Here is a 56,675-nt window from a genome sequence, read left to right as displayed (position 1 = left end):
TACCCGCAATTGCTCATCCAGTACCCGTTCATGCACATCGAGGCTCTGGCTCGCCCATCGTGCATGAGCCGGGCTGATATCGCCGGTGAAGGCTGCCGCCAGTTGACGCAAGTCGGCAACGCTGCGCACCCGGGGGCAAAATGCTTTCTCGTCGCAGTGAGTGCTGGCATTGCGGTAGGTGTTGAGCAAGCGATCCCACAGACCGTCGCGTACTTGTCTGATCGACTTGAGCTGCATTGGCTGCACGCCCAGTCGTTGCGTGAGTCCCGGTTCGTCCAGGGCTTCGCTCGCCAGCAGAGCCTTACCGAAAACCAGCACTTCAGCACGGGCAGCTGTGTCGATGTCGGCCTGCGTGGCAAGCGCGTCGGGCCAACCGGTGCGCTCCAGGTTGGCAAGCAGCAACCCGTTGCCCGTGTCGGAGGCCAACGCCAAACGACAGCCACTCACCCACAGCAAAACGATCAAGGCCATTCGTAGCCACTGCATACCTAATTCCCTTTAAGCGTGTGTCGGACATTTGGAAACGACCTACGGATTCTGGCGCGCACCATACAGAGGTTTACTTTGAAACGCCTGATAATCACGTCGGAAAATTCGCCAATAAGGGTTTGGCTTTGAAAAACCGAAAAAACATGTAGGGCAAATGCCCATATCGTGGAAAAAACCCTTACGAAATCTGTCCATTGCGGCCGTCTTGTCCCACTCGACGGCGCCCTTCTATAGTGGCCGGCGCGACTGAAAACACTGTGTCGGCCCACCGAAGCGACTTCGTAAAGGACACGCCTCAATCATGAACATGTTCACACCGCTGAATACTCGTTTTCGCCCTCTCAAGACCTGCGACGGCGACAACCCGGTAATGGTCATCGACACCGCTGCAACAGCGGGTGACCTGCTCAATGCCGCCGATCAACGTCTGCGCGCGGCCAGCGATCTGCTGGAAACTCTTTACTGCTTGTGTTTCAAACAGGCCGATGTGAAAGACATCCCCAACATCGTCAATGCGCTTTACTTATTGACCCAAGACGGTTGTGACTTGCTGGAAGTTGCCAGACAACGAATAAACAACTAACGCGCCAGCCACATTTACAAAGTTCGCAACAACCCTTCGCTTCCATTACTACAAAGTTTACAACTAGCCTGATTGCTCTTATATCAACCGAGAGCAACAACATGACTACGTTAACTATTTTCTTCTGTGGTACAGGTTCGACAAAGTTTGATAATGCACACGTTAACTATTGGAATGGGGAATTGGTCTCCACACTGGCCGCTCACCACACCGGGCGCGAGTTCGCCGACTGGATCGTGGTCGACGGCCCCGGCACCAGCAACCTGCAAGCCGATGAACTGTTCACCCAGTCGAAGGACTACGGCCTCAGTGGCACCTTGTTCGGCAAGGGCTGGGAGGAAAACGTCCAGCACGCGATGAACATCATCAAAGGCCAATGTGACTGGCAGCGCGAACAACTGACCGAAGCGGAATACAACCGCCTCAAAGCCGCCGGCATTCCGATTGAAGATGTAAAAGTCGAAGGTTCCTGGCTGTGGCGTAAATATAACTATGGTGATCGCAGCGTCACGCAACAGAAGTTACAGGAGCAAATTATCAAAACCTTTCGCAAGGACGGTGTTATTCCAACAAAAGTCAATCTGGTGGGCTGGAGCCGTGGCGGTATCAGTTGTCACATGCTGGCCAATGCCATGTTCAACGACAGTGCACTGAAAAACATTCCAGTGAATATCTTTGCCATCGACCCGGTGCCGGGCATCGGTAACTTTCAGGAACACCGGGTAAAGCTCAACAGCAACGTAAAAGAATATGTGGGTTTCTATGCGCGGGATGAGCGCTCCAAGGGTTTCAGTTGTGTCATTCCGCAAACCGCGACCGGCACCAAGACCAGCATCTTCCCCATGCCCGGCCGTCACGCCACCCTGGTCGGCAACGCTTCCGCCGACGGCAACAGTGGTCCAAAAGTGCTGGCCGAACCCGGCCTCATCGTCCGTCACTTTGCCGAGGTCTGCCTGAAACGCTGGGGCACCGGCCTCGACAAAAACCTCAACCTCAGCGACACCGATCTTCGCAACCACACCGCTGCCATCGTCAACGCGGCAGCGAAATACAAGGCCATGGAAAAGTGTTCCTACACCTGGTTCACCGAACTGGATCAAGGCGAACGCTACGTATCGCTGGGCAGCAAAGGCGTTCCGTTCTCGACGGTGAAAGGCGCGATCTACACCCCGGCGACCGGGCTGACGACGAGTGTGCTGGATGTTGAGGGGTATCGGGCTATTCGTTGAAAACCGTGATTGATCTGTAGGAACGGACTGCCCGAATCTGCATCCCGTTCCTACACGCAGCGGCGCCTTGTCTTCTATCGGCGCCAGTGGGCCGAAACCTATAGTTGTGACTGTCGCTGCCAATTCAGCGACTCGGGCTTGGTCACCCGAATGGAACATGCATTCGCGTCCGCTGTATGCTGCCGGCACTCAATTGCCAGTAGCGTTATGGTGGCTGTGTTTGGGACGCTTCCGAGCGTGCCGGGTATGTGCATGATCCTCACCGGTTGACCAACCCGAACACAGTCGCCTCCAGTCGCTTGGTCACGATGTGGTGGCTTCATTCGAAGCAATTGAGGATCTAAAAAATGAAATCATGGAACGAGCTCCACTCCAATCGCTACCGTCCACTCGACTCCAACCTCACCGACACCAAGCCCCTGGTCATCGACACCGAAGCCAACCCGCAAGACATCCTCGAATACGCCGTCCAGCGCCTGCGCGCCTCCAGCGACCTGCTGCAAACCCTCTACTGCCTCTGCTTCAAACACGCCGACGTCGAAGACATCCCGCACATCACCCACGCGCTCTACCTTCTCACCAAAGACGGCTATGACCTGCTCCAGGTCGCCCAGCAGCGAATGCTCAACTGGAAAGCCCCGGCCTGACGGACTCCTCGGGCAGGCGTGTTCATGGCTAGAACTGCCTGCCTCTATCTCGAACACTGACGCTGACATCTCCGGCGCAAAACTTAAGGATCAGAGTTTTGCAAACTATTATTGATTGCGTACGATGGGAGCCATTGTTCAACCAAGGGCTTGCCTTCATGACCACTGAAACCATTGATCACAGCACTCTCACGCGGCTGTTTGAGAACGGTTCGATCAGTAGCGCACATATCGTCGCCAAACCGGGTGGCTGGTCGATTCAGATTCAGCAAGGAAGCAAAGAATACTCACTGACCGCACAACGCAGTGGCCAGGTACGTCTGTTCAAGCGGCTTGAAACACTGGTGACCTACCTGCAAGGAGTGGGCATCAATCACTTCGATGTGGACGCCTCCAGTTATGACCCTCTTCAGATAAAAACCTATGCCCGCCCTGATCGCGCCGAAGCGATGAAACAAGCTCATGAAGCAGCTGCGTATGAAGAATGGGTCAAGCAACAGGTACAAATCAGCATTGATGACCCAAGACCCAGCGTCAGCGATGAAGACGCTCGCAGGATATTTGCCGCCAAACGGGATGCCCTTCGTCAGCGAGCACGTTGATGAGGTTGGTCTGGCGCCAAGAAGCGCTGGATGACCGAGACAACATCATGGAGCGTATCGGCCAGGAAAATCCCGCTGCAGCGATTAAACTTGATGAGGCTTTCGAACTGAAAGGAGAAGGCGCTCGGCAGCACCCAGCCCTGTACCGAAAAGGTATCGCGGGAGGTACCCGCGAAATCGTCGTCACTCCAAACTACGTCATCATCTACACAGTCAAAGTTGATGTTGTGGAAGTGCTACGAGTGCTGCATACCAGACGGCAATGGCCATGATGGCTGGAGGGAAAATGCTTAGGAGTTCGCGGCTCCTTAAGTAGCATTATTCTGGCTGTTTAACGCGGATTCTGCGGGAATAATGGCAGTTGATCTGACAATGAAGTCCAACCCATCACCCACAAAAAAGCCGCCCTCAAGAGGCGGCTTTTTCATTCACCAGAACTAAGTCTTACAACTTAGGCCCGGCAGCCTTGATCGCATCGCTCACTTCGAACTTCTTGAAGTTCTCGATGAACAGACCGGCCAGTGCTTTGGCAGCTTCGTCGTACGCAGCCTTGTCAGCCCAGGTGTTGCGTGGGTTGAGCAGGTTGGTTTCGACGCCCGGTACGGCCAGTGGCACGTCCAGGTTGATGGTGTCCAGGTGCTCGGTGGCTGCACCGATCAGCGCGCCGCTCTGGATCGCTGCGATCACCGCGCGGGTGGTCGGGATGTTGAAGCGTTTGCCGACGCCGTAGCCACCGCCGGTCCAGCCGGTGTTGACCAGGTAGACCTTGGAGCCGAAGCCGCGGATGCGCTTGATCAGCAGTTCAGCGTATTCGCCGGCCGGACGCGGGAAGAACGGTGCGCCAAAGCAGGTGGAGAAGGTCGACTTGATTCCGCTGCCCGAACCCATTTCAGTCGAGCCCACCAGAGCGGTGTAGCCGGACAGGAAGTGGTAGGCCGCTTGTTCTTCGTTGAGGATCGACACTGGCGGCAGGACGCCGGTCAGGTCGCAGGTCAGGAAGATCACAGCGTTCGGCTCGCCGCCCAGGTTCTTCTCGGAACGCTTGGCAACGTGCTCCAGCGGGTAGGCCGCGCGGCTGTTCTGGGTCAGGCTGACATCGGCGTAGTCGGCGTGTTTGGCGTCGTCGATCACGACGTTTTCCAGTACCGCGCCGTGCTTGATGGCTTTCCAGATGACCGGCTCGTTCTTCTCGGACAAGTCGATGCACTTGGCGTAGCAGCCGCCTTCGATGTTGAAGACAACGCCTTCGCCCCAGCCGTGTTCGTCGTCACCGATCAGGTAACGACTTTCGTCGGCGGACAGGGTGGTCTTGCCGGTGCCCGACAGACCGAAGAACAGGGTCACGTCGCCTTCTTCGCCGATGTTGGCAGCGCAGTGCATTGGCAGCACGTCAGCGGCCGGCAGCAGGAAGTTCTGCACGGAGAACATGGCTTTCTTCATTTCACCGGCGTAACGCATGCCGGCGATCAGCACTTTCTTCTGGGCGAAGTTGATGATCACGCAACCGTCGGAGTTGGTGCCGTCACGCTCTGGCACGCACTCGAAGTTGGCGACGTTCAGCACTTGCCACTCTTCGCGACCGACCGGGTTGTACTGAGCCGGGTTGATGAACAGGCAACGACCAAACAGGTTCTGCCAGGCAGTCTGGGTGGTCATTTTCACGGCCAGGTAGTGATCTTCGGCCGCGCCTACATGCACGTGGGAAACGAAATGCTCTTGCGCGTTGTTGAATGCTTCAACACGAGCCCACAGCGCGTCGAATTTGTCGGCCGGGAACTTGCGGTTGATCGGGCCCCAGGCAATGGCAGCCTGGGTGGAAGGCTCTTCAACGATGAAACGGTCGACTGGCGAACGGCCGGTGCGGTGACCGGTGCGAACAACCAGAGCGCCGGTATCGGCAAGCTCGCCTTCACCGCGGTTCAGGGCTTCTTTTACCAGATCATCAACACTCAGATCGGTGTACACGGCGTTATTGGCTTGCGTCATGAGGTTCCCCGTCGGCCAGTGGCCGAGTGTGCTCCAAACGTTTTGTAGTAGAAAGTCGTGCACTACTACCGCGAAAAAAGTGGGCCGGATTATGCCAGAAAAGCCCAAAAAGAGTAGGGCCCTCCCGTCGTAACGGCGTAATTCCGTCGTTGAGCAGTGAATTTACCTGCGCTGAACCGTTTTAGTGCCGGGTATCTGACGGCGTCTCGACGCCTGCGCCAGCGAACAATTGAGCGATATCTGCCGCGTCGAACAGGTAGCGCTGGTTGCAGAACTGGCAATCGATCTCGACTTGGCCACCTTGCTCGGCCACCAGTGCCTGCGCATCTTCCAGACCCAGGCTGACCAGTGCGTTACCCGAACGCTCGCGGGAGCAGCTGCAGTGGAAGCGCAGTTTCTGCACATCGAACAGACGAACCTGCTCTTCATGGTAGAGGCGGTGCAGAACCGTTTCGTTGTCCAGGCTCAACAGTTCATCAGCGGTCAGGGTGTTGCCCAGCGCGGTGATGTGCTGCCAGCTGGCGGCGCGTTCTTCTTCGTCTTTCAGGCGATCGGCCGGCAGTTGCTGCAGCAGCAAACCACGGGCACGACGGCCGTCGGCACACAGCTTGAAGCGAGTGCCGACCTGCTGGGACATGACGAAATAGTTGGTGAAGCAGTCGGACAGGGTTTCGCCGTCGAGATCAACGATGCCCTGATAACGCTGGCCAGCGATCGGGTCGACGGTCAAGGCCAGGACACCGTTCGGCATCAGGTCGCCGAGGGTCGCGTCGGCAGGAATCTGCTCGGCGTGATAGCGCGCCAGGCCGCGGATTTCGCGCTCGCTGGAGCACTCGATCATCAACAGCGGGATCGGGCCTTCGGAACGGGCCTGAAGAATCAGCAAGCCATCGAATTTCAGGGTGCCCACCAGCAACGAGGCGGCGGCCATCAGTTCGCCCAGCAATTGCGCAACCGGTTCCGGGTACGGGTGCTTAGCGAGCACTTCGGCGTAGCTGCGCTCCAGCGACACCAGTTCGCCGCGCGTGTCGCTGTCATCGAAGATGAAGCGTTGGGTGTAATCGGTATCGAGGAAATCGGTCATAGGTCTGGGTATCTGAATGTGATGACAAAATGGTTACAAAGAATGAAAATCCCGCGCTTCTGGCATCCTTTTTGATGCCGATGTTCAGCCACGGGAGGCATTTTATGAACAATCCGGGTTTGTTCCAATCAAGGTGGAACCTCGGCCGGCTGGTTCTGTGCAACGTTGTGCCATTGGCACTACTGGCTTTCTGGTTATGGCCTACAGGTCAGATGCTGTGTGTGATTTTCGACGAGTGGCTGTTCCGCTCACTCAACGCACCGCTGGCCAGCAACCCCATATGGCTCCACATCTGGGCAATTGCAAGTCTGCGACCGTTCGACATCGTCGTCGGCCTGATTCTGCTGACACTGCTGATCAAGGGCGACTGGGTGTTCAGGGCGATTGACGTGCGCCGCGCCTTTTTCGGTTTTTTCTCGATCCTGCTGCTGATGGTGGTGATCCGCGCGCTGTTTTCCAAGTTCTCCGATCACATGGGCTGGCAGCACAGCAGCCCGTCGATGGTGCTCGAAGGTGCCGTGCATATCAGCGATTACTTCCCGCATCTGGAGAAGACCTGGGAGCTGAAAGATCGCTCGAGCCAGAGCTTCCCCGGTGATCACGCCTCGGTGCTGCTGATCTGGGCGCTGTTCATGGGCGTGTTCAGCCGTACAGCTGGTCAGTTTCTGGTGATCTGGGGCCTGGCACTGCTGTTCATGCTGCCGCGTCTGGTCGCCGGTGCTCATTGGGGCCAGGACGATTACATCGGCGGCATGCTGTTGGCGGTGTGGGCACTGGGCTGGGGTTACTACACGCCGTTTGCTTATCACGCGGCGAACTTCTGGTTGAAGGTCACGGCACCGGTCTTCCGGTTGCTGGGCAAGCTGCCGGTGGTTTCGCGGATGAGTGTGGTGTCCGCGCAGTAATCAACGGTTACTGAAAAAAACGCAGCCGCCGGCGGAGTCTTACCCAGGCCGGCAGGCTGCGTTTTTTATTCGCCGCTACTGTTCCCACGAAATTTAAACAGATCCCGACGCTGCTTCTTGCTCGGTTTACCGTCGGTGGTGACACCCAGAGCGCCCGCCTTGCGCATCGCCGCAGCCGCTTCACGCTTGGCAATGCTGGCCTCGGTCTCGGCATACAGCGTCTGCGCCTCAGGTGCGCCGCGACGCACGATCGACAGGGCCTGAACCACAAAGGTCTTTTCGTCGAAGCCGGCGCGAATCTCGAATTCATCGCCAATGCGTGGTTCTTTGCCAGGCTTGCAGCGCTCTCCGCGACAATGCACCTTGCCACTCTCGATGGCGGCTTTGGCCAAGGCGCGAGTCTTGAAAAAACGCGCGGCCCACAGCCACTTATCGAGACGAACCTTGTCGTCCTCTTCGCTTTTTTGTGCCATATGAATTCCTCGTTCAGCCAGTAGTCGGAACTGTACTACCGATTCTGTCGGGCGCAAGAACTCGGCCCTCCAGATAAACTGTGATCTTCGCCGGTTCAACGGCATGGAGTGATCGAGTGACCAAATTTCCGTCTTCATTGACCTCGCCCAAATCCGGGTGCCTGGGCTGCCAGCAAAGTGAGCCGCTGGGCTTCGACTTTTCCTTCGCGTATCAGCCCATCGTGGATCTGCGTGACAAGTCGGTGTACGCCTACGAGGCACTGGTCCGTGGTGTGGCCGGTGAAGGCGCATTAACCGTGCTGGATCAGGTTACAGAAGATAACCGCTACCGTTTCGACCAGCTCTGCCGGACTCGCGCCATCGAAGGCGCGGCCGAACTTAATATGCAGACACACTTGTCGATCAACTTCATGCCCAACGCCGTCTATCGTCCAGAGTTGTGTATTCGCAGCACCCTGGAGGCTGCGAGGAAACACAATTTTCCGATCGACCGGCTGATTTTCGAAACACTGGAAAGCGAGCATGTAGATAACTATCGCCATTTGACCAATATTCTGCGTGAATACCGCGAATTCGGCTTCAAGACGGCCATCGACGATTTCGGTGCCGGCTATTCGGGGCTCAATCTGCTGGCCGATTTCCAACCGGACCTGATCAAACTCGATATGGCGCTGATTCGCGATATCGACCATGACCGTGTTCGTCAGGCTATCGTTCGGGGGATTGTCACAATCTGTGCGGAGTTGGACGTTACAGTCATCGCCGAAGGCATCGAGAGCGCTGGTGAGCGGGATTTCCTGGCGGACTGCGGAATATTTCTGATGCAGGGTTACTGGTTCGCCAGGCCCGCATTCAAAGCGTTGGCCCAGGTATCCCCTGAAGCGTGGACGCGTTAATTGTTGGTTTTTTCCATTGAAGACATTTGACCATTTGACCGTTATCGGTTTGCGCGAGTGGGTGGCGCTTCCGGATCTGGGAGTCGCCGGCCTTCGGGCAAAAATCGACACCGGAGCCAGCACCTCCAGCCTGCATGCCACCGACATCGAGCCGTTCGAACGCGACGGCGAGAAGTGGGTGCGCTTCACCGCGCACCTGGGCACCGTCGTGCAGCTGCGCCATCGACGCTGCGAAGCGCCGCTGGTCGCCCGCAAGACCATCAAGAGTTCGAATGGCCAGGCCCAGGTGCGCTACGTGATCAGCACCACCCTGGCCCTGGGTGATCGGGTCTGGCCGATCGAGTTCACCCTCGCCTGCCGCAAGTCCATGCGCTATCGCCTGCTGCTAGGTTCCAAAGCCCTGATCGACGGCCAGCTGGTGGTCAATCCGGGCATCAAATATGTACAAGACAAGCCGGTGTTCCCGGTATCTACCTCCTCCACAGGTGTTGCATGAAGATCGCTGTGCTGTCGCGGAACCCGCGTCTGTATTCCACCCGCCGTCTGGTCGAAGCCGGAACCGAGCGCGGGCATGAAATGGTGGTGATCGACACCTTGCGCGCCTACATGAACATTGCCAGCCACAAGCCGCAGATCCACTACCGCGGCAAGCCGCTGGAGGGTTTTGACGCAGTGATCCCGCGGATCGGCGCGTCGGTGACGTTTTATGGCTGTGCGGTGTTGCGTCAGTTCGAAATGATGGGGGTGTTTCCGCTCAACGAATCGGTAGCCATCGCCCGCTCGCGAGACAAGCTGCGTTCGCTGCAGTTGCTGTCGCGCCGGGGCATCGGTTTGCCAGTGACCGGCTTCGCCCACTCGCCGGACGACATTCCCGATCTGATCGACATGGTCAACGGCGCGCCGCTGGTGATCAAAGTGCTCGAAGGCACCCAGGGCATCGGCGTGGTGCTGTGCGAAACCGCAACGGCTGCGGAGTCGGTGATCGAGGCGTTCATGGGCCTGAAGCAGAACATCATGGTGCAGGAATACATCAAGGAGGCCGGCGGCGCCGACATCCGCTGCTTCGTGGTCGGCGACAAGGTGATCGCGGCCATGAAGCGTCAGGCCAAGCCCGGCGAGTTCCGCTCCAACCTGCACCGTGGCGGCAGTGCCAGCCTGATCAAGATCACTCCGGAAGAACGCATGACTGCGTTGCGCGCGGCCAAGGTCATGGGCCTGGCGGTAGCGGGTGTGGATATCCTGCGCTCCAACCACGGGCCGCTGGTGATGGAGGTGAACTCGTCACCTGGCCTGGAAGGGATCGAAACCACCACGGGCAAGAACGTGGCGGGGATCATCATCGAACACCTTGAGAAGAATGGCGGGCCGAACATGACCCGCACAAAAGGCAAGGGATAGGGGCACTGGGGAGCGGCGAGTAAAAGCAGCTTTGGCTTGTAGCTTGCCGCTTGTAGCTGCCGTTAAACGGCATCTCTTGGCAGCATCAACCCCAGCGGCAATCGAACCCGCGCCTCCAGCCCGCCACCGGAGCGGTTGCGCAGTTCAACATTGCCGCCGTGCATCGAAGCAATCCGCTTGACGATCGCCAGCCCCAGGCCGGTACCTTTTCCGCCCCGGGCCCGATCACCTCGGGTGAACGGGTTGAAAATCGCCTCAAGTTCCGATGGGGCGATTCCCGCCCCACGGTCCATTACGCTCAGCACCACGTACGGCGCACTCGTGTCTCCGGATACATAGGCCGCGACGTCCACGCTCCCTCCGGCATGATTCAACGCGTTGCCAATCAGGTTGTTCAGCAAACGCTTCATCGACACCCGACGCAACGGGAACGGCTGGATCGGCTCCAGGCGCAGGCGCACTTTCTCTTCACTCTGGTTGTACGGTGCCGCGACTTCACGCACCAGATCACTGAGATCCACTTCCTCCACCGACTCGTCCCGACCATCACGAATGAACGCGAGGAACTGGTCGAGGATGGCGTCCATGTCTTCGATGTCGCGCACCATATCGTTGGTCAGATCCGTGCGGTCCCCCATCAACTCCAGCGACAGCCGCAAACGGGTCAGCGGCGTACGCAAGTCATGCGAGACCCCCGCCAGCATCAGCTCACGCTCGCGACCGGCCTGCTCGACGTCTTCGGCCATCTGGTTGAAGGCGCGATAAACCTCGGCCATTTCGCTGGGGGTGTCACTGATCGGCAGGCGTACGCTGCGGCCCTGGCCGAGTTGCCGGGCGGCATAGACCAGACGTTTCAATGGCTGATTGAGCTGGCTGACGAAAATCCAGGCAGACGCCGTGGACAGCAACCCGATGGCCAGGAACCAGCCGAGTACGTTCCAGATTTTCTGGCCGCGCAAAGGGTGCGGGTACAACGGCACTTTCAGCCAGCCATCACCGAGGCTAGGTGCGCGCACCCACAACGCTGGCGGCGAATGCATGCGCAAGCGCACTTCGGTGTCGGCGCCCAGCTCCGCCTGCATCTGCCGCTGGTAGATTTCACTGTACGGCCAGTGCTGTTCGCCTTCCGGCACACCGGCGCCGACCACCCGGATCAAGGTCGCGGCATCGGCGATTTTCGCGCGGTTTTCTTCGTCGGCGGCCCAGTAGGCACGCAGCGTCAGGGCGACGCCGTGGCTGTATTGGCGATCCACCAGCACGTCCTCGTTCATCAACAGATAAACCAGGGTCAATGCCTTGGAAAACAATACGACGATGAGCACCAGCCACAGGGTGCGGGAGAAGAAACTTTGGGGGAACCAGACGGGGGTTTTCATGGATAACCGCTACACACTTGCAGGAGCGAGCAATGCTCGCATATTGCGGATTGCGAGTCTGCGTGGACGGCGTTTCCGACCGTTCCCCGCAGACTCGCTCCTACAAATCACCCATCACTTGGTGGAGTTGCCATCCGGCACGAACACGTAGCCGACACCCCAGACGGTCTGGATGTAGCGCGGCTTGGACGGATCGGGTTCGATCATCCGGCGCAGGCGGGAAATCTGCACGTCGATGGAACGCTCAAGGGCATCCCACTCCCGGCCACGGGCCAGGTTCATCAACTTGTCGCGGGTCAGCGGCTGACGGGCATTCATCACCAGGGCCTTGAGCACCGCAAACTCACCGGTGGTGAGCATGTGCACTTCGTCGCCGCGTTTGAGTTCGCGGGTGGCCAGGGACAGCACGTAATCGCCGAACGTGACGTTTTCTTCTTCACTGCCCGGCGCGCCCGGCACCGGTGCGGCCTGACGGCGCAGTACGGCCTTGACGCGGGCCATCAGCTCGTCCGGGTTGAACGGCTTGGCCAGGTAGTCGTCGGCACCCAGTTCCAGGCCCTTGATACGGCTCAGCTCGTCGCCCTTGGCGGTCAGCATGATGATCGGAATCTGATTGTTCGCGCCACGCAGGCGACGGCAAGCAGTCAGGCCGTCTTCGCCGGGCAGCATCAGGTCGAGGACGACCAGGTTGAACACTTCACGCGACAGCAGACGATCCATCTGCTCGGTGTTCGGCACGGCGCGGGCACGGTAGCCCTTGCTGACGAAAAAGCGTTCCAGCAGGCTGCTCAGCCCCGGATCGTCGTCAACGATGAGAATTTTTTCGCCTTCAGCAGTTTGTGCAGTGCTGCTCATTGGATGCTCCTTTTAGCTCGGCGCGCATTATGGCGTAGCTGCCGTTATACGCACCGTGTGCATTGTTAGCAGATTTTTCCTTCACTGCCAGAAAACCGGGGCTTGTGCCTACAGACTGTGTCGCCCCCGAATGACAGAACGCTGGTTATAATGCGCGGCCTTTTGTGTCAGGCAACGTCTGAATCGTTACCGCAGGTGGCCGTCCCTTATTTTCATGGGCGCCGCAGTAATTGTTCGATTTCACGGGTCAATGGGATGCCTTTTGACCCAGGCAGCGGCCAGCATCAAGCCGCCCCACCAGACTCCGGGCCTTCATTTACGCGCCTGCGAGCCTGCTTTCACAATTTGTCAGGTGGTTTTATGGACAGCATCAACAGCCGCATCGCCGAGGAACTCGGCGTACGCCCACAACAGGTCGAAGCGGCCGTCGCGCTACTCGATGAAGGCTCTACCGTTCCCTTCATCGCCCGTTACCGGAAAGAAGTGACCGGCAGCCTCGATGACACCCAACTGCGTCATCTGGAAGAGCGTCTGCGCTACCTGCGAGAACTCGACGAACGGCGCATCAGCATTCTTTCCAGCATCCAGGAGCAGGGCAAACTCACCCCTGAGCTGGAGCGCGAAATCAAACTCGCCGACACCAAGACCCGCCTCGAAGACTTGTACCTGCCGTACAAGCAGAAGCGCCGCACCAAGGGCCAGATCGCCCTGGAAGCCGGCCTCGGCGAACTGGCCGACGGTCTGTTCAACGACCCGTCGCTGGCCCCGGAAGCCGAAGCCGCACGCTTCGTCGACGCCGAAAAAGGCGTGGCCGACGCCAAGGCAGCACTGGAAGGCGCCAAGTACATCCTCATGGAGCGCTTCGCCGAAGACGCCAACCTGCTGGAAAAACTGCGCACCTACCTGAAGCAGGAAGCCACCCTCAGTGCCCGCGTAATCGCCGGCAAGGAAGAGGAAGGCGCGAAGTTCCGTGATTACTTCGAACACGACGAACCGCTGAAAAGCATGCCGTCGCACCGCGCGCTGGCGATTTTCCGTGGCCGCAACGAAGGCATTCTCAGCTCTGCACTGAAAGTCGGCGAAGAGCTGCCGGGCACCCTGCACCCGTGCGAAGGCATGATCGGCCAGCACGTCGGCATCCAGAACCAGAACCGTCCGGCCGACAAATGGCTGAGCGAAGTGGTGCGCTGGACCTGGAAGGTCAAGCTCTACACCCACCTGGAAACCGACCTGCTGGGCGAGCTGCGCGACGGCGCCGAAACCGAAGCGATCAACGTGTTCGCTCACAACCTGCACGACCTGCTGCTGGCCGCCCCGGCCGGCCCGCGCGCCACCCTGGGCCTCGACCCGGGCCTGCGTACCGGCTGCAAGGTCGCGGTGGTCGACTCCACCGGCAAACTGCTGGATCACGCCACGGTTTACCCGCACGTGCCGCACAACAAATGGGATCAGACCATCGCCATCCTGGCCGCCCTGTGCGCCAAGCACTCGGTCGACCTGATCGCCATCGGCAACGGCACCGCCAGCCGTGAGACCGACAAGCTGGCCATCGAACTGATCAAAAAATATCCAGCAATGAAAATGACCAAGGTCATGGTGTCCGAAGCCGGCGCATCGGTGTACTCGGCCTCGGAACTGGCGGCCAAGGAATTCCCGGATCTGGACGTGTCGATCCGTGGCGCGGTCTCGATCGCCCGTCGTCTGCAGGATCCACTGGCCGAACTGGTGAAGATCGACCCGAAATCCATCGGTGTCGGTCAGTACCAGCACGACGTGTCGCAGCTGAAACTGGCGCGCGGTCTGGACGCCGTGGTCGAGGACTGCGTGAACGCCGTGGGCGTGGACGTGAATACCGCCTCCGTGGCACTGCTGGCGCGGATCTCCGGCCTCAACGCGACTCTGGCGCAGAACATCGTGGCCCACCGTGACGAGCACGGCGCATTCAAAACCCGCGCGGCGCTGAAGAAAGTCGCGCGTCTGGGCGAGAAAACCTTCGAACAGGCCGCCGGCTTCCTGCGCGTGATGAACGGCGACAATCCGCTGGATTCCTCGGCCGTTCACCCGGAAGCCTATCCGCTGGTGCAACGCATCGCCGCTGAAACCGACCGTGACATCCGCTCGCTGATCGGCGATGCGGCGTTCCTCAAGCGTCTGGATCCGAAGAAATTCACCGACGAGACTTTCGGTCTGCCAACCGTCACGGACATCCTGCAAGAGCTGGAAAAACCGGGCCGCGACCCGCGTCCGGAGTTCAAGACCGCCGAGTTCCAGGAAGGCGTCGAGGACCTGAAGGACCTGCAACTGGGGATGATCCTCGAAGGCGTGGTGACCAACGTGACCGCGTTCGGTGCGTTCGTCGACATCGGCGTGCATCAGGACGGTCTGGTGCACATTTCGGCGCTGTCGGAGAAATTCATCAAGGATCCGCGCGAAGCGGTGAAGGCCGGTGACGTGGTGAAGGTGAAGGTCATGGAAGTCGACATCCCGCGCAAACGCGTCGGCCTGTCGATGCGCATGAGCGACACCCCGGGCGAGAAGATCGACGGTGCCCGTGGCTCGCGTCCGGGCTCGGCGCCACGCCAGTCGCAAGGTTCGGCGCCGCGCAAGGAAACCACCCCGGCGGCTCCGGCGAACAACGCCATGGCGTCGCTGTTCGCCAACGCCAAGCAGTTGAAGAAACGCTGATGGAGATTCCGGCCGGGCTCGTCGAGAGCGCGTTTTTCAAGCTGTTGGGCTGCCGCCTGCACAGCCTGGAAACCGGGGTGGCGCAAGTCGCCCTGGCGCTGGAACCCGAACTGCGCAATCGCGGCGGCAAGCTGCACGGCGGCGCGCTGTTCAGTCTGGTCGATATCGCCATGGGGCTGGCCTGCTCCAGCACCCACGGCTTCGACCAGCAGAGCGCGACCATCGAGTGCAAGATCAACTACATCCGCGCCGTCTCTGATGGCGAGGTGCTGTGCACGGCGCGGGTGATCCACCCGGGCCGGCGCACGCTGGTGGTCGAAGCCGACGTGATGCAGGGCGACAAACTGGTCGCAAAAGCGCAAGGCACGTTCGCTGTCCTGTAGATGTTGTTCATCATTTTGAGTTAATTTCGGCGCTGTGATCGCAGCGTCGAGCGTTTCTGGGGGAGCGGGCTTGCCCGCGAAGAGGGAGTGTCAGGCAGCATCAGTTCGCCTGACACGACGCCTTCGCGGGCAAGCCCGCTCCCACAGGAACCGCGTAATCTTCGCGTGCATCGGCCAGATTCAGGGAGTGAAGTTGGCGTTTCAACGGGGGCTTCAGAGCCCGACAAACCAGGCGAAAACGCCAGTTTCAACTTCACCCTTGTAGACCGTCCTGCCCACCCCCATATTGGGGCGACTGACGCGTGAAGGAATCCAAATTGAGCGAACTTCTCAACCGCCGCCTGGCTCTGCTCGGCGAGCGCGCTAACCTCTCTCTGCTTGAGCAGTGCCTTCACGGTATCGAACGTGAATGCCTGCGGGTGACCGGCGAAGGCCGCCTGGCCCAGACGCCGCACCCTGAAGCCCTGGGTTCCGCGCTGACCAACGAACAGATCACCACCGACTATTCCGAGTCGCTGCTGGAGTTCATCACGCCCGCCCTGCCGGACCCGGCCGATACCCTGGCCAGCCTGGACAAGATTCATCGCTTCGCCTACAGCAAGCTCGGCAACGAGTACCTGTGGAGTCCATCGATGCCGTGCCCGTTGCCGGCCGAGGAAGACATCCCGATCGCCTATTACGGCACCTCCAACATCGGTCAGCTCAAGTACGTCTACCGCAAGGGCCTGGCCCTGCGTTACGGCAAGACCATGCAGTGCATCGCCGGGATTCACTACAACTTCTCCCTGCCGGAAAAGCTCTGGCCGTTGCTGAAAGAAGCCGAAGGCTTCGTTGGCACTGACCGGGATTTCCAGTCGTCGTCCTATATCGCGCTGATCCGTAACTTCCGCCGCTACAGCTGGCTGCTGATGTACCTGTTCGGCGCTTCGCCGGCGCTGGACGCCGGTTTCCTGCGCGGTCGTTCGCACCAGTTGGAACAGCTGGATCCGGACACCCTGTACCTGCCCTACGCCACCAGCCTGCGCATGAGCGACCTCGGTTACCAGAGCAACGCCCAGGCGGGCCTGACCCCGTGCTACAACGATCTGGCGAGCTACACCGACAGCCTGCGCCAAGCGGTGGCCACGCCGTACGCGCCGTACGTTGAAATCGGTACGCACCAGAATGGCGAGTGGGTGCAACTGAACACCAACATCCTGCAGATCGAAAACGAGTACTACTCCAACATCCGCCCGAAACGCGTGACCTACACCGGCGAGCGGCCGATCCAGGCCTTGATGGCCCGTGGCATCCAGTATGTCGAAGTGCGCTGCCTGGACATCAACCCGTTCCTGCCGATGGGCATCGACCTCACCGAGTCGCGCTTCCTCGACGCATTCCTGCTGTACTGCGCGCTGAACGAAAGCCCGCTGCTGACCAACAACTCCTGCGGCAACGCCACCTCCAACTTCCTCAGCGTGGTCAAGGAAGGTCGCCGTCCGGGCCTGCAATTGCAGCGCGATGGCCAACCGGTCGAGCTGAAGGAATGGGCTGCCGAACTGCTGGAAAAAATCGCTCCGCTGGCGGCATTGCTGGATCAAAGCCATGGCGGCGATGCCCATAGCAAGGCGCTCGATGCGCAGCTCGCGAAGGTCAAGGATTCATCCCTGACGCCTTCGGCCCAGGTGCTGGCGGCGATGGCCACGCACAAGGAAAGCTTCGCGCAATTCTCCCTGCGCCAGAGCCAGGCTCACGCCGAGTTCTTCCGCAGCGAGCCGTTGGCGGCTGACGAGCAAGCGAAGTTCGAAGAACTGGCGCGGTCTTCGCTGGCGCAACAGGCGGAGCTGGAGCAGAACGAGGTGGGCGATTTCGACGTGTTTGTCGGGTCGTATCAGGCGAGTATTCTGGCGATCAGTAACTGATTGATCGGCGTTGGATCGCAGCCCCCTCACCCTAACCCTCCCGAAACGTCGGACCGCCCAGAGGGAGAGGGGACTGACCGCAGTGTTTATCAGAGCTACGTCGACGTGAAATACCGAGTCGAACTCAGGATCTGAAAAGCCCGCGATCAGCTCCCTTTCCCCCTCGCCCCCCTGGGGGAGAGGGTTGGGGTGAGGGGGAAAAAATCTCAAGCCATACCCAAAACTCAAACGCCCCCAACACCAGCGAGCCTTAGATTTTTCCGCTCATAAGCTCATTCTAAAAAGTTATTTATTTTTAGATTCTTAGATCATTTAGTCTCCTTTCACGCCGACGCTCGGTCGCCTGATATGGAGCTCTTGAATGAAACTGAATTTCCCGCTTCGCCTGCTGGCCGTGGCCTCTCTGGCTGCTGCGAGTTTTCTGGCTCAGGCCGCCGACCTCACCGTCGCCTACCAGACCACCGTTGACCCGGCGAAAGTCGCCCAGGCCGACGGCGCCTATGAAAAAGCCACCAAGGCCGACATCAACTGGCGCAAATTCGATAACGGTGCCGACATCATTGCCGCCATCGCCTCCGGTGACGTGCAGATCGGCTACCTCGGTTCCAGCCCGCTGACCGCTGCGATCACCCGCAAAGTCCCGGTGGAAACCTTCCTCATCGCCACCCAGATCGGCGCCGCCGAAGCACTGGTCGCCCGTGACGGCTCCGGCATCAAGACCCCGCAGGATCTGGTCGGCAAGAAAATCGCCGTGCCATTCGTGTCCACCGGTCACTACAGCCTGCTGGCCGCGCTGAAGCACTGGAACATCGATCCTTCGAAAGTCACCGTGCTCAACCTCGCCCCGCCGGCAATCATTGCCGCGTGGAAACGCGGTGACATCGACGCCACCTACGTTTGGGATCCGGCGCTGGGTGTGGCCAAGGAAAACGGCAAAGTGCTGATCACTTCCGGTGAACTGGCCAAGTTCGGCGCGCCGACCTTCGACGCCTGGATCGTGCGCAAGGACTTCGCCGAGAAGCACCCGGAAATCGTCACCGCCTTCGCCAAAGTTACCCTCGACGCCTACGCCGATTACCGCAAGGATCCGAAAGCCTGGCTGGCCAATCAGAGCAACGTCGACAAGCTGGTGAAACTGTCCGGCGCCAAAGCCAGCGACATCCCATTGCTGCTGCAAGGCAACGTCTACCCACTGGCGGCGGATCAGGTCAGCGACCTCGGCGCACCGACCACCAAAGCCATCACCGACACCGCTGCGTTCCTCAAGGAGCAAGGCAAGGTCGAAGCGGTACTGCCGGACTACGCGCCGTACGTCAGCGCCAAGTACATCACCAACTGATCGGGAGTTAATCGCGATGGCCTTGCTACAGCTGGAGCGCATCAGCGCACAGTATCCCGGCAGCCCGGAACCGGTACTGTCCGACATTTCCCTGACCCTCGGCCCTCAGCAATTGCTGGTAGCCCTCGGCCCGTCCGGCAGTGGCAAGACTTCGCTGTTGAACCTGATTGCCGGTTTCGTCGAACCGAGCGCCGGCCGTATCACCCTCGACAATGTGCCGGTCAAAGGCCCGAGCGCTGAGCGCGGCGTGGTGTTCCAGGACGACGCCCTGTTGCCCTGGCAGGACGTGCTGGCCAACGTGGCTTTCGGTCTGGAACTGGCCGGTGTGGCCAAGGACAAACGCGAACAGCGCGCCCGGGAAATGCTCGCGCTGGTCGATCTATCCGGGTTTGAACATCGTCGCATCTGGCAACTTTCGGGTGGCCAGAAGCAGCGTGTTGGCCTCGCTCGCGCCCTCGCAGCCGATCCGCGTGTGCTGCTGATGGACGAGCCCTTCGGCGCCCTTGACGCCTTCACCCGCGAACAGATGCAGGAGCTGTTGCTGCAAGTCTGGCAACGCACCGCCAAACCGGTGTTCCTGATTACCCACGACATTGAAGAAGCGGTGTTCCTCGCCACTGACCTGATTCTGCTGGCGCCGAATCCGGGGCAGATCGTCGAGCGTCTGCACCTGGATTTCGGCCAGCGCTACGCCGCCGGCGAATCGGCGCGGGCGATCAAGTCCGATCCGCGCTTCATCGAAACCCGCGAACACGTGCTGGCTAAAGTGTTCTCGCAACGCAGCGCCGTTCAGCGGCAGGAGCGCGCATGAGCAGTTACGACGTTTCCGCCACCGCCGTGAAACCTGCCGCCACATCGGTGGTGATTCCCGTGCGCCGCCGCCTCAGCACCCGCTGGATCAGCCTGCTGACCTTGTTCGCCTTGCTGGTGATCTGGTGGGCCGTGACGGCCACCGGCCTGATCGAACCGCTGTTCCTGCCGCCACCTTCGGCCGTGCTGCAAAAAGGCTGGTTGCTGGCAACCACGGGGTACATGGATTCGACGTTGTGGCAGCACTTGGGCGCGAGCCTGAGCCGCATTGGTCTGGGCCTTGGGTTTGCGATTCTGACCGCGGTGCCGGTGGGCATTGCCATCGGCGCCAACCGCATCGCCCGTGGCGTGCTCGATCCGCTGATCGAGTTCTACCGGCCGATTCCGCCACTCGCCTATCTGCCGCTGATCGTGATCTGGTGCGGCATCGGCGAGTTGTCGAAAGTGCTGCTGATCTACCTGGCGATTTTCGCTCCGATCGCGATTGCCACCGCGACCGGCGTGCGCACCGTCGACCCGGCCAAATTGCGCGCCGCGCAGTCGCTGGGTGCCACCCGCGCGCAACTGATCCGCCATGTGATTTTGCCAAGCGCCCTGCCGGACATTCTGACCGGTGTGCGCATTGGCTTGGGTGTGGGCTGGTCGACGCTGGTCGCCGCCGAACTGATCGCGGCCACCAGCGGCTTGGGCTTCATGGTGCAGTCGGCCGCGCAGTTCCTGGTCACCGATGTGGTGGTGCTGGGGATTCTGGTCATCGCCCTGATCGCCTTCGCCATGGAGATGGGCCTGCGTGCCCTGCAAAGGAAACTGGTGCCGTGGCACGGCCAGGCCCACTGATTTTTCAGCACTGACTACCCCGACAGTTTCGGGGCCCCGGAATTGAAGAGAACAACCATGAGCAGCCTGAACATCACCCCGTTAAGCTCGGCCCTCGGCGCACAGATCAGCGGCGTCGACATCAGCCAACCGCTGAACCTGGAACAGCGCGACGCCATCGAGCAGGCGCTGCTCAAATACCAGGTGCTGTTCTTCCGCAATCAGCCGATCGAGCCTTCGCAGCAGGCGCGCTTCGCCGCCTATTTCGGCGACCTGCATATTCACCCGATCTACCCGAACGTACCGGAACAACCGGAAGTGCTGATCCTCGACACCGCCGTCACCGACGTGCGCGACAACGCGATCTGGCACACCGACGTGACCTTCCTGCCGACCCCGGCCATGGGCGCGGTGCTCAGCGCCAAGCTGTTGCCGGAGTTCGGTGGCGACACGTTGTGGGCCAGCGGGATTGCAGCATATGAGGCGCTGTCGGCGCCGATGAAAGCGCTGCTCGAAGGGCTGACCGCGACTCACGATTTCACCCGCTCGTTCCCGCTGGAACGCTACGGCAACACGCCCGAAGCGCTGGCGCAGTGGGAAGGCGCGAGGCGCAAAAATCCGCCGCTGTCGCACCCGGTGATTCGCACGCACCCGGTGAGCGGACGGCGTTCACTGTTCGTCAGCGAAGGGTTCACGTCGAAGATCAATGAACTGTCGGAAACCGAAAGCGAAGCGGTGTTGAAGTTCTTGTTCGCCCACGCGACGCGGCCGGAATTCACCATTCGCTGGCGCTGGCAGAAAGATGACATTGCGTTCTGGGACAACCGCGTGACGCAGCATTACGCGGTGGATGATTACCGGCCGGCACGGCGGGTGATGCAGCGGGCTACGGTGTTGGGGGATGTGCCGTTTTTTCGTTGAGCCTTTAACGCCAGAGCAAAATCAAGAGCCCCCCTCACCCTAACCCTCCCGAAACGTCGGACCGCCCGTAGGGAGAGGGGACTGATTGGGGGATGCTTTAAAGATGCACCGACCTGATCGTACTTTGCTGAATCCATAATCGACCGGATTTTTCAGGTCGATGTATGACGCAAGACACCTCGGTAGGCTCCCTCTCCCTACGGGCGGTCCGACGTTTCGGGAGGGCTGGGGTGAGGGGGTGGATCTATCTGACCCACCCCAATTTCGATCACTCCGCCGTCGAAGGCTTCTCCCAAAGATTAATCCCGCCCTCCTGAGCAAACCGGTCAATCTCCGCCAGTTCCTCAGCACTGAAACTCAAATTCTTCAACGCCCCGACGTTCTCGATAATCTGCTCTGGCCGGCTCGCACCAATCAGCGCCGAAGTCACTCGCGGATCGCGCAGCGTCCATGCCAATGCCAGTTGCGCCAGGCTCTGCCCACGACGTTTGGCGATCTCGTTCAACGCCCGCACGTGAGCGATGTTCGCCTCGGACAAATGCGAAGCCTGCAACGAACCACCACCCGGACGATTGACCCGCGCATCCGCCGGCACGCCGTTGAGGTACTTGTCGGTCAGCAGGCCTTGCGCCAGCGGGGTGAAGGCAATTACGCCGGTGCCAAGTTCGTCAGTGGTGTCGAGCAGGTCCTTTTCCACCCAGCGGTTGAGCAGGTTGTACGCCGGCTGATGGATCAACAGCGGTACTTTCCACTCTTTGAGCAGTGCCGCGATCTCGCGGGTTTTCACCCCGGAGTAAGACGAGATACCGATGTACAGCGCCTTGCCCTGCTGCACCGCCGTGGCAAGGGCGCTGGCGGTTTCTTCCAGCGGGGTGTCCGGGTCGAAGCGGTGCGAATAGAAGATATCCACATAGTCCAGGCCCAGGCGTTGCAGGCTCTGGTCGAGGCTGGCCAGCACGTATTTGCGCGAGCCGCCGCCCTGACCGTAAGGGCCGGGCCACATGTCCCAGCCGGCCTTGCTGGAGATGATCAGTTCATCGCGGTACTGCTTGAAGTCTTCGCGCAGCAGACGGCCGAAGTTGATCTCGGCGCTGCCGTAGGGCGGGCCATAGTTGTTGGCCAGGTCGAAGTGGTTGATGCCCAGGTCGAACGCCGTGCGCAGCAACGAGCGCTGTGTGTCGATCGGCGTGCTGTCGCCGAAGTTGTGCCACAGGCCCAGGGACAGCGCCGGCAGCACCAGACCGCTGCGTCCGACGCGGCGGTAAGGGATGGAGTCATAGCGGTTTTCGGCAGCGGTGTAAGTCATCGAATCCTCTCTTGTCGGTCTTGAATCGGGTGTCGATTGCTACGCAAATCTGTTGCCGGGCCGGTCGAGGCCAAGGTTCTGGCGCAAGGTCCGGCCCTCGTATTCGGTTCTGAACAGCCCACGCCGTTGCAGTTCCGGGACCACGCCATTGGCGAAGTCTTCGAGCCCGCCGGGCAGATGTGGCACCAGCACGTTGAAACCGTCCGCCGCGCCCTGCTCGAACCATTCCTGCAAACGGTCGGCAATCTGCGCCGGAGTGCCGACGACGCTGTAATGTCCGCGACCGCCGGCGATTCTGCGGCCCAGTTCGGCCAGAGTCAGATGCTCGCGGCCGGCCAGTTCGGTCAGCAGTTTCTGTCGGCTCTGCTGACCGCTGTCGGTCAGCGGTAATTCCGGCAGCGGCCCGTCCAGCGGGTACTTCGACAGATCGAAGTTGCCCAGCATACGCCCAAGCAAGGCGACACCAACCTCGGGTTCGACCAATTGCTGAAACGTTTCACATTTTTCCTGCGCTTGGGCTTCCGTCTGCCCGACCACGACAAACACGCCGGGCATGATTTTCAGCGAATCGGCACTGCGTCCGTACTTCGGCAAGCGCCCCTTGAGGTCGGCGTAAAACGCCTGGGCGCTGGCCAGTGAAGTCTGCGCGGTGAACACCACTTCGGCGGTCTGTGCAGCCAGTTCACGTCCGGTTTCCGACGAGCCGGCCTGCACGATCACGGGCTGACCCTGTGGCGAACGCGCGACATTCAGCGGGCCTTGGACCCGGAAGTGCTCGCCAACGTGATTCAGCACGTGCAGTTTTTCCGGGTCGTAATACGCGCCGCTGGCCTTGTCGCGAATGAAGGCATCGTCCTGCCAACTGTCCCAAAGCCCGGTGACGACCTGATGAAACTCCCGTGCGCGGCTGTAGCGTTCGGCATGGCCGATGTGTTCGTCGCGGCCGAAATTCTGCGCTTCGGCGGCATTGTCCGAGGTCACCAGGTTCCACCCCGCTCGCCCGCCGGACAGGTGATCGAGCGAAGCGAACTTGCGCGCCACGTGGTACGGCTCGTTGTAACTGGTGGTCGCGGTGGCGATCAGGCCGATGTGTTCGGTCACTGCGCTCAATGCCGAGAGCAAGGTCAGCGGCTCGAAATGATCGGAGCGGGCCATGCGGCTGGCGATGTCCTGGGTCGGCGCGGCTACGCTGTCGGCGACGAACAGGGTGTCGAACTTCGCTGCCTCGGCAATCTGCGCCAGGCGTTTGTAATGGGCGAAATCCAGTCCCGCGTTGGCCGGTACGTCTGGATGACGCCACGCGGCGACGTGGTGCCCGGTGGCCATGAGGAACGCGCCGAGTTTCAGCTGTCTGCTCATCTCAGAAGTCCTTGCGCAGTTGCACGCCGAAGTAGCGCTCGTCGTCGCGAGGTACGGCGCGGTAGATGTAGTTGCCTCCGCTGGCGAGCAGCGGCGAATAGGACTTGTCGGTGAGGTTCTTGCCGAGCAACGCCACGCGCCAGCCGTTGGTGTAATCGGCCAGAGCCACGCTGGCGTTCCAGAGACCGTAGGCGCCCTGTTTGGTGTCGGCGTTCTGGCTGATGTCGTACTGCACTTCGCTCTGCCAGCTGTAGTCGGTGCCGAGTTCGATATCCAGGCCGTTATCCAGCGGGATGGTGTAGTCGGCCCGCACATAGCTTTTCCAGTCCGGGCTGAACGGCAGCGGTTTGCCGTTAACGTTGCACGACGCCGCCGCGCCCGCCGGGCAGGCGAACTCATCAATGCGGGCGCGGGTGTAGGCCAGCGCACCCGAGAACTTCAGTTGCTGGGTCGCCTGCAGGGCGAAATCAAGTTCCACACCTTCGGTGCTGACGCTGCCGGCGTTGATCAGGCGCGTTACGACTTGCCCGGCGACGGTGTCGAAAAAATTCGCCTGATAGTTGTCGTAGTCGCTGTGGAAAACCGCGAGGTTGGTGGTCAGGCGATTGTTCCAGGACGAAGCCTTGATCCCCGCCTCCCAGGTGTTGGAGGTTTCCGGTTTCAGCGCTTCGGTGTCGCGCGGCTGCATGTTGAAGAACACGTTGTAGGCCGGGCCTTTGTAGCCACGCGAATAGGTCAGATAAGTGGTGACGGTATCGCTCAGGTCGTACTGCAAACCGAGCCGGCCGGACCAGCCGTCCTCATCCACCGACCCGGAACTGCGGGTGGCCGGTTGAATGCCGCTGACGGTGGTGGCGGAAGTGGAAACGCGACGGTGATCGTATTCCAGATCGTCGTGGGTGTAGCGCAGGCCGGCGATGCCACGAAAGTCCGAGGTGAAATTCAGCGTGCTTTCGCCGAACACCGCGTAGCTGTCGCTGGTGGTGCTGTAATCGGCGACGCCACGGTTGATGCTGGTTGTTGTAGTTAGCGTGCGCTGATAAGTCTCGTCATCCTTGCCATGCATGTAGAACAGGCCGCCAACGTATTCGAGGAACTCGCCTTTCGGCGAGGCCAGACGCAGCTCCTGCGAGTACTGGTCGAAGGCCAGATCGCCCTTGTCCGCCGTGCCGGGGAACGCAGTCGTCACCGTGCCGAGGCGATCGCCGTCCTGATACTGGGTGTTGTCCCAGCCACGCCACGCGGTGATCGACGTCAGGGTGTAATCGCCCAGTTGCCAGTCGAGCTGGCCGGACAGGCCCTTGTTGGTGTCCTCGACGTGGGAGCGGGTGTCGGTGTTGATGTCGCGATTGTGGCTGGTGGCACTGACCGGGCTCAACGCATTGGCGAAGGCCGGGGTCAGAGCCTTGGTCACGACGCCGTTGGGGCCGTCATCGTGGGACTGCATGTAGTCGGCGATCAGGGTGAAGGTGACGTCGTCGTTCGGGGTGAATTCCAGTTTGCCGCGCACGCCGCGATGGTTGTAGCCGTTGACCTCCTGACCGTTGTGCTGGTTGTCGACGTTGCCGTCGTAAGTGCCGAACAAGGTGCTGATCGAGCCCTTGAGCGTGTCCGGAATCAGGCTGCCGCCGATGCCGAACCGGGTGCGGCTTTCGTTGCCGCTGTAATACGACTGATCGATGTAGCCGTGGGTCGCGGCGGTCGGCGCCTTGCTGGTGATGTTCAGCACGCCGGCCGAGGCGTTCTTGCCGAACAGCGTGCCTTGCGGGCCGCGCAAGACTTCGACGCGTTCCAGGTCCAGCAGATCCAGAGTGGATTGGCCGGGGCGCGCATAAACCACACCATCAATCACCGTAGCCACCGTCGGTTCGACGCCCGGCGAGGTGGAAATCGTCCCCACGCCACGCACGAACAACGAGGTGTCCTTGTTCGATGCGCCGGTGCGGAAATTCAGCGACGGCACTTGCTGGACGATGCTCGCCACGCTGTTGCGGTTGTCGCGTTCCAACTGCTCGCCGTCGATCACCGACACCGCCACCGGCACTTTTTGCAGCGACTCTTCGCGGCGGGTGGCGGTGACCGTGACGGATTTGAGGGTCGGCTCCTGATCGGTGCTGTCGGCGGCGAACGCGACGGGCAGCGGCAGCGCGGCCAGCCCGGTGAGTAGCCAGCCCGCAGCGCGGATCGATTGCGCCAGTTTGTGTGTCGCCCCAGGAATGTTGTGCATGTTTGCCCGCTCGAAAAGTTGCCCTGAACCGCTGCCGTTCTGCGACGACAGCGCCTGTCTCGGTGTCTTGGGCATTCGCTCGAGCGAGTAGCAGACAACGCGCTTTGTTAGCGCTAACATCGCCAGTATTGGCAAGCCGGACATAGATCGTCCAATACTGAAAAATTACTTTTATATGCGTTTTGGTTTTCAAGAAGGATCGAGCCTTGAGCGAAGAAAAGCCCCGCAAACGCCGTGGCGCTGGTCGCGTGACCCTCAACGCGGTGGCGCGCCAGGCCGGTGTTTCGGCGATCACCGTGTCGCGCTATTTCAACCAGCCGGAACAGGTCTCGCCCGAGCGTCGCGAACGGATCGCGGCGGTGGTCGCCGAACTGGGTTATGTGCCGAATCTGGTGGCCGGCGGACTCGCCTCGGCACGGGGGAAAATCGTCGGTATGGTGATCCCGAACATTTCCGGGCCGATCTTCGCCAACACCATTCAGGGCTTCAGTGACACCCTCAGCCGTCACGGCTACCAGCTACTTCTGGCCTCGAGTTACTTCAGCACTGAACAGGAAGAAAACGCGGTGCGGGCCTTCCTCGGCTGGTCGCCGGCGGCGCTGGTGGTGACCAGTCACTTCCACAGCGCGGGCACGGAAAAGATGCTCGCCGAAGCGGATATCCCGGTGATCGAAACCTGGGATTACCAACCGGATCGCGAGCCGATGCAGATCGGTTTCTCGCACTTTGAAGTGGGTGTCAGCGCCGCTCGTTATCTGCACGGCAAAGGCTATCGACGCATCGCCTTCGTGCAGAACAGCGCACCCGGCGACTTCAGCGCACTGGAACGCCGCGACGGTTACGCCGCGACCGTGCGCAAGCTAGGACTTGAGCCCTGGGTATTCGCACCCGACGCCGATCGCGCCCCGTTCGAGGCCGGCAAGCAAGCGATGGAAGCACTGATGAACGCCTCCCCACGCCCGGACGCGATCATCTTCGCCAACGACAACCTCGCCGCCGGCGGCCTGCTCGCCGGACAACGCGCCGGCCTCAACATCCCCGAAGACTGCGCCGTCCTCGGCTTCGGCGACTACCCGTTCGCCGAGATGCTGCTGCCGAGCCTGAGCACCATCAAACCGCCGGCGCTGGAGATTGGCGTACTGGCAGCGACGCGGGTGCTGGAAAGCCTTGGCGTGCTGCCGAGCGATGAGGTGCAGCGGTTGAATCTGCTGCAGTGCACGGTCATTGAGCGGGAAAGTACCTGACGAATATGGCGTGGGCTGGTTTGGCTATGCTCTAAATGAAACCGCGAAGGCGCCCGACCAAACACCGACTATGCCGCAGGCCTCCCCATGCACACCGCAATCATCATCTTCTTCGGCCTGATCCTGCTGGCGCTGATGTTTTACATCGGCGAGCGCATCGGCTTCAGTCGGCAGACGCTGGCCTATGGTTTCGCGGCGTTGTGGCTGGCGTTGACGGTGATCAACGGTGCGGTCGGCGTGGTCCACGCCGGGCAGCCGTTGGGGTCGGAGATTGCGATCGGCAGCGCCGTGTATGGTGTGCCGCTGGCGGCGATGGTGTTGTTCATGGTGCTGAGCGCCGAGACTTGAAAGCGTCCCGGCGCCCTGCCCCGATCAACGCACCAGATGCAGGAACTGCATGTGCCGTTCGTACTGGTCGAGGATGTCGTTGATGATCTGCTCTTTCGTGTAACCGACCAGATCGTAATCCTGACTGCCCTCGCTCAAGTGCACCTCGGCACGGTAGTAGCGGCGATTGTTGAGCTGTTTGGAACCCATCCCGCCTCGAGCGAACGACGGCGTGAAGTAGCCGCGCATCTGCACCTGATAGATGAACGGGTGCTGCTCGCCGTGACCGATTTCCAGGCTGACGCTGTCGTGCGCCGGGTCCGGTTGGGTGACCACGTTCAGGCCTTTCTCGGCGAACACGGCCGTAACTTCTTCGATGGCCGGTTTCACCGTGGTGTCCATGAAACGGTACACCTCGTCGCGCGACGGGAAGTGCACCGCCTGGCTCAGACGCTGACGCCAGCCGCCCTTGCCACGCCGTGAACCGGACACCGGCGCCAGGGAATGCAGTTGCGCGATCTGCTTCTGCGACTCCAGATAGAACGCCTTGTGCAGGCCCCACATCATCAGCAGCAAGATCATCGAGAACGGCAACGAGGTCAGCACCACCGCCGACTTCAACGCATCGATGCTGCCGGAGAACAGCAGCGCACTGGTCACCAGCGCGGTCATCGCACCCCAGAACACCCGCAGCCATTTCGGCCCGTCTTCATCCGGGTTGCCGCCCTTGGCCGACAGGGTCGAGAGCACCACGGTGCCGGAGTCGGCGGAGGTGACGAAGAACACGAAGCTGATGAACACCGTCACCGCGATGACGGTCTTGCTCCACGGATAGGTTTCCAGCAGCAGGTAAAGGGTCATCGACGGGTTGTCGAGGGCCGACATGCCCAGTGCCGTCATACCGTGATTGAGCACCTGGTCGATGGCGCTGTTGCCGAAGATCGACATCCACGCCAGGGTGAAACCCAGCGGAATCAGCAGCACGCCGAAGACGAATTCGCGGATGGTCCGGCCACGGGAAATCCGTGCGATGAACAGGCCCACGAACGGCGACCATGCAATCCACCAAGCCCAGTAGAACACCGTCCAGCCGCCGAGCCAGTCACTCGGTTTGTCGTAGGCATAGAGATCGAAACTCTTCATCGGCAAAGCGCCGAGGTAGTCACCGAGGTTCTGGATCAGGGTGTTGAGCAAATGCTGGGTGGGGCCGGCGAACAACACGAACAGCAGCAACGCACAGGCCAGCAGCATGTTGATGTCTGACATCACCCGCACACCTTTATCCACGCCGGAGACGGCGACGATGATCGCCGCGCCCATCATCAGCGTGATCAGGCCTACCTGAATCCACTGGGTGTGGGCGATGCCGAACAGATAGTCCAGACCGGAGTTGAGATGGAGCACGCCGAAGCCCATGTCCGCACCGAGGCCGAACACCGTGGCGATGATGCCGAAGCCGTCCACCGCGTAGCCGATGGGACCGTTGATGCGTTTGCCGATCAGCGGATACAGCGCCGAACGCAGGGCCAGCGGCAGGTTATGCCGATACGCGAAATACGCCAGCGCCATGCCGACAAAGGCGAACACGCCCCAGCCGTGGAGGCCCCAGTGCAGAAACAGAATCTGCATCGCCTGACGCGCCGCGTCCGCCGTGCCAGCCTCGCCTTGCGGCGGCTGAAGCATGTGGGTCAGCGGTTCGGACACGCAGAAGAAAAACAGCGTGATGCTGATCCCGGCGGCGAACAGCATGCCGGCCCAGGACAGGTAACTGAATTCGGGTTCGTCGTGGTCAGCACCGAGTTTGATCTTGCCGTAGCCCGACAACGCGGTAACCACCACGAAGATCAGATACAGGGTCATGGCGAGCATGTAGTACCAGCCGACCGTGTTGGCCGCCCAGTTTTGCGCTTCGAGAAGCCAGGCGCCGGCCTGTTCCGGCATGGCGATGACGGTCAGGCCGAACAGCAGAATCACCGTCGCGGCGAACCAGAACACCGGCGGATTCATGCGCACCAGACCGCTGGCGGGGGTGGACGATGCACTCATGAACGGTGCACCTCAAGGCGTTGGGAAATGGCTGAAATGATCGGACTCAGCAAAGGCAAGCCTCCTGTTGTGAGCGGGCAGCGAACCGCCGGTTTAACTTGAATGAACGTTCAAGTTAAACATGGATAGCGCGCCAAGGACTAATCGCAGGGCTCAGCGGTACTTTTCGTACGCTAGCTCAAGGAGAGGTATGACGGGGGTTTGGAAGGATTCGTTCAGTTATCGGTGTTGTGTGAAGGCCCATCGCGAGCAGGCTCGCTCCCACATTTGCAACGCGGCTCACTGTGGGAGCGAGCCTGCTCGCGATGGGGCCGGATCAGTCGGAGGAGATGCAAAGGCTACTTCTGCGTCCCGTCATCATGCTGCAGGTTGGCCTGGGTCAGGTTGCACCCGGCGGGCACGCTGCGGGTCAGCCACACGTTGCCGCCGATGGTCGAACCCTTGCCGATGGTGATCCGCCCGAGAATCGTCGCTCCGGCGTAGATCACCACGTCGTCCTCGACGATCGGGTGGCGTGGATGGCCTTTCTGCAACTGGCCGTCCTCGTCCGCCGGGAAGCGCTTGGCGCCGAGGGTCACCGCCTGATAAATCCTGACGCGCTCGCCGATGATCGCGGTCTCGCCGATCACCACACCTGTCCCGTGGTCGATGAAGAAACTGCGGCCGATCTGCGCGCCCGGATGAATATCGATGCCGGTCGCCGAGTGGGCGATTTCCGAGCTGATCCGCGCCAGCAGCGGCAGGCCTGCGCGGTACAAATGGTGGGCCAGACGATGGTGAATCACCGCCAGAATCCCCGGATAGCACAGCAGCACTTCATCGACGCTGCGCGCCGCCGGGTCGCCGTGGTAGGCGGCCAGCACATCGGTGTCGAGCAGGCTGCGCAGGCCCGGCAGTGCGAGGGCGAAATCCTGGATGATCCTGATCGCCTGTGCCTCGACTTCAGTGTCAGCCTGGGCGCTGTGACGGGCGACGTAACGCAACTCGAGTCGTGCCTGGGCCAGCAACGCATTCAGCGCGACATCGAGGGTATGACCGACGTAAAAATCCTCGCTCTCTTCACGCAGATCCACCGGCCCCAGCCGCATCGGAAACAGTGCGCCGCACAGGGCTTCAAGGATCTGCGCCATCGCATCGCGGGACGGCAATTCGCGCCCGCCCTGCTCGCCGGACGCGCGGCCATTCTGTGCACGCCACTGATCCCGCGCGGTACGCAGCTGGCTGACGATGGTCTGCAATTGCCAATGGCTGGAACGCTCGCTCACGGTAAAGACTCCTCACGGGCGGCCGGACTGTCTGGCCGCGTCAACGGCGCCTACTTTACGGCAAGCCCACGGGCGCGAATTAAGAACCGATAGTGCTGGCCTAAGCACGTTTGGCTATAAGCGATTGACGGTTGCCCCGGTAAATCGGCGTGCCTATAGTCCGGTGATCTTCCTCCGCCAGTACGGAACCATGTCCACACAACCGATCAAACAACAGCTGCAACGCTTCAACCGCCTCGACCTGCTCGGCCAACCGACCCCACTGGAAAAGCTCGAGCGTCTGTCCACCTGGCTCGGCCGCGATGTCTACATCAAACGCGACGACCTGACGCCGCTGGCCATGGGCGGCAACAAGCTGCGCAAGCTCGAATACCTCGCCGCCGATGCCCTCGCCCAAGGCGCCGATACCCTGATCACCGCCGGTGCACTGCAATCGAACCACGTTCGCCAGACCGCCGCGCTGGCCGCGAAACTGGGCCTGGGTTGCGTGGCCCTGCTGGAAAATCCGCTGGGCACCGACGACAGCAACTACACCGGCAACGGCAATCGCCTGCTGCTGGACCTGTTCGACACCAAGGTCGAGCTGGTCGACAACCTCGACAATGCCGACGAACAACTGGCCGCCCTCGCCGTGCGCCTGCGCAGCAACGGCAAGAAGCCGTATCTGGTGCCGATCGGAGGCTCCAACGCCCTCGGCGCGCTGGGTTACGTGCGCGCCGGTCTGGAGCTGGCAGAACAGATCAAGGACACCGGCCTGCAATTTTCCGCTGTGGTCCTGGCCTCGGGCAGCGCCGGTACCCATAGCGGTCTGGCACTGGCCTTGAGCGAAGCCCTGCCACAACTGCCGGTGATCGGCGTGACGGTGTCGCGCAGCGAAGAAGATCAGCGCCCGAAAGTCCAGGGCCTGGCCGAACGCACCGCCGACCTGCTGGGCGTGGCGCTGCCGGACAGCTTCAAGGTCGAGTTGTGGGACGAATACTTCGGCCCGCGCTACGGCGAGCCGAATGCCGGGACACTGGCGGCGGTGAAACTGCTGGCGAGTCAGGACGCCGTGCTGCTCGATCCGGTCTACACCGGCAAGGCCATGGCCGGGCTGCTCGACGGCATCGGTCGCGGGCGTTTCGACGACGGCCCGATCATCTTCCTGCACACCGGCGGCGCCCCGGCGTTGTTTGCGTACAAGGATTTTCTCTGACGCGCTCGTTCCCACGCTCTGCGTGGGAATGCATCCCGGAATACGAAAAACACATATTCCACAGATGAATAACAAACGGAAAATTCATTATTTTCCATTCTAAAAGAACCGTCATATAGTCTCGCCGCAGGCGAATTTCGCGAGAGACGCATAAGCTGCTTTAAGGCAGGATAGCGCTGTCGTCCAATTCCCGGATTCGCCAACTTTCCTTAAGCGTCTTCCATAAGAAAACACAGGGGCTTGTCATGATTCTTTCCGCACTACGTCGAAATCTGCTGGTAGGTTCGCTGGGCCTGGCACTGAGCGCCGGTCTGATCAGCAGCGCCGTTGCCGGTGAACAACTGCAACAGATCAAGGACAAAGGCGTTATCAACGTCGGCCTGGAAGGCACTTACCCACCGTTCAGCTTCGTCGATGCCGACGGCAAGCTGTCGGGTTTCGAAGTCGAACTGTCCGAAGCCCTGGCCAAGAAGCTGGGCGTGAAGGCCAAGATTCAGCCGACCAAATGGGACGGCATCCTCGCGGCACTGGAATCCAAGCGTCTGGACGTCGTGGTCAATCAGGTGACCATCTCCGACGAGCGCAAGAAGAAGTATGACTTCTCCGAGCCATACACCGTTTCCGGGATTCAGGCGCTGGTACTGAAAGACAAGGCCGCCGCGCTGAACATCAAATCCGCCGCTGACCTGTCCGGCAAGAAAGTCGGCGTGGGCCTGGGCACCAACTACGAACAGTGGGTCCGCGCCAACGTGCCGGGTGCCGACGTGCGCACCTACGACGATGATCCGACCAAGTTCGCCGACCTGAACAACGGCCGTACCGACGCGATCCTGATCGACCGTCTGGCCGCACTGGAATACGCCAAGAAAGCGCCGAAAACCGTCGCCGCCGGTGAAGCCTTCTCGCGTCAGGAAGCCGGTATTGCCCTGCGCAAAGGCGAGCCTGAACTGCTGGCCGCCGTGAACAAGGCCCTCGACGAACTGCGTGCCGACGGCACCCTTGAGAAGCTGTCCACGAAATACTTCAACGCTGACGTCACCCAATAATGGAAGAAGCTTTCCAACTCGCACTGGACTCCGCGCCCTTCCTGTTGAAGGGCGCGTACTACACGGTAATCCTTAGCCTGGGCGGCATGTTCTTCGGCCTGCTGCTGGGCTTTGGCCTGGCGTTGATGCGCCTGTCGCGCTTCAAGTCGGTCAGCTGGCTGGCCCGCATCTACGTGTCGTTCTTTCGCGGCACGCCGTTGCTGGTGCAACTGTTCGTGATCTATTACGGCTTGCCGCAATTGGGCATGGAACTCGACCCGCTGCCGGCGGCGCTGATCGGCTTCTCGCTGAACATGGCCGCCTACGCCTGTGAAATCCTGCGGTCCGCGATCGGCTCGATTGAACGCGGCCAGTGGGAAGCCGCTGCGAGCATCGGCATGACCCGCGCGCAGACCCTGCGCCGGGCCATCCTGCCGCAGGCGATGCGCACGGCGTTGCCGCCGCTGGGCAACAGCTTCATTTCGCTGGTCAAGGACACCGCACTGGCCGCCACCATTCAGGTGCCGGAGCTGTTCCGTCAGGCGCAGCTGATTACCGCCCGGACTTTCGAAGTCTTCACCATGTATCTTGCCGCCGCGCTGATCTACTGGATTCTGGCCACGGTGCTGTCGCACTTCCAGAACAAGTTGGAAGAGCGGGTCAATCGGCACGACCAGGAGTCCTGACCCCATGATTGTCGTGGAAAAACTGACAAAGCAGTTCAAGGGTCAAGTCGTGCTCAACGGCATTGATCTGGAGGTGAAGGAAGGCGAGGTCGTGGCAATCATCGGCCCCAGCGGCTCGGGCAAGACCACGTTCCTGCGTTGCCTGAACTTCCTCGAGGAACCCACCAGCGGCCGGATCAAGGTCGGCGAGATCGAGATCGATACCAGCCGCCCGCTGAACCAGCAGCAGAGCCTGGTGCGCAACCTGCGCCAGCATGTGGGCTTCGTGTTCCAGAACTTCAATCTGTTCCCGCACCGCACCGCCCTGGAAAACGTCATCGAAGGCCCGATCGTGGTCAAGAAGACGCCCCGCGATGCAGCCATTGCCCTGGGCAAGAAGCTGCTGGCCAAGGTTGGCCTGGCGGGCAAGGAAGACGCCTACCCACGGCGCCTGTCCGGTGGCCAGCAACAGCGCGTGGCGATTGCCCGGGCGCTGGCGATGGAGCCAGAAGTGATCCTGTTCGACGAGCCGACCTCGGCCCTCGATCCGGAACTGGTGGGTGAAGTGCTGGCGACCATCCGCGGCCTCGCCGAGGAGAAACGCACCATGGTGATCGTCACCCACGAAATGGCATTCGCCCGTGATGTGGCCAACCGCGTGGTGTTTTTCGATAAAGGCGTGATCGTCGAACAAGGTGAAGCGAAAGCGTTGTTTGCCAATCCGAAAGAAGAACGCACTCGACAGTTCCTCAGCAAGTTCAGAAATAACAGCTGACCTGTAAACTTTCCGGAATACAAACTTCCATGGATGGAAGTTTCGCTTACACCCTCCCCACTAAACAATTAATCAAGTGACTGCATTACATATATATGTCCTGCAACAGTCTCGCCGCGATTAAAGTTCGCCCCCCTCCAAATTTCCAGCTGTACAAACCGACCGACGACAGAACGATAAAATCCGGCAAAAGCTGTGGCTCGATTCGCCATGCAGAATAGGTAGAGTGCCTTATCTGCGTAGGAAGCTTCTGATAAATCCGTAATTCTCCAATTAACTAACCCTGTCCGTTGACACGCCATTCAGCGAACTTTTATCTAGTCACTCATCGCGCCCCACAACATTACCAAGACCCGATAACGAATGGCCGAACGACCCTGTTTTTATTACCGGGCAATTCACGCCATTTGAACTTTCAGAAACGGATTTCGCTGCAAGGCTTCAAGGAGAGGATTTCATGACCCGCACTTCGCACATTCCCGAACTGGCCGCGCCGAGCCTGGCGCCATCCCGAAACAACGGCATCAACCTCGCGGCAGCGGCTCATCTGCTGGTCGATGTGCCGCCTTATCCGGACATGGACACCGGCGATCTGATCGAACTGTTTTGGGACAACTGCTACGTCGCCTCTCACGTGCTGACAGCACAGGACGTCGCAACCCCAGTCAGCCTGCGAGTGCCGGAAAGCTTCATCGCCAGCGGCTCGTCTCGCATCCACTATCGAGTCATGCGGGTGGGGCACGGGCCATCGCTGTCGGCGGCGGCGCGGGTCACGGTCAAGCTCGACTGCCCCGGAGGACAGCCTCCAGCGCTGTGTGGCGACGAAAACCAGCAACTGGCACCGGTGACGCTGCCCGAGACCATTCGCCGTCAGGGCGTCAACGCGAACCAGATCAGACGCGGCGTGCCACTGACTATCGAGCCGTATCTGAACATGGCCGAAGGCGATGCCATCACCTTGCGCTGGGGCGATGTACGGATGGATCTGGCACGCATCACCCCTGCCGATATCGGCAAGCCGATTCAGGTCTGGGTGCCGCCGGCAGTCATCACCGAGGCCGGCGAGGATCTGCGTCTGGACGTGACCTATTGCATCCTCGACCGGGTCGGCAACAACTCGCGCTGGGCACCGCCGCGAACGCTGAAGATCGGATGCGTGAATCCCTACCTCAAGGTGCCGCTCAAGGAAACGCTGAAGGCGGCAGAGCCACAAAAGAAATGAGCCAAAACGGTCGATGAGGGACGCCGTCCCTCGTCGCCGCACGCTTAACCATCCAGACCACGCCCCCTTCTATACATATTCCTAAAAGTTAGTTTATTTAAATTTTATACGCGCTTAGGGTATATACACCGGACCACCGGACATTCTTTCGTTCGCCGCACCTTTGCGGCGTTTTTCATGAGATGTGAGGTAGGTAGCATGGTCCGGAACACAATCACCCCAGTGCAGATCGCCAGGGCATTGCGTGCAGCCAAGGAGCGGCACTGATGTCCAGTCTGGCAGACGCAAACGTCCAGAGTGACCTGGACATCGCCCCGCTGTTGTTGCCCGCACAAGTGCTGCGCAACGACGCTCAAGCCATCAAGGCCGCCCATGAGCTGGCGCAGGTCGCCCGCGTGCAGGCCGCCAAACGTGATCGCCAGCGCAAGCTGCCATGGTCGGAAATCGAACAGTTCACCCGCAGTGGCCTCGGCAGCATCGCGATTCCGCGCGAGTACGGCGGCCCGCAGGTTTCCTTCGTCACCCTGGCCGAGGTGTTCGCGATCGTTTCCGCCGCCGACCCGGCGCTGGGACAGATCCCGCAGAACCAGTTCGGCATCATCAACCTGATCCTCGGCAGCGCCACCGAGCAGCAGAAAAAGCATCTGCTGCAGAGCGTGCTCGAAGGCTGGCGCATCGGTAACGCCGGGCCTGAACGCGGCACCAAGGACACCCTGGAACTGAAGGCGCGCATCACCGCTGACGGCGATGACTACGTGATCAATGGCCAGAAGTTCTACTCCACCGGCGCCCTGTTTGCCCACTGGGTCGCAGTCAAGGCGCTCAACGATGACGGCAAGCAAGTGCTGGCTTTCGTCCGGCGCGGCACGCCGGGATTGCGCATCGTCGATGACTGGTCGGGTTTCGGCCAGCGCACCACCGCCAGCGGCACGATCCTGTTGAACAACGTGCGGGTCGACGCCGGCCTCGTGGTGGACAACTGGAAGATCAACGAAAAGCCCAACACCCAGGGCGCGGTGTCGCAGCTGATTCAGGCAGCGATCGACGCCGGCATCGCCCGTGGCGCCATCGATGACGCCATCGAATTCGTCAAGACTCGCGCCCGGCCGTGGATCGACGCCAACGTCGAACGGGCCAGCGATGACCTCTACGTGATCGCCGACATCGGCAAACTGAAAATCGAACTGCACGCCGCCGAAGCGCTGCTGCGCAAGGCCGGGCAGGTGCTGGATCAGGTGCACGCCGCGCCACTGACCGCCGAATCCGCCGCCCGCGCGTCGATTGCCGTGGCCGAAGCCAAGGTGCTGACCACCGAGATCTCATTGCTGGCCAGCGAAAAACTCTTCGAACTGGCCGGCAGCCGCGCCACCCTCGCCGAATTCAACCTCGACCGTCACTGGCGCAACGCCCGGGTGCACACCCTGCACGACCCGGTGCGCTGGAAATACCACGCGGTCGGCGCCTATCGCCTCAACGGCAAGTTGCCGGCTCGCCATTCCTGGATCTGACGACCCGAACACTTTTGACCAGATCTCTGGAGAAACACATGACTCTTTCCCATCCCGTCGCGCTCATCACCAGCGACGAGCAAGCCCTGATCGTCGCCAGCGACCTGGCCGAAGATTTCCAGCGCGACAGCAACCTGCGCGACCGCGAACGCCGCCTGCCGCTGCCGGAACTCGACGTGTTTTCCCGCTCCGGCCTGTGGGGCATCAGCGTGCCCAAGGAGTACGGTGGCGCCGGTGTGTCCAACGTGACCCTGGCCAAAGTCATCGCTTTGATCGCCCGGGCTGATGGCTCGCTCGGGCAGATTCCACAGAACCATTTCTATGCCCTCGAAGTGCTTCGGGTGAACGGCAGCCACGAGCAGAAACAACGGCTGTACGCCGAAGTCCTCGCCGGCCAGCGCTTCGGCAATGCTCTGGCAGAACTCGGCACCAGGACCGCCCACGACCGGGTCACCCGCCTCGAACGTGACGGCAGCGGTTATCGCATCAATGGCCGCAAGTTCTATGCGACCGGTGCGATTTACGCCCAACGCATTCCAACGTCCGTGGTCGATGAAAACGGCGTGCAGCAACTGGCCTTCGTCCCCCGCGACAGCAAAGGCCTGACCGTGATCGACGACTGGAGCGGCTTCGGCCAGCGCACCACCGGCAGCGGTTCGGTGGTGTTCGAAGACGTGTATGTCGCCGCCGAAGATGTCATCCCGTTCCAGAGCGCTTTCGAGCGCCCGACCCCGGTCGGCCCGCTGGCGCAGATCCTTCACGCCGCCATCGACACCGGCATCGCCCGCGCCGCCTACGAAGATGCGCTGCACTTCGTGCGCAGCAAGACCCGTCCATGGATCGATTCGGGCAACGACAAGGCCACCGAAGACCCGCTGACCCTCAAGAGCTTCGGCCACCTGAGTATTCGCCTGCACGCCACCGAAGCGCTGCTCGAACGCGCCGGCGAATTCCTCGACGCGGCCCAGGCCGAGACCAACGCCGAGACGGTTGCAGCGGCCTCGATTGCCGTCGCCGAAGCACGGGCGATCAGCACCGAAATCTCCTTGGCCGCCGGCAGCACCCTGTTCGAACTGGCCGGCAGCCAGGCCACCCTGAGCGAGCATGGCCTCGACCGTCACTGGCGCAACGCCCGGGTACATACGCTGCACGACCCGGTGCGCTGGAAATATCACGCGGTGGGCAATTACTACCTCAACGATGAAAACCCTCCGCTGCGAGGGACCATCTGATGAGCAAGAAAAAGATCCTGCTCAATGCGTTCAACATGAATTGCATCGGCCACATCAACCACGGGTTGTGGACGCATCCCCGCGACACCTCAACCCGGTACAAGACCATCGAGTACTGGACCGAACTGGCGCAACTGCTGGAGCGCGGGCTGTTCGACGGGCTGTTCATCGCTGACATCGTCGGCGTGTACGACGTTTATCAAAACTCGGTGGACGTCACCCTGAAAGAGTCGATCCAGCTGCCGGTCAACGACCCGCTGCTGCTGGTATCGGCCATGTCTGCGGTGACCAAAAACCTCGGTTTCGGCCTGACCGCCAACCTCACCTACGAGCCGCCGTATCTGTTCGCCCGTCGCATGTCGACCCTCGATCACCTGAGCCGTGGACGGGTGGGCTGGAACATCGTCACCGGTTATCTGGACAGCGCCGCCAAGGCCATGGGCCTCAGTGAACAGGTCGAACATGACCGGCGTTACGACCAGGCCGACGAGTACCTCGAAGTGCTCTACAAACTCTGGGAAGGCAGCTGGGAAAACGGCGCGGTGCTCAACGATCCGCAGCAGCGGATCTACGCGCAGCCAGACAAGGTGCACAAGGTCGAACACAAGGGCGAGTTCTATCAGGTCGAGGGTTATCACCTGTGCGAGCCGTCGCCGCAGCGCACGCCGGTACTGTTCCAGGCCGGCAGTTCGGATCGCGGTTTGCTGTTCGCTGGGCGTCATGCCGAGTGCGTGTTCATCAGCGGCCAGAACAAACCGTCGACCAAGGTGCAGGTGGACAAGGTCCGCGCCAGCGCCGTCGAAGCGGGTCGCAATCCTGAGGACATCAAGGTGTTCATGGGCCTGAACGTGATCGTCGGCGAGACCGAGGAAGCGGCCTGGGCCAAGCATGCCGAATACCTGAGCTACGCCAGCGCCGAAGCGGGCGTGGCGCATTTTTCGGCGTCCACTGGCATCGACTTTTCCCAGTACGAAATCGACGAACCGATCCAGTACGTGAAGAGCAACGCGATCCAGTCCGCCACCAAAAACCTGCAGAACAACGACTGGACCCGGCGCAAGTTGCTCGACCAGCACGCTCTGGGCGGGCGCTACATCACGGTGGTCGGCTCGCCGCAACAAGTGGCGGATGAACTGGAATCGTGGATCGCCGAAACCGGCCTCGACGGCTTCAACCTGACCCGCATCGTCACCCCGGAAAGCTATGTGGATTTCATCGATCTGGTGATTCCGGAACTGCAACGGCGCGGCTCGTACAAGACCGCGTACGACACCGGCAGCCTGCGGGAAAAACTGTTTCACGGCGAAGCGCACCTGCCGCCGCAACACACCGGCGCCCACTACCGACACTAACCCCGGCACTCATCGTTCCCACGCTCGGCGTGGGAATCAGGCTAATTTCACTGACTGGAAAACCACCATGACCAAGAAGCTCCTGTCCCACCCAGTCAAAGCACTGGCCCTGGCCTTCGGCCTGTTCAGCTCGGCGGTGTTCGCCGCAGATGCCCCGTTGAAAATCGGCACCACCGCCGCCTTCGCGATTCCGCTGGAAGCCGCCGTCGAAGAGGCCTCCAAACAGGGCCTGAAAGTCGAGCTGGTGGAATTCACCGACTGGATCGCACCGAACGTCAGCCTCGCCGCCGGTGACATTGACGTGAACTACTTCCAGCACATCCCGTTCCTGGAAAACGCCAAGGCTGCCTCCGGTTTCGACCTCGTGCCGTTTGCGCCAGGGATCATCAACAACGTCGGCCTGTACTCGAAGAAATACAAAAGCTTCGACGAGCTGCCGGAAGGCGCCAGCGTCGCCATCGCCAACGATCCGATCAACAGCGGACGCGGCCTGCAACTGTTGGCCAAGGCCGGTCTGATCACCCTCAAGCCAGGGGTCGGCTACAAGGCCACCGAAGACGATATCGTCGCCAACCCGAAGAAGATCAAGATCCTCCAGGTCGAAGCCGTGCAACTGGTGCGCGCCTACGATGACGCCGATCTGGTCCAGGGCTACCCGGCCTACATCCGTCTGGCGAAGACTTTCGACGCCGGCTCCGCGTTGTTGTTCGACGGCCTCGATCACAAGGAATACGTGATCCAGTTCGTGATCCAGCCGAAGAGCAAGACTGACCCGCGCCTGATCAAGTTCGTCGACATCTACCAGCATTCGCCGGCCGTGCGCGCCGCACTGGATAAGGCCCACGGCAAGCTGTACCAGGCCGGTTGGGAAAGCTGAGGATGACCGCGGCCATCCAACGGCGACTGGATCTTCCAGAGCCACCCGCGCTGGCACAGCGCACCGAACTGCATCCCGAACTGAACCGCGCTCACGTGCGCTTCGTCGGGCTCGGCAAGACCTACGACGGCAAACAAGGCCCGGTCGCCGCCCTGCAAGGCATCGACCTGGCGATCCAGCGCGGTGAAGTGTTCGGCATCATCGGCCGCAGCGGCGCCGGCAAGTCGTCGCTGATCCGCACCATCAACCGCCTCGAACAACCGACCTCGGGCCGGGTGCTGATCGATCAGGTGGACATCGGCGAATACGACGAGGATCGCCTCGTCGCCCTGCGCCGGCGGATCGGCATGATCTTCCAGCACTTCAACCTGATGTCGGCGAAAACGGTGTGGCAGAACGTCGAACTGCCGCTGAAAGTCGCCGGCGTCCCGAAGGAACAGCGGGAGAACAAGGTGCGCGAACTGCTGGAACTGGTGGGCCTGCAAGCCAAGCACAAGGCGTATCCGGCGCAGCTGTCCGGCGGGCAGAAGCAGCGTGTCGGCATCGCCCGCGCGCTGGTGCATGACCCGGACATTCTGCTGTGTGACGAAGCCACTTCGGCACTGGATCCGGAAACCACCCAGTCGATCCTCGGCCTGCTGCGCGAGATCAACAAACGCCTGGGCCTGACCATCGTGCTGATCACCCACGAGATGGCGGTGATCCGGGAAATCTGCGATCGCGTCGTCGTGCTCGAACATGGCCGCATCGTCGAGCAAGGCCCGGTCTGGGAAGTGTTCGGCAACCCACAGCACGAGGTCAGCCAGACCTTGCTCGCGCCGCTGCAACACGCCTTGCCCGAAGAATTGCAAAGCCGTTTGCAGGCGCAACCGTCGTCGCCCGATGCGGCCGTGGTGCTGCGCTTGCAGTTCACTGGCAGCCAACAGGACGAACCGGATCTGGCCGCGCTGTTCGCCGCGCTCGGTGGCCGGGTGAAATTGCTCCAGGGCGGCGTGGAACGGATTCAGGGCCATGCGCTCGGGCAACTGTTGCTGGCGGTCGCGGGTTCGCAGCTGAATGCCGAGCAATTGCGTGAGCGCGCCGGGCAATGGGCACAACGCACGGAGGTGCTGGGTTATGTGGTTTGATCGCTTGCTGCAGGGTTTTATCGACACGTTTCTGATGGTCGGCGTTTCGTCGCTGATCGCACTGCTGGCGGGGATTCCGATGGCGGTGATTCTGGTCACCAGCGACAAGGGCGGGATCTACGAAGCACCGGTGCTCAATCGCGCGTTGGGTGCGTTCGTGAACCTGTTTCGCTCGATCCCGTTCCTGATCCTGATGGTCGCGCTGATTCCGTTCACCCGACTGATCGTCGGCACCACCTACGGCGTGTGGGCGGCCGTCGTGCCGTTGACCATTGCGGCCACGCCGTTCTTCGCGCGTATCGCCGAGGTGAGCCTGCGTGAAGTCGACTACGGCCTGATCGAAGCCGCGCAGGCCATGGGCTGCCGGCGCTGGCACATCGTCTGGCATGTGCTGTTGCCCGAGGCGCTGCCGGGGATTGTCGGCGGTTTCACCATCACCCTGGTGACGATGATCAACTCCTCGGCCATGGCCGGAGCGATTGGCGCCGGCGGTCTGGGTGACATCGCCTATCGCTACGGCTATCAGCGCTTCGACAGCCAGATCATGCTGACCGTGATCGTGCTGCTGGTGGCACTGGTGGCGCTGATTCAGTTGGGCGGCGATCGTCTGGCGCGGGGGCTGAACAAGCGCTAGAACAATCGATGAGCGCTGCCCTCCCCGGCATCAATCATCGATCAGGCTGTCGAGCCACGCGTATTCAGTTTTGCTTCGATGCAGCGCCTGCATGCTTTTTGCCGCGTAAACAATGCTGTCGGCGTTGTTCGCGGCCAAATGCGCGCGCAGCGCCGGATTTGCATTGAACAGGCCGACCGCCGTCTGAAGATCCAGATCGTCGCCGATCCCCAGATAATCACTGATCCCGAACAGCAGGTTGTCGTGATCGTCCGTAAAAGCGTTCACGTACTCGACTGTCAATCCACCGCGCATGATCACTTCAGAAACACTGCGCTCCGGAATGTCGTAGACGGTCAGCGGCTCCAGACTCAGCAAACCACGCTGGCTGTCACCCAGATAGAAGAAATCCGCGGCGTTGGGACCGATGGTCCTGAAGCGGTCGATGCGGTTGGTGTGCAGCATTTCATGGCCCAGGGACATGCCTAGAATCTCCTGCTGCATGTACTTGCGGTTGAGGAAGAACCGGCCATGAAAATCCTTCTTGTACATCCAGGCGGCGCTGTTGTTTTCAGTCTCCACTGCGAAGAATTTTTCCTCGCCCCAGGTCCCCTGGTACTCCCTGGAAAGCGCAAGACCTCGCGCCATAGAGTCAGAGAACTGCTGCGCCACGGCCTGGTGATCTGCGCCAAAAAAGCTTTCGTAAACCGCGCTGGCACCGTCGTGTTTCATGTCTATGGCGTGAACGGCATCAGCGAAAACGCTTTCGACTGCTCGCAACTCAGTGCGAATCAATGCGGCCTGCTCCGGTGGAAACTGCTTCAGCCCCCGTGCAGTCAGCGTGGCTTCCTTTGCTGTCTCGTGCTCGATCGCGTCATCAATACCGGTGTGGACCCGACTGTGCTTTTCCGAATCTTTCCTGATATTGCGGATGAGCTCATCGATGTCGATATCGATGACATTGCCTGCGTCGCCGGATGACCGAGCCCGTTCCGGCGACCATATCTTGCTGTGCGGATCGAAGAACAGGACCGGTCCCGAAGCCGTCCACTCGGACATCAAGGTCGCGCGATATTCACCGCCCGCTGCGGTTTGCCGAACCTGGACAATCTCGCCGGGGGCGACATCGACGAACGTGCGTCCCTTGATAACCCTCAACCCCAGGGCATCAGGCGCAGGCAGGGTGGCCGGCGCTTTCAGGCGATAGTCCGCAAGCGTCCTGCCCCCGAAACGACCCGACAGGATCTCGGCGGTCGGCTGGGATGAAACAATGACTGCGGCGTCTGGCATATCCGGTTGGCGAACGGCCTCCACATCCGTTTGATCCATGTCCCGAAAACTCTTGTGCGCAGGTTCGTACTCGGGAAAGTCAGCACCGGTTCTTTTACGCAGTGCAATGGCGTCTGCCAGGCTATGGCTGGAGGACGTGGTGGAGGTTTTTCGAGTATTGCCCATGAAAAAATCCTTGTTGAGTAAATCCCCCTGAAAAAATCGGGCAGACATCGCGCTAGTCGTCTATCGCCTGGGCGCTATTGCAACCGATCGGGAACGGTCAGGTGCGGTAAATATGTATTGCACTTGAGCCGGCGTTTTGTGCTTTGTCCGGATCTGGATCCTCTGAACCGCGAAAGCGCTTATAGTCTGCCGATCTTCCTTTCAGCCCATGACGACCATGAAGCAGACCCCCACCGATCTTGAACAGATCACCTCTACCACCCTCGGCCACTACAACTCGGTGGCCGAGGGTTTTCGTGAAGGCACCCGCGATCACGATGTCAGTCAGAACATCGACGCCCTGTTGCGGCACATCCAGGGTGAGGCGCCGTTTTCCATTCTCGATTTCGGCTGCGGGCCGGGGCGGGATTTGCAGACATTCACCCGGATGGGACACGTCGCCGTCGGCCTCGACGGCGCGGAAAAATTCGCGCAGATGGCGCGGGAAGACAGTGGCTGTGAAGTGTGGTGCCAGGACTTTCTGAAGCTGGATCTACCGGCAGAACGCTTCGACGGCATCTTCGCCAATGCGGTGCTGTTTCATGTGCCGTTGCAGGAATTGCCTCGGGTATTGAAGCAACTGCACGGGACATTGAAACCGGGCGGCGTGCTGTTCAGCTCCAATCCGCGTGGGGATAACCGTGAAGGCTGGAACGGGCCGCGTTATGGCTCGTATCACGATCTTGAAGCCTGGCGCGGGTTGTTGACCGCTGCCGGGTTCGTGGAACTTGAGCATTACTACCGGCCGGCGGGGCTGCCGCGTGAGCAGCAGCCTTGGTTGGCGAGTGTCTGGCGCAAAACCGTGTAGTTGGCGATGAGCGCAAGGCGCTCGCCTTACTGCGCCTCTTTCTTCGGCTCGCGAATCTTGTACCAGGCCACGTACAGCGCCGGCAGGAACAGCAGCGTCAGCAGGGTTGCAATCACGATCCCGCCGATCATCGCGTAGGCCATCGGCCCCCAGAACACTTCCCGGGCGATCGGGATCATGCCCATGCTCGCCGCGGCGGCGGTCAGCAGGATCGGGCGCCGTCGATGCTCGGTGGCTTCCACCACCGCATCCCACGGCGCATAGCCTTTGCGCTCGAACTCGTCGATCTGGGTCACAAGGATCACCGAGTTGCGGATGATGATGCCGATCAAGGCCAGAATCCCGAGGATCGCCACGAAGCCCATCGGCGTACCGGTCGGCACCAGCGCCAGCACCACGCCGATCAACCCCAGCGGCGCGACACTGGCCACAAGGAACAGCTTCTGCACGCTGTGCAGCTGGATCATCAGGAACGTCGCCATCAAGAACAGCATCAACGGCAACACTTTCGCAATCGGTCCTTGGGCCTTGCCACTCTCCTCGACCGTACCGCCGGTGGCGACCTTGTAGCCAACGGGCAGTTTTTCGGCGAACGCGTCGATGGACGGCTTCAACAGTTTCACCAGGTCGGTCGGCTGAATTTCGTCACGCACCGACGCCTTGATGGTGATGGTCGGCAAGCGGTCACGACGCCACACCAGCGGCTGCTCCAGCTCATAACGAACCGTGGCGAAGGCCAGCAAGGGGATCGACGTGCCGTTGGGCGTGACGATCTGCAGGTTCTGCAGGGTTTCCGGCGTACCGCGTTCCGAACTCACCGCGCGACCGACCACGTTGATCAGGTAGATGTCGTCGTTGACCTGGGTCAGCGGCGCGCCACTGACGATGCTGTTCATCAGGTTCGCCACGTCTTCGGACGACAGCCCGAGCTGGCGCGCCTTGTCCTGGGCGATGTCGATTCGCAGGACTTTGCCTGGCTCGTTCCAGTCGTAAATGATCTCGCCGATGTGCTCGTTCTTGTCCAGTTCAGTCGCCAGGTCGATGGCGTGCTTGCGCACCTGGTCGATGTCCTTGCCGCTGATCCGGTACTGGATCGGACGCCCTACCGGCGGGCCCATTTCCAGCGCCTGCACGTAGCTGCCGATGCCGACGAAATCCTTGTGCAGCCGTTCGCGCAGGCGTTGGCTCAAGGCCTCGCGGGCTTCAAAGTCTTTGCTGACGATCACCAGTTGCGCGTAGTACGGGTTCTGCAATTGCTGGTCGAGTGGCAGGTAGAAACGGATCGCGCCCTGACCGATGTAGGTGCTCCAGCGCACGATGTCCGCGTCGCCCTTGAGCGTGGCCTCGAGCTTGTCGACGGCCTTGCGGGTCTCGTCGATCGAGGCGTTTTGCGGCAGGTTGAGGTCGACCAGGATTTCCGGTCGATCCGAGGACGGGAAGAACTGATTCTGCACAAAACGCATGCAGAACACCGCCAGCACAAACAACAGCACGGTGATGCCGATGGCCCACCAGCGATTGCGCATGCACCACAGCAAACCGCCGTTGAATGCACGGCCAACGCGCCCCGGTTCAGCCTCATGGGCTTTCACGTTGGTGCTGAGAATGTGCACACCGATCACCGGGGCGAAAAACACCGCCACGATCCAGGACACGATCATCGCCACGGCAATCACCGCGAACAGCGTGTAGGTGTACTCGCCGGCAGAACTGGCGTTGAGGCCGATGGGGACGAAACCGGCGACCGTCACCAGCGTACCGGTGAGCATCGGGAACGCGGTCGAGGTGTAGGCGAACGTCGCAGCCTCCTCCTTGCTCTCGCCCATTTCCAGGCGCGTGACCATCATTTCCACGGTGATCATCGCATCGTCCACCAACAGGCCGAGGGCAATGATCAGAGCGCCGAGGGAAATCCGCTGCATGGTGATGCCGCTGTATTCCATGAACACAAACACCATCGCCAGCACCAGCGGGATCGAGCACGCCACCACCAGCCCGGCGCGCACACCGAGACTGATGAAGCTGACCACCAGCACGATCACCACTGCCTCGAACAAGGCACTGGTGAAGCCGCCAACGGCCTCCTCCACCACCACGGCCTGATCGGACACCGTGTGCACACCCACGCCAACCGGCAGATCCGCGGTCAGTTCATCGATGCGCTTGTGCAGTGCTTTGCCGAATTCCTGAACGTTGCCGCCCTTCTGCATGGCAATCGCCAGACCGATCGCCGGCTTGCCGTCGAAGCGGAATTCCGGCGTGGCCGGATCGGTGTAACCGCGAGTGATGTCGGCAACATCTGCCAGGCGATAGAAGCGGTCGTTGAGCTTGAGATTGACCTCGGCCAGGTCTTTCTCCGAAGCGAACTGGCCCGAAGTCCGCACAGAAATCCGCTCCGGGCCCGCCTCGATCACACCGGCCGGAGTCACGGCGTTCTGCGATTGCAGGCTCTGCACCACCTGACGCTGATCGATGCCCAGCGCCGCCAGTTTGCGGGTGGAGAAGTTCAGGTAAATCACTTCGTCCTGCTGGCCGATCATTTCGATCTTGCCCAGCCCCGGGACATTGCGGATCTCGGCCCGCGCCTGTTCCACGTAATCGCGCAACTGGCGCATGGTCAGGCCGTCGGCAGTGAAGGCGTACACCGAGCCGAACACGTCACCGAACTCGTCGTTGAATCCCGGCCCCTGAATACCTTGAGGAAACTGCCCGCGAATGTCGTCGATCTTCTTGCGCACCTGGTACCAGATTTCCGGAATGTCCTTGGCGCTGGTGGTATCGCGCAGGTACACGTAGACCGTCGATTCGCCGGGGCGCGTGTAGCTTTTCACATAGTCGAGGGAATCGAGTTCTTCGAGTTTTTTCTCGATGCGGTCGGTGACCTGCTTGAGGGTTTCTTCCTGGGTCGCGCCCGGCCATTTGGTCTGGATCACCATGGTCTTGATGGTGAACGACGGGTCTTCCTCGCGCCCCAGATTGAAGTAGGAGAACACCCCCATGAGCAATGCGACGAACATCAGATACCAGACGAAAGACTGATGCTTGAGGGCCCATTCGGAGAGATTGAAAGAGCCTTTCATTGACTGTCCTCGTCAAGTTTTACGGATTGTCCGGGTTTGAGACTGTTGACGCCGGCGCTGACCACGCGCTCGCCGTTCTTCACGCCCCCCGCGAGCACCACGCTGCTGTCGTTACGGCTGATCACGCTGACGTCGCGCGGGTTGACGGTTTTGCTTTGGGTGTCGATGACCCAGATCCGCAGCTTGCCATCGACCTCTTGCAACGCTGTGACGGGCAATTCGATACGCGGTTTGATCGCCGAGCTGAGGGTGACGCTGATCGCCGTGCCGAGGCGGAAGCCGTCGGGCGTATTGGCCAGGGTTAATCGTGCGCGGCGGGTGCGCGTGGCACTTTGAGCCTGGGGTTCGATCTCGCGCAGGGTGGCTGTGGTGTTGATGCTCGGGTCGAGCTGCCCGGCCACCAGAAACACCACGTCGGATGGGATCTCATCGACCAGGGTGTCCGGCAGATCGATCACGGCTTCCTTGATGTCCGGTTGCGCCAGGGTCACCACCTGCTGGCCCGCCGTCACCACTTGCCCGGCCTCGGCATTCCACGCGGTGACCACCGCCTTGTGGTCCGAGCGTAGCTGGGTGTAATCGAGTTGATCCTTGCTCTGGTTGACCGCCGCCCGCGCCTGATCCAGCGAGGCTTGGGTGGTCTTCAGGTCCGTCATCGCAATGTCCAGTTGCGCCTGCGCCCCCACGCCCCGGTCGAACAGCGCTTGCTGACGGCGGGCGTTGGCCTGGGCGTTGATCAGCTGTGCCTGAACCCTGGCCAGATCGCCCTGGGCCGAACGCAACTGGTTCTGCTGGTCGGACGGATCGAGGGTGGCGAGCAGCGTGCCCTTCTGAACCTCGGTGCCGACATCGACGTTGCGGCTGGCAATGCGCCCGCCGACGCGAAAACCGGTGTTGCTTTCATAGCGCGCCTGAATGCTGCCGGCGAAACGCCCGAGGTTTTCCTCGCTCATCGCTTCGACCTTGACCGACAACACCGGCCGTACCGGCTCCGGCGGTGGCTCGCTTTTCGAACAGGCGGCCAGCAACACACCAATGGATAACAGCCCCAGACGCTTCATGGCTGTGCTCCCGGTTGCAGATCCTTGTAGGTGTTTTCGGCTATTTCGACCTTCATGCCCGGATGCAGCAACTGCCCACCCGCGACAATGACTTTTTCCCCGCCCTTGAGGCCTTCGCTGATGATGACCTTGCCGATCAGGTAGCGGCTGACGGTGACGTTGTGCAACTGCGCTTCACCTTTATCGTCGACCATCCACACCGCCGGATCGCTGACGTTCTTGGTCAGCGCCGACCACGGTAATTCAACGGCCGACTTGCCGGTGCCCTTGGCCGTGGCGCTCACCACCGAGCCCAGCTGCATCCCCTGCGGCAGGTTGTCGAGGCTGACCTTGACCTGCACCGTGCCGGACTGCGCGGACACCGCCGGGGTGATTTCACGCACGGTGCCGGTGGTCTTGATGGCGGGGTTGTCGAGCAGGCTGACGACGATCGAACGCTCCGCCGGCCGCTCGGCCAGCAGGGATTCGTAAACATTGAACACGGCGTCGCGGTCACCGTCCCGGGCCAGGCTGAATATCGGCGCCGTGGCCTGAACCACCTGGCCGACTTCGGCCTGACGCTCGGTAATGACGCCGGGCGCATCGGCGATCAGTGCGGTGTAGCTCAGTTGATCCTTGGCGTTGGCCAACTGCGCCTGCGCTGCGCTCAAGGCACTCTGGCTGCTGCGCAATGCAGCCTGCGCCGAATCGTATTCGCTCTGACTGGTGTAGCCCTTGGGCAACAGTTTCTGCTGGCGGACGAACGCGGCGGCGCTCTGTTTGACCCGCGCCTGCTCGGCCACTACCTGAGCCTGGGCGGAATCGACGTTGGTCTGCAAATCCTTCGGATCAAGCTTGGCCAGCACTTGTTTGGCCGAGACGCGGTCACCGACATCGACCATGCGCTGGATGATCTTGCCGCCGACCCGGAACGACAGTTCGGTCTGCACCCGCGCCTGGACGTCGCCGGTGAGGGTCACGGCGGCGGCGTAATTGGCGGGGTTCACCTCCTGCACGAAGACCCGGGGCAGGTATTCGGCGGGGGCCTTTTTCTCGCCGCATGCGCTCAATAAAGCGAGCAGACTGAGCATGACCGCTGTTTTCAATCCGGGACTCGCCATGCAGACTCCTTCCTGTGTACGAACGTGCAAGTGACGATACGACTGTGAGCTTAGAACAGGGTTCAACCTTCGTCCGGCCGATATATGCATTTCTGTGCAGCGAGTATCCTGACCCGGATTTCGGGGCACCCAGGAAGGATTTTCATGCTCAAGACCCTCGCGGTGGCCAATTACCGCTCGATCAATAAATTGGTGATTCCGCTGGGCCGTCTGAACCTGATCACCGGCCCCAACGGCAGCGGCAAGTCGAACCTGTACCGGGCGCTGCGGCTGCTGGCGGAAACCGCTCAGGGCGGCGTAGTCAATGCGCTGGCCCGGGAGGGTGGTCTCGACTCGACCTTCTGGGCCGGGCCGGAAACCATCAGCCGGCGCATGCGCAACGGCGAGGTGCCGATCCAGTCCACCGTGCGCCAGGGTGTGAAACGCCTGCGCCTGGGCTTTGCCGGGGAAGATTTCAGCTATTCGATCGCCCTGGGCTTGCCGGAGCCGAGCCTTTCGTTCTTTTCCCTCGACCCGGAAATCAAAAAGGAATGCATCTGGGCCGGGCCGCTCTATCGTCCGGCCAGTCTGCTGGTGGATCGCGACGGGCCGATGATCCGCACCCGTGAGGGTCGCAGCTGGGATGTGTTGGCCCAGCACACGCCAAACTTCGACAGCCTGTTCGATCAGGTCGGCAGCCTGCGCACCTCGCCGGAAGTGTTCCAGATGCGTGAGTTCATCCGCCGCTGGCGCTTCTACGATCACTTTCGCAGTGACGCCGACGCCCCGGTGCGCCAGCCGCAACTGGGCACGCGCACGCCGGTGCTGCATCACGATGGCCGCGATCTGGCGGCTGCGTTGCAGACCATCCGCGAGATCGGCGATCCCGAGGCGTTGCAGGCGGCGATCAGCGACGCCTTTCCCGGCGCACGGCTGAACATCGCACCGCTGGCGGGCGGACGCTTTGCCATCGAGTTTTTTCAGGAAGGGTTGTTGCGGCCGTTGTCGGCAGCGGAACTGTCGGATGGCACGTTGCGTTATCTGCTGCTGGTCGCCGCGCTGCTGACGCCACGCCCGCCGTCGCTGATGGTGCTGAACGAACCGGAAACCAGCCTGCATCCGGATCTGCTGCCGGCGCTGGCGCGCTTGATTATCCGGGTGTCGGAGCAGTGTCAGGTGTGGGTGGTGTCCCATGCCCGGCGCTTGATTTCGGCGTTGCAGGAGGACCCGGAGTGCAATTGCATCGTGCTGGAAAAAACCCTCGGCCAGACGGGGATCGTCGGGCAGAGGGTTTTGGATGAGCCGGCGTGGAATTGGCCTGATTAGGTGTGTCAGTTGGAGAGCCCCTCACCCTAACCCTCCCGAAACGTCGGACCGCCCGGAGGGAGAGGGAACCGATTGGGGGAAGCTCAAGAGTTACGCCGACCTGAAAGTGCTTCTGTGAATCCATAATCGACTCGGTGTCTCAGGTCGATGTAACTCTCAAAACACCTCGGTCGGCTCCCTCTCCCTCCGGGCGGTCCGACGTTTCGGGAGGGCTGGGGTGAGGGGTTGCTCTGCATCCTCACCGCCGACCTGTCAGGCAATCAGCCCTGCCACTTCCCACCCTCAACAATCACGCTCTCAGGCTTGGTGTCATCACTCAGCTCTTTACGCACATATTGGTCATACAGCTTGAGCAGATATTTCTCCTCACCAAGCTTGGCCAGTTCAGTATTCACCCAATCGCGCAATTCGATGTTGCCCTTCTTCACCGCCGGCGCAATCGGCGCTTCGGCGCCAAGTTTTTCGTCCAGCACGCGGTAGCCCGGGTTCTGCTTGGCCCAGCTGAACAGCACCAGATTGTCCTGCGCGTAGGCATCGCCACGGCCGTTGGCCAGGGCTTGCAGGGACTCGGAGTTTTTCTCGAACTTCAGCAGTTTCCAGTCCGGGTGGTTTTTGGTCAGCCAGATATCGGCGGTAGTGCCGGTGGTGACGATGGTGGTGCGGGTCGCCAGATCATCCAGCTTCTTCACTTCGCTGCCCTGCGGCACCAGCGCCTGCACCGCGACCTTGAGGTTCGGGTTGGTGAATTCCACCGCTTCCTTGCGCTCCGGGGTCACGGTCATGTTGGCGAGGATCAGGTCGACCTTGTCGCTTTGCAGGAACGGAATGCGGCTCGCCGGCTCCACGGCCACGAACTCGACCTTGTTTTCATCGCCCAGCAGATCCTTGGCGAATTGACGGCCAATGTCGGTATCGAAGCCGACGTAACGCCCCGCTTCGTTGACGAAACCGAACGGCGGCTTGTCGGTGAACACGCCGACGATCAGTTTGTCGCGGGCCTTGATCTTGTCCAGGTAACCGGCCGGCGCGGTGCTTTCGCTGGCGACTTTCGGCTTGGCCGGTTCTTCGGTCTTGTTGCAGCCGGCCAGCAGCGCGAGGCTGATCAGCGGTAATGCAAATAGGGCTTTGGCAGTTTTCATGGCAGTTCCAGTTCCTTGGTTTGAGACGTTGTGGGCGAAGTCGTTGAAGTCAGCGCTTCGACGTAGGAGAACTTCTCCAGGAACTGCTGCGCGCGTGCGGTTTGCGGGTTCGTAAAGAAAAGCTCGGGCGGGTTCTGCTCAAGGATGCGCCCGCCATCCATGAACACGATGCGATCGGCCACCGCGCGGGCGAAGGCCATTTCGTGGGTGACGATCAACAGGGTCATGCCTTCGCGGGCCAGGCCCTGAATCACTTCCAGCACTTCCTTGACCATCTCCGGATCAAGGGCGGCGGTGACTTCGTCGAAGAGCATGACCCGCGGGTTCATGCACAACGAGCGGACGATGGCGATACGTTGCTGCTGACCACCGGAGAGCTGGCGCGGGAACGCATCGCGCTTGTCCGACAGGCCCACGCGTTCGAGCAATGCTTCGGCCTGTTGCTGTGCTTCGCGGCGTTCGCGCTTCTGCACCTTGAGCGGGCCGAGCAGCAAATTGTCGAGCACGCTCATGTGCGGAAACAGGTGATAACTCTGGAACACCATGCCGATCTGCTGACGCACTTCGCGCCAGTCGGTGGCCTTGTCCAGCAATTCACGGCCGGCGAACTTCAGGTGACCGCTGTGGGCGGTTTCCAGACCGTTGAGGCAACGCAGCAGGGTGCTTTTGCCGCAGCCGCTGGGGCCGAGGATGACGATGACTTCGCCGGACTTCACTTGCAGGTCGATGCCCTTGAGCACCTGCTGTTCGCCGAAGAATTTGTTGAACCCCTGAAACTCGATCAATGCGCTCATGCTTGCGTCCAGCGCCGCTCCAGCACGCGCGAGGCGGCTGACAGCGGGTAGCAGATGAAAAAGAAAAACAGGAACAGCGCGCCGTAGATCAGCACCGATTCGTAGGTGCGCTCGATGATCTGCTGACCGACCTTGATCACATCCACCACGCCAATCAGCACCGCCAGCGAACTGGTCTTGATGATCCGCGTGTAGACGTTGATGGTCGGCGGCGTCATGCGTTTCAGCGCCTGGGGCAGCAGCACGTAGCCGTAGAGCTGCGCCGCGTTCAGTCCGATCGACAGCCCCGCCTCACGCTGCCCGCGCGGCAACGAATGCAGCGCACCGCGCGCCACTTCGCCGACCTCGCTGGCGCCCCACAGCGACAGCACCAGCACCGCGCACCAGAAACTCGGCAGGCTCAGGCCGAAGAAAATCGGCAAGCCGAAAAACAGCAGGTACAACCAGACCAGCACCGGGATCGCCCGGAACAGTTCCAGATAGATTCGCAGCAGCGCGTTCAGCCACGTCACGTTGAGCGTGCGCAGCACACCGTAAAGCACGCCGCCGACGGTGCTGATGGCGATGCTGAGGAACGAGATCGACAGGGTTTGCCCGGCGCCTTTGGCCAGTTGCGGCAACGACACCCAGAGCAGTTCAAGACCCGAACTGGCCATGCTGGAGCCTCCTTTCCAGACGGCTCAACAGCAGCGACAGCGGCAGGAACAGCAGCACGCAGATCAGCGTCAGCACGGCGAGCATTTCGTAGGTTTTGTAATAGAGCGCGATGTAGCTCTTGGTGGTGTAGAGAATTTCCGGCACCGCCACGGCCGAGACCACGGTGGTCTCCTTGAGCAGGAAAATGAAATTGGCGAACAGCGACGGCAAGCTGAGGATTCCCGCCTGCGGCAGGATCACGTAGCGCAGCAACTGGCCGTGGGACAAACCGATGGAGCGACCCGACTCAAGCTGCGCCTGGGGCACCGCATCGACACCGGCGCGCAGCACTTCGGTGAGGTAGGCGCCGCCGAGAAACGTCATGGTGATGATCGCGGCGGTGAATCCCGAAACCTTGATTCCCAGGGCCGGCAACGCGAAGTAGACGAAGAACAGCTGGATCAGCAGCGGCGTGTTGCGCGCCAGCTCCACATACAGCCCGACCAGTTTTTGCAGGTAAGGCGTGCGGAACACCAGAATCGTCGCATTGAGCAACGCCACCAGCAGCGAGGTGCAAATGGCGATCAAACCGACCTGCAGCGTCACACCCACGGCTTTGAGAAACGCCGGCAGGGTGCTGAGGATAAATGCGTAATCGAAGGTCATGAAACATCCTGACGCCGCTCGGTAAGCGACGGTGGTGCAGTCCATGGACAGCGGGTAACTGTCCGGCAGGCACCGACTTTAAAGGTATAAGAAAAAGAATTTAAATACCGTTAAAGCATATTGATATCACGCAAAAAACTATCCTGCGGGTTTGCTCCGACAGAATAAGAAGGCTATTTTTCCTCTCGCTGTAGGACGGATCTTTTTTTCATGAAAGCCCTCCAAGGACGAACAGCTTTTGGCCAGACTCCCCGGCCGAACTCATAACAAGGAAGAGAACATGGACGTAAAAGTGCCGCAGCGACCGGACCCGCAGGATTTCGTGAAATGGCTGGTGGCTTTGCGCAGGGCGCTGAAAACCGGAATGGCCTGAGATCAAGAGCCCCCTCACCCCAGCCCTCTCCCGGAGGGAGAGGGAGCCGACCGAGGTGTCTCGCGTTATACATCGACCTGAAAGTTCGCGTCGATTATGGATTCGGTACAACACTTTCAGGTCGGCGTAATTCCCAAGCATCCCACGGTCAGTCCCCTCTCCCCCCGGGAGAGGGTTAGGGTGAGGGGGCTTTTGAAGCACACACAAAAACGCCGATGACCATCGCTGGTCATCGGCGTTTTTTTTCAACCTTGAAGGGGGTTGCTGCTGCGTCGGATCAGAACGCCGGCAGTACCGCGCCGTTGTACTTCTTCTCGATGAACGCTTTGACTTCAGGGCTGGTCAGGGCAGCGGCCAGTTTCTTGATGGCGTCGCTGTTCTTGTTGTCTTCACGGGCAACCAGGAAGTTCACGTAAGGCGAATCCGCGCCTTCGATCACCAGGGCGTCCTTGGTCGGGTTCAGCTTGGCTTCCAGCGCGTAGTTGGTGTTGATCATGTCCAGGTCGACTTCTTTCAGAACACGCGGCAGCAGGGCCGACTCCAGTTCCTTGAACTTGAAGTTGTGTGGGTTCTTGGCGATGTCTTTCGGCGTGGCCAGGGCGTTCTTCGGATCTTTCAGTTCGATCAGGCCAGCCTTCTGCAGCAGGATCAGAGCGCGACCGCTGTTGCTGCCTTCGTTCGGAATGGCGATGGTGGCGCCGTCCGGCAGTTCAGCCAGGGTCTTGTACTTGCTCGAGTAGCCACCGAACGGTTCAACGTGCACGCCTTGCACGGTCACCAGGTACTTGGCCTTGTCATCCTTGTATTTGCCGGCGTTGAAGCTGTCCAGGTAAGGCTTGGTCTGGAAGTAGTTGGCGTCCAGACGCTTCTCGCCCACCTGTACGTTCGGCTGTACGTAGTCGGTGAAGACCTTGATTTCCAGATCCACGCCTTCTTTGGCGAGGGTCGGCTTGATCAGCTCGAGGATTTCGGCGTGCGGCACCGGCGTCGCGGCAACCACCAGTTTCTCGCCGGCCTGGGCCAGGGAAGCAGTCAGAGCAGCCGCCAATGCGGTAAACAACAGAACCTTTTTCATGCAGTGTCCTTATCGAAAATCGGTCGTCATCGACGACGGCATTAATACGTGTGCCAGCGATGTGCTACTGCTGGCGTGAAGCGGACAATACCGGGATTTTTTATTCCCGGACAATAACGTTTATTCAGCTTCATATTCCATTTTGTTCATGTTGATCAAAATGGTTACAACGCCTCGCTCAGGCTCAACAGCAATTCTTTCAATGCCTTACGTTCGTCGGCAGTGCCGTTGAGGCTCACGCTCGCTACCTGACGTTCGATCTGAACCAGCGGCCCAGACACCTCGGGCAGGTTCAGGTGCTCCGGCAGGATTTCGTCGCCGGTGCTCACCAGCAGCGCAAAATGAATGACGTTTTCCAGCTCCCGGGTATTGCCCGGCCAGCTGTGTTGCTCCAGCACCTG

Annotated in this window: 52 protein-coding genes (2 of these 52 running past the window's edge); 31 read left to right on the top strand and 21 right to left on the bottom strand. The window is 60.8% G+C overall.

The annotated features are described in order from the left end of the window. A protein-coding gene (locus CAF76_RS17850; RefSeq protein WP_085647952.1) for a polysaccharide deacetylase crosses the window boundary here: on the bottom strand, positions 1-486 show its 5' portion. 18 nt of this gene lie to the left of the window's left edge; only the first 486 of its 504 coding nucleotides appear in the window; its start codon is at positions 484-486; the stop codon falls past the left edge of the window. 304 nt (positions 487-790) lie between these two features. On the opposite strand from CAF76_RS17850, the gene CAF76_RS17845 reads away from it, so the two are divergent. The 5 genes from CAF76_RS17845 to CAF76_RS17825 all read left to right on the top strand — a co-directional run bounded on the left by CAF76_RS17845 (position 791) and on the right by CAF76_RS17825 (position 3,822). After that, positions 791-1,072: a hypothetical protein gene (locus CAF76_RS17845; protein ID WP_085647951.1), complete on the top strand. Its 282-nt coding sequence runs from the start codon at positions 791-793 to the stop codon at positions 1,070-1,072. A 101-nt stretch (positions 1,073-1,173) separates the two neighbouring features. After that, on the top strand, positions 1,174-2,301 hold the full coding sequence (locus CAF76_RS17840) for a hypothetical protein (protein ID WP_085647950.1): 1,128 nt from the start codon (positions 1,174-1,176) through the stop codon (positions 2,299-2,301). A 347-nt stretch (positions 2,302-2,648) separates the two neighbouring features. After that, complete coding sequence (locus CAF76_RS17835; protein WP_085647949.1) at positions 2,649-2,948, top strand: hypothetical protein; 300 nt, start codon at positions 2,649-2,651, stop codon at positions 2,946-2,948. A gap of 158 nt (positions 2,949-3,106) precedes the next feature. After that, positions 3,107-3,550 (top strand): hypothetical protein, encoded by a 444-nt coding sequence (locus tag CAF76_RS17830; protein ID WP_039764743.1) that lies wholly within the window; start codon positions 3,107-3,109, stop codon positions 3,548-3,550. Further along, positions 3,550-3,822, top strand: a complete 273-nt coding sequence (locus tag CAF76_RS17825; protein WP_085647948.1) for a type II toxin-antitoxin system RelE/ParE family toxin — start codon at positions 3,550-3,552, stop codon at positions 3,820-3,822. Before CAF76_RS17830 ends, CAF76_RS17825 begins: the two co-directional genes overlap by 1 nt. 172 nt (positions 3,823-3,994) lie before the next feature. Here CAF76_RS17825 and CAF76_RS17820 read toward each other — a convergent pair whose 3' ends face one another. Together CAF76_RS17820 and hslO are read right to left on the bottom strand one after the other, a co-directional pair. Next, complete coding sequence (locus tag CAF76_RS17820; RefSeq protein WP_085647947.1) at positions 3,995-5,536, bottom strand: phosphoenolpyruvate carboxykinase; 1,542 nt, start codon at positions 5,534-5,536, stop codon at positions 3,995-3,997. A gap of 181 nt (positions 5,537-5,717) precedes the next feature. After that, entirely contained in the window at positions 5,718-6,620 is a 903-nt protein-coding gene (hslO, locus tag CAF76_RS17815; protein ID WP_011331968.1) for an Hsp33 family molecular chaperone HslO, read from the bottom strand. Between the two features lie 104 nt (positions 6,621-6,724). Between hslO and CAF76_RS17810 the strand changes: the two genes are divergently transcribed. After that, entirely contained in the window at positions 6,725-7,525 is an 801-nt protein-coding gene (locus CAF76_RS17810; RefSeq protein ID WP_064592738.1) for a phosphatase PAP2 family protein, read from the top strand. Positions 7,526-7,590: 65 nt separating this feature from the next. Here the strand turns inward: CAF76_RS17810 and CAF76_RS17805 are convergent, their stop codons facing one another. Continuing rightward, a complete protein-coding gene (locus tag CAF76_RS17805) occupies positions 7,591-7,998 on the bottom strand; it encodes an RNA-binding S4 domain-containing protein (protein WP_085647946.1) in 408 nt (135 codons plus the stop codon). Positions 7,999-8,114: 116 nt separating this feature from the next. Here CAF76_RS17805 and CAF76_RS17800 point away from each other — a divergent pair, with 116 nt between their 5' ends. From CAF76_RS17800 to rimK, 3 genes are read left to right on the top strand one after another with little or no spacing between them, the layout of a single operon-like run. Beyond that, on the top strand, positions 8,115-8,894 hold the full coding sequence (locus CAF76_RS17800) for an EAL domain-containing protein (RefSeq protein ID WP_085611198.1): 780 nt from the start codon (positions 8,115-8,117) through the stop codon (positions 8,892-8,894). 49 nt (positions 8,895-8,943) lie between these two features. Further along, positions 8,944-9,390, top strand: coding sequence for an ATP-dependent zinc protease (locus CAF76_RS17795; protein WP_170844915.1), 447 nt, complete (start codon positions 8,944-8,946; stop codon positions 9,388-9,390). Continuing rightward, positions 9,387-10,292 (top strand): 30S ribosomal protein S6--L-glutamate ligase, encoded by a 906-nt coding sequence (gene rimK, locus CAF76_RS17790; RefSeq protein WP_007949201.1) that lies wholly within the window; start codon positions 9,387-9,389, stop codon positions 10,290-10,292. The genes CAF76_RS17795 and rimK overlap by 4 nt, the downstream gene beginning before the upstream one ends. Positions 10,293-10,354: 62 nt before the next feature. On the opposite strand, the gene CAF76_RS17785 is transcribed toward rimK, so the two are convergent. Together CAF76_RS17785 and ompR are read right to left on the bottom strand one after the other, a co-directional pair. Further along, positions 10,355-11,668 carry an ATP-binding protein gene (locus CAF76_RS17785; protein WP_039764576.1) on the bottom strand — a complete coding sequence of 438 codons (1,314 nt, stop codon included), beginning with the start codon at positions 11,666-11,668 and terminating at the stop codon, positions 10,355-10,357. A 114-nt stretch (positions 11,669-11,782) separates the two neighbouring features. Next, complete coding sequence (gene ompR / locus CAF76_RS17780; protein WP_007952694.1) at positions 11,783-12,523, bottom strand: two-component system response regulator OmpR; 741 nt, start codon at positions 12,521-12,523, stop codon at positions 11,783-11,785. 360 nt (positions 12,524-12,883) lie between these two features. Here ompR and CAF76_RS17775 point away from each other — a divergent pair, with 360 nt between their 5' ends. From CAF76_RS17775 to tauD, 7 genes are all read left to right on the top strand, one after another. Continuing rightward, positions 12,884-15,208 (top strand): Tex family protein, encoded by a 2,325-nt coding sequence (locus CAF76_RS17775; protein ID WP_085647945.1) that lies wholly within the window; start codon positions 12,884-12,886, stop codon positions 15,206-15,208. Then, entirely contained in the window at positions 15,208-15,591 is a 384-nt protein-coding gene (locus tag CAF76_RS17770; protein WP_085647944.1) for a PaaI family thioesterase, read from the top strand. Before CAF76_RS17775 ends, CAF76_RS17770 begins: the two co-directional genes overlap by 1 nt. Positions 15,592-15,908: 317 nt before the next feature. Further along, positions 15,909-17,492 (top strand): glutamate--cysteine ligase, encoded by a 1,584-nt coding sequence (gene gshA / locus CAF76_RS17765; RefSeq protein WP_064592726.1) that lies wholly within the window; start codon positions 15,909-15,911, stop codon positions 17,490-17,492. Between the two features lie 361 nt (positions 17,493-17,853). Next, complete coding sequence (tauA, locus tag CAF76_RS17760) at positions 17,854-18,831, top strand: taurine ABC transporter substrate-binding protein (protein WP_007952702.1); 978 nt, start codon at positions 17,854-17,856, stop codon at positions 18,829-18,831. A 16-nt stretch (positions 18,832-18,847) separates the two neighbouring features. Next, positions 18,848-19,642 (top strand): taurine ABC transporter ATP-binding subunit, encoded by a 795-nt coding sequence (gene tauB / locus CAF76_RS17755; RefSeq protein WP_011331959.1) that lies wholly within the window; start codon positions 18,848-18,850, stop codon positions 19,640-19,642. Next, on the top strand, positions 19,639-20,478 hold the full coding sequence (gene tauC / locus CAF76_RS17750; protein ID WP_085647943.1) for a taurine ABC transporter permease TauC: 840 nt from the start codon (positions 19,639-19,641) through the stop codon (positions 20,476-20,478). The genes tauB and tauC overlap by 4 nt, the downstream gene beginning before the upstream one ends. A gap of 57 nt (positions 20,479-20,535) precedes the next feature. After that, positions 20,536-21,378: a taurine dioxygenase gene (gene tauD, locus CAF76_RS17745; protein WP_085647942.1), complete on the top strand. Its 843-nt coding sequence runs from the start codon at positions 20,536-20,538 to the stop codon at positions 21,376-21,378. A 268-nt stretch (positions 21,379-21,646) separates the two neighbouring features. Here the strand turns inward: tauD and mgrA are convergent, their stop codons facing one another. From mgrA to CAF76_RS17730, 3 genes are read right to left on the bottom strand one after another with little or no spacing between them, the layout of a single operon-like run. Further along, entirely contained in the window at positions 21,647-22,684 is a 1,038-nt protein-coding gene (gene mgrA, locus CAF76_RS17740; RefSeq protein ID WP_008087334.1) for an L-glyceraldehyde 3-phosphate reductase, read from the bottom strand. 39 nt (positions 22,685-22,723) lie between these two features. Continuing rightward, positions 22,724-24,043, bottom strand: coding sequence for an LLM class flavin-dependent oxidoreductase (locus CAF76_RS17735; protein WP_085647941.1), 1,320 nt, complete (start codon positions 24,041-24,043; stop codon positions 22,724-22,726). 1 nt (position 24,044) lies between these two features. After that, positions 24,045-26,270 carry a TonB-dependent receptor gene (locus CAF76_RS17730; RefSeq protein WP_085647940.1) on the bottom strand — a complete coding sequence of 742 codons (2,226 nt, stop codon included), beginning with the start codon at positions 26,268-26,270 and terminating at the stop codon, positions 24,045-24,047. A 206-nt stretch (positions 26,271-26,476) separates the two neighbouring features. Between CAF76_RS17730 and CAF76_RS17725 the strand changes: the two genes are divergently transcribed. Together CAF76_RS17725 and CAF76_RS17720 are read left to right on the top strand one after the other, a co-directional pair. After that, the gene (locus tag CAF76_RS17725; protein ID WP_085647939.1) at positions 26,477-27,514 is read left to right on the top strand and encodes a LacI family DNA-binding transcriptional regulator; all 1,038 of its coding nucleotides are present in this window, start codon (positions 26,477-26,479) and stop codon (positions 27,512-27,514) included. An 87-nt stretch (positions 27,515-27,601) separates the two neighbouring features. Next, entirely contained in the window at positions 27,602-27,862 is a 261-nt protein-coding gene (locus CAF76_RS17720) for a hypothetical protein (RefSeq protein ID WP_007952727.1), read from the top strand. Positions 27,863-27,886: 24 nt separating this feature from the next. Here CAF76_RS17720 and betT read toward each other — a convergent pair whose 3' ends face one another. Together betT and epsC are read right to left on the bottom strand one after the other, a co-directional pair. Next, the gene (gene betT / locus CAF76_RS17715; RefSeq protein WP_172829513.1) at positions 27,887-29,848 is read right to left on the bottom strand and encodes a choline transporter BetT; all 1,962 of its coding nucleotides are present in this window, start codon (positions 29,846-29,848) and stop codon (positions 27,887-27,889) included. 377 nt (positions 29,849-30,225) lie between these two features. Next, the gene (gene epsC / locus CAF76_RS17710; protein WP_007952730.1) at positions 30,226-31,152 is read right to left on the bottom strand and encodes a serine O-acetyltransferase EpsC; all 927 of its coding nucleotides are present in this window, start codon (positions 31,150-31,152) and stop codon (positions 30,226-30,228) included. Positions 31,153-31,342: 190 nt separating this feature from the next. On the opposite strand from epsC, the gene CAF76_RS17705 reads away from it, so the two are divergent. The 11 genes from CAF76_RS17705 to CAF76_RS17655 all read left to right on the top strand — a co-directional run bounded on the left by CAF76_RS17705 (position 31,343) and on the right by CAF76_RS17655 (position 42,764). Next, positions 31,343-32,347 (top strand): D-cysteine desulfhydrase, encoded by a 1,005-nt coding sequence (locus CAF76_RS17705; RefSeq protein WP_085647938.1) that lies wholly within the window; start codon positions 31,343-31,345, stop codon positions 32,345-32,347. 245 nt (positions 32,348-32,592) lie between these two features. Next, positions 32,593-33,393, top strand: a complete 801-nt coding sequence (gene tcyJ / locus CAF76_RS17700; protein WP_064592710.1) for a cystine ABC transporter substrate-binding protein — start codon at positions 32,593-32,595, stop codon at positions 33,391-33,393. Continuing rightward, entirely contained in the window at positions 33,393-34,058 is a 666-nt protein-coding gene (tcyL, locus tag CAF76_RS17695; RefSeq protein WP_007952735.1) for a cystine ABC transporter permease, read from the top strand. The genes tcyJ and tcyL overlap by 1 nt, the downstream gene beginning before the upstream one ends. Positions 34,059-34,062: 4 nt before the next feature. Continuing rightward, positions 34,063-34,812: an L-cystine ABC transporter ATP-binding protein TcyN gene (gene tcyN / locus CAF76_RS17690; protein ID WP_064592708.1), complete on the top strand. Its 750-nt coding sequence runs from the start codon at positions 34,063-34,065 to the stop codon at positions 34,810-34,812. Positions 34,813-35,269: 457 nt separating this feature from the next. Further along, positions 35,270-36,034 (top strand): hypothetical protein, encoded by a 765-nt coding sequence (locus CAF76_RS17685; RefSeq protein WP_085647937.1) that lies wholly within the window; start codon positions 35,270-35,272, stop codon positions 36,032-36,034. 266 nt (positions 36,035-36,300) lie between these two features. Beyond that, positions 36,301-37,542, top strand: coding sequence for an SfnB family sulfur acquisition oxidoreductase (locus CAF76_RS17680; RefSeq protein ID WP_085647936.1), 1,242 nt, complete (start codon positions 36,301-36,303; stop codon positions 37,540-37,542). A 38-nt stretch (positions 37,543-37,580) separates the two neighbouring features. Continuing rightward, complete coding sequence (locus CAF76_RS17675) at positions 37,581-38,774, top strand: SfnB family sulfur acquisition oxidoreductase (RefSeq protein WP_064592705.1); 1,194 nt, start codon at positions 37,581-37,583, stop codon at positions 38,772-38,774. Then, entirely contained in the window at positions 38,774-40,126 is a 1,353-nt protein-coding gene (locus CAF76_RS17670; protein ID WP_085611211.1) for an LLM class flavin-dependent oxidoreductase, read from the top strand. Before CAF76_RS17675 ends, CAF76_RS17670 begins: the two co-directional genes overlap by 1 nt. A 67-nt stretch (positions 40,127-40,193) precedes the next feature. Next, positions 40,194-41,003 (top strand): MetQ/NlpA family ABC transporter substrate-binding protein, encoded by an 810-nt coding sequence (locus CAF76_RS17665; protein WP_007952748.1) that lies wholly within the window; start codon positions 40,194-40,196, stop codon positions 41,001-41,003. Between the two features lie 2 nt (positions 41,004-41,005). After that, complete coding sequence (locus tag CAF76_RS17660) at positions 41,006-42,130, top strand: methionine ABC transporter ATP-binding protein (protein WP_085647935.1); 1,125 nt, start codon at positions 41,006-41,008, stop codon at positions 42,128-42,130. Further along, complete coding sequence (locus CAF76_RS17655; protein ID WP_007952752.1) at positions 42,120-42,764, top strand: methionine ABC transporter permease; 645 nt, start codon at positions 42,120-42,122, stop codon at positions 42,762-42,764. The genes CAF76_RS17660 and CAF76_RS17655 overlap by 11 nt, the downstream gene beginning before the upstream one ends. Before the next feature lie 30 nt (positions 42,765-42,794). On the opposite strand, the gene CAF76_RS17650 is transcribed toward CAF76_RS17655, so the two are convergent. Next, a complete protein-coding gene (locus tag CAF76_RS17650; RefSeq protein ID WP_256579631.1) occupies positions 42,795-44,246 on the bottom strand; it encodes a hypothetical protein in 1,452 nt (483 codons plus the stop codon). 169 nt (positions 44,247-44,415) lie between these two features. Here CAF76_RS17650 and CAF76_RS17645 point away from each other — a divergent pair, with 169 nt between their 5' ends. After that, a complete protein-coding gene (locus tag CAF76_RS17645) occupies positions 44,416-45,045 on the top strand; it encodes a bifunctional 2-polyprenyl-6-hydroxyphenol methylase/3-demethylubiquinol 3-O-methyltransferase UbiG (RefSeq protein WP_085647933.1) in 630 nt (209 codons plus the stop codon). A gap of 26 nt (positions 45,046-45,071) precedes the next feature. Here the strand turns inward: CAF76_RS17645 and CAF76_RS17640 are convergent, their stop codons facing one another. Genes CAF76_RS17640 through CAF76_RS17630 form a run of 3 tightly spaced genes read right to left on the bottom strand, consistent with a single transcriptional unit; the run spans position 45,072 to position 50,286 of the window. After that, positions 45,072-48,125, bottom strand: a complete 3,054-nt coding sequence (locus CAF76_RS17640) for an efflux RND transporter permease subunit (protein WP_085611215.1) — start codon at positions 48,123-48,125, stop codon at positions 45,072-45,074. After that, positions 48,122-49,186, bottom strand: coding sequence for an efflux RND transporter periplasmic adaptor subunit (locus CAF76_RS17635; RefSeq protein ID WP_085647932.1), 1,065 nt, complete (start codon positions 49,184-49,186; stop codon positions 48,122-48,124). The genes CAF76_RS17640 and CAF76_RS17635 overlap by 4 nt, the downstream gene beginning before the upstream one ends. Further along, positions 49,183-50,286, bottom strand: coding sequence for an efflux RND transporter periplasmic adaptor subunit (locus tag CAF76_RS17630; RefSeq protein WP_085647931.1), 1,104 nt, complete (start codon positions 50,284-50,286; stop codon positions 49,183-49,185). The genes CAF76_RS17635 and CAF76_RS17630 overlap by 4 nt, the downstream gene beginning before the upstream one ends. A gap of 144 nt (positions 50,287-50,430) precedes the next feature. On the opposite strand from CAF76_RS17630, the gene CAF76_RS17625 reads away from it, so the two are divergent. Then, positions 50,431-51,591: an AAA family ATPase gene (locus CAF76_RS17625; protein ID WP_085647930.1), complete on the top strand. Its 1,161-nt coding sequence runs from the start codon at positions 50,431-50,433 to the stop codon at positions 51,589-51,591. 260 nt (positions 51,592-51,851) lie between these two features. Here the strand turns inward: CAF76_RS17625 and CAF76_RS17620 are convergent, their stop codons facing one another. The 6 genes from CAF76_RS17620 to CAF76_RS17595 form a co-directional block, all read right to left on the bottom strand. Beyond that, positions 51,852-52,730, bottom strand: a complete 879-nt coding sequence (locus CAF76_RS17620; protein WP_007952765.1) for a transporter substrate-binding domain-containing protein — start codon at positions 52,728-52,730, stop codon at positions 51,852-51,854. After that, positions 52,727-53,524 carry an amino acid ABC transporter ATP-binding protein gene (locus CAF76_RS17615; RefSeq protein ID WP_085647929.1) on the bottom strand — a complete coding sequence of 266 codons (798 nt, stop codon included), beginning with the start codon at positions 53,522-53,524 and terminating at the stop codon, positions 52,727-52,729. Before CAF76_RS17615 ends, CAF76_RS17620 begins: the two co-directional genes overlap by 4 nt. Beyond that, the gene (locus CAF76_RS17610) at positions 53,521-54,180 is read right to left on the bottom strand and encodes an amino acid ABC transporter permease (protein ID WP_007952770.1); all 660 of its coding nucleotides are present in this window, start codon (positions 54,178-54,180) and stop codon (positions 53,521-53,523) included. The genes CAF76_RS17615 and CAF76_RS17610 overlap by 4 nt, the downstream gene beginning before the upstream one ends. Further along, complete coding sequence (locus CAF76_RS17605) at positions 54,161-54,826, bottom strand: amino acid ABC transporter permease (protein ID WP_085647928.1); 666 nt, start codon at positions 54,824-54,826, stop codon at positions 54,161-54,163. Before CAF76_RS17605 ends, CAF76_RS17610 begins: the two co-directional genes overlap by 20 nt. Before the next feature lie 650 nt (positions 54,827-55,476). Next, the gene (locus CAF76_RS17600) at positions 55,477-56,274 is read right to left on the bottom strand and encodes a MetQ/NlpA family ABC transporter substrate-binding protein (RefSeq protein ID WP_011331930.1); all 798 of its coding nucleotides are present in this window, start codon (positions 56,272-56,274) and stop codon (positions 55,477-55,479) included. Positions 56,275-56,438: 164 nt separating this feature from the next. Then, positions 56,439-56,675, bottom strand: the final stretch of a protein-coding gene (locus CAF76_RS17595; RefSeq protein ID WP_064592681.1) for a sigma 54-interacting transcriptional regulator. It continues 696 nt past the right edge of the window; only the last 237 of its 933 coding nucleotides appear in the window; its start codon lies beyond the right edge, outside the window; the stop codon is at positions 56,439-56,441.

Source organism: Pseudomonas sp. B40(2017), from assembly GCF_002112855.1.
Classification (GTDB): domain Bacteria; phylum Pseudomonadota; class Gammaproteobacteria; order Pseudomonadales; family Pseudomonadaceae; genus Aquipseudomonas; species Aquipseudomonas pharyngis.
Note: the sequence above shows the minus strand (reverse complement) of the source record. Positions and strands in the feature narration are given on the sequence as shown.

Excerpts from the sequence above, each read along its gene's own strand:
- CAF76_RS17845 (WP_085647951.1), top strand. The coding sequence starts at position 791 with ATGAACATGTTCACACCGCTGAATACTCGTTTTCGCCCTCTCAAGACC.
- CAF76_RS17840 (WP_085647950.1), top strand. The coding sequence starts at position 1,174 with ATGACTACGTTAACTATTTTCTTCTGTGGTACAGGTTCGACAAAGTTT.
- CAF76_RS17835 (WP_085647949.1), top strand. The coding sequence starts at position 2,649 with ATGAAATCATGGAACGAGCTCCACTCCAATCGCTACCGTCCACTCGAC.
- CAF76_RS17830 (WP_039764743.1), top strand. The coding sequence starts at position 3,107 with ATGACCACTGAAACCATTGATCACAGCACTCTCACGCGGCTGTTTGAG.
- CAF76_RS17825 (WP_085647948.1), top strand. The coding sequence starts at position 3,550 with ATGAGGTTGGTCTGGCGCCAAGAAGCGCTGGATGACCGAGACAACATC.
- CAF76_RS17820 (WP_085647947.1), bottom strand. The coding sequence starts at position 5,536 with ATGACGCAAGCCAATAACGCCGTGTACACCGATCTGAGTGTTGATGAT.
- hslO (WP_011331968.1), bottom strand. The coding sequence starts at position 6,620 with ATGACCGATTTCCTCGATACCGATTACACCCAACGCTTCATCTTCGAT.
- CAF76_RS17810 (WP_064592738.1), top strand. The coding sequence starts at position 6,725 with ATGAACAATCCGGGTTTGTTCCAATCAAGGTGGAACCTCGGCCGGCTG.
- CAF76_RS17805 (WP_085647946.1), bottom strand. The coding sequence starts at position 7,998 with ATGGCACAAAAAAGCGAAGAGGACGACAAGGTTCGTCTCGATAAGTGG.
- rimK (WP_007949201.1), top strand. The coding sequence starts at position 9,387 with ATGAAGATCGCTGTGCTGTCGCGGAACCCGCGTCTGTATTCCACCCGC.
- CAF76_RS17785 (WP_039764576.1), bottom strand. The coding sequence starts at position 11,668 with ATGAAAACCCCCGTCTGGTTCCCCCAAAGTTTCTTCTCCCGCACCCTG.
- ompR (WP_007952694.1), bottom strand. The coding sequence starts at position 12,523 with ATGAGCAGCACTGCACAAACTGCTGAAGGCGAAAAAATTCTCATCGTT.
- CAF76_RS17775 (WP_085647945.1), top strand. The coding sequence starts at position 12,884 with ATGGACAGCATCAACAGCCGCATCGCCGAGGAACTCGGCGTACGCCCA.
- CAF76_RS17770 (WP_085647944.1), top strand. The coding sequence starts at position 15,208 with ATGGAGATTCCGGCCGGGCTCGTCGAGAGCGCGTTTTTCAAGCTGTTG.
- tauA (WP_007952702.1), top strand. The coding sequence starts at position 17,854 with ATGAAACTGAATTTCCCGCTTCGCCTGCTGGCCGTGGCCTCTCTGGCT.
- tauB (WP_011331959.1), top strand. The coding sequence starts at position 18,848 with ATGGCCTTGCTACAGCTGGAGCGCATCAGCGCACAGTATCCCGGCAGC.
- tauC (WP_085647943.1), top strand. The coding sequence starts at position 19,639 with ATGAGCAGTTACGACGTTTCCGCCACCGCCGTGAAACCTGCCGCCACA.
- tauD (WP_085647942.1), top strand. The coding sequence starts at position 20,536 with ATGAGCAGCCTGAACATCACCCCGTTAAGCTCGGCCCTCGGCGCACAG.
- mgrA (WP_008087334.1), bottom strand. The coding sequence starts at position 22,684 with ATGACTTACACCGCTGCCGAAAACCGCTATGACTCCATCCCTTACCGC.
- CAF76_RS17735 (WP_085647941.1), bottom strand. The coding sequence starts at position 24,043 with ATGAGCAGACAGCTGAAACTCGGCGCGTTCCTCATGGCCACCGGGCAC.
- CAF76_RS17730 (WP_085647940.1), bottom strand. The coding sequence starts at position 26,270 with ATGCACAACATTCCTGGGGCGACACACAAACTGGCGCAATCGATCCGC.
- CAF76_RS17720 (WP_007952727.1), top strand. The coding sequence starts at position 27,602 with ATGCACACCGCAATCATCATCTTCTTCGGCCTGATCCTGCTGGCGCTG.
- betT (WP_172829513.1), bottom strand. The coding sequence starts at position 29,848 with ATGAATCCGCCGGTGTTCTGGTTCGCCGCGACGGTGATTCTGCTGTTC.
- CAF76_RS17705 (WP_085647938.1), top strand. The coding sequence starts at position 31,343 with ATGTCCACACAACCGATCAAACAACAGCTGCAACGCTTCAACCGCCTC.
- tcyJ (WP_064592710.1), top strand. The coding sequence starts at position 32,593 with ATGATTCTTTCCGCACTACGTCGAAATCTGCTGGTAGGTTCGCTGGGC.
- tcyL (WP_007952735.1), top strand. The coding sequence starts at position 33,393 with ATGGAAGAAGCTTTCCAACTCGCACTGGACTCCGCGCCCTTCCTGTTG.
- tcyN (WP_064592708.1), top strand. The coding sequence starts at position 34,063 with ATGATTGTCGTGGAAAAACTGACAAAGCAGTTCAAGGGTCAAGTCGTG.
- CAF76_RS17685 (WP_085647937.1), top strand. The coding sequence starts at position 35,270 with ATGACCCGCACTTCGCACATTCCCGAACTGGCCGCGCCGAGCCTGGCG.
- CAF76_RS17680 (WP_085647936.1), top strand. The coding sequence starts at position 36,301 with ATGTCCAGTCTGGCAGACGCAAACGTCCAGAGTGACCTGGACATCGCC.
- CAF76_RS17675 (WP_064592705.1), top strand. The coding sequence starts at position 37,581 with ATGACTCTTTCCCATCCCGTCGCGCTCATCACCAGCGACGAGCAAGCC.
- CAF76_RS17670 (WP_085611211.1), top strand. The coding sequence starts at position 38,774 with ATGAGCAAGAAAAAGATCCTGCTCAATGCGTTCAACATGAATTGCATC.
- CAF76_RS17665 (WP_007952748.1), top strand. The coding sequence starts at position 40,194 with ATGACCAAGAAGCTCCTGTCCCACCCAGTCAAAGCACTGGCCCTGGCC.
- CAF76_RS17660 (WP_085647935.1), top strand. The coding sequence starts at position 41,006 with ATGACCGCGGCCATCCAACGGCGACTGGATCTTCCAGAGCCACCCGCG.
- CAF76_RS17655 (WP_007952752.1), top strand. The coding sequence starts at position 42,120 with ATGTGGTTTGATCGCTTGCTGCAGGGTTTTATCGACACGTTTCTGATG.
- CAF76_RS17650 (WP_256579631.1), bottom strand. The coding sequence starts at position 44,246 with ATGTCTGCCCGATTTTTTCAGGGGGATTTACTCAACAAGGATTTTTTC.
- CAF76_RS17645 (WP_085647933.1), top strand. The coding sequence starts at position 44,416 with ATGAAGCAGACCCCCACCGATCTTGAACAGATCACCTCTACCACCCTC.
- CAF76_RS17640 (WP_085611215.1), bottom strand. The coding sequence starts at position 48,125 with ATGAAAGGCTCTTTCAATCTCTCCGAATGGGCCCTCAAGCATCAGTCT.
- CAF76_RS17635 (WP_085647932.1), bottom strand. The coding sequence starts at position 49,186 with ATGAAGCGTCTGGGGCTGTTATCCATTGGTGTGTTGCTGGCCGCCTGT.
- CAF76_RS17630 (WP_085647931.1), bottom strand. The coding sequence starts at position 50,286 with ATGGCGAGTCCCGGATTGAAAACAGCGGTCATGCTCAGTCTGCTCGCT.
- CAF76_RS17625 (WP_085647930.1), top strand. The coding sequence starts at position 50,431 with ATGCTCAAGACCCTCGCGGTGGCCAATTACCGCTCGATCAATAAATTG.
- CAF76_RS17620 (WP_007952765.1), bottom strand. The coding sequence starts at position 52,730 with ATGAAAACTGCCAAAGCCCTATTTGCATTACCGCTGATCAGCCTCGCG.
- CAF76_RS17615 (WP_085647929.1), bottom strand. The coding sequence starts at position 53,524 with ATGAGCGCATTGATCGAGTTTCAGGGGTTCAACAAATTCTTCGGCGAA.
- CAF76_RS17610 (WP_007952770.1), bottom strand. The coding sequence starts at position 54,180 with ATGGCCAGTTCGGGTCTTGAACTGCTCTGGGTGTCGTTGCCGCAACTG.
- CAF76_RS17605 (WP_085647928.1), bottom strand. The coding sequence starts at position 54,826 with ATGACCTTCGATTACGCATTTATCCTCAGCACCCTGCCGGCGTTTCTC.
- CAF76_RS17600 (WP_011331930.1), bottom strand. The coding sequence starts at position 56,274 with ATGAAAAAGGTTCTGTTGTTTACCGCATTGGCGGCTGCTCTGACTGCT.